The 54,880-nt window shown below is 70.5% G+C and carries 58 protein-coding genes and 1 riboswitch (1 of these 59 cut by a window edge); of the genes, 29 read left to right on the top strand and 29 right to left on the bottom strand.

Translation table 11 applies throughout. From position 1 onward, the window contains the following. From Ade02nite_RS12835 to Ade02nite_RS12815, 5 genes are all read right to left on the bottom strand, one after another. On the bottom strand, window positions 1-427 hold the 5' portion of the coding sequence (locus Ade02nite_RS12835) for an inositol monophosphatase family protein (RefSeq protein WP_203761836.1). Its footprint begins 383 nt before the window's first position; the window shows 427 of its 810 coding nt (coding positions 1-427); it begins with the start codon at window positions 425-427; the stop codon falls past the left edge of the window. Next, window positions 420-875, bottom strand: coding sequence for a response regulator (locus Ade02nite_RS12830; protein WP_203761835.1), 456 nt, complete (start codon window positions 873-875; stop codon window positions 420-422). Before Ade02nite_RS12830 ends, Ade02nite_RS12835 begins: the two co-directional genes overlap by 8 nt. Continuing rightward, window positions 872-2,485 (bottom strand): sensor histidine kinase, encoded by a 1,614-nt coding sequence (locus Ade02nite_RS12825; protein ID WP_203761834.1) that lies wholly within the window; start codon window positions 2,483-2,485, stop codon window positions 872-874. Before Ade02nite_RS12825 ends, Ade02nite_RS12830 begins: the two co-directional genes overlap by 4 nt. Continuing rightward, a complete protein-coding gene (locus Ade02nite_RS12820) occupies window positions 2,482-3,699 on the bottom strand; it encodes a PP2C family protein-serine/threonine phosphatase (RefSeq protein WP_203761833.1) in 1,218 nt (405 codons plus the stop codon). Before Ade02nite_RS12820 ends, Ade02nite_RS12825 begins: the two co-directional genes overlap by 4 nt. An 81-nt stretch (window positions 3,700-3,780) precedes the next feature. Continuing rightward, window positions 3,781-4,116: a hypothetical protein gene (locus Ade02nite_RS12815; RefSeq protein WP_203761832.1), complete on the bottom strand. Its 336-nt coding sequence runs from the start codon at window positions 4,114-4,116 to the stop codon at window positions 3,781-3,783. Window positions 4,117-4,191: 75 nt separating this feature from the next. On the opposite strand from Ade02nite_RS12815, the gene Ade02nite_RS12810 reads away from it, so the two are divergent. Then, window positions 4,192-6,546: a M28 family peptidase gene (locus Ade02nite_RS12810; RefSeq protein WP_203761831.1), complete on the top strand. Its 2,355-nt coding sequence runs from the start codon at window positions 4,192-4,194 to the stop codon at window positions 6,544-6,546. Between the two features lie 10 nt (window positions 6,547-6,556). Here Ade02nite_RS12810 and Ade02nite_RS12805 read toward each other — a convergent pair whose 3' ends face one another. Together Ade02nite_RS12805 and Ade02nite_RS12800 are read right to left on the bottom strand one after the other, a co-directional pair. Continuing rightward, on the bottom strand, window positions 6,557-6,841 hold the full coding sequence (locus tag Ade02nite_RS12805) for a Smr/MutS family protein (protein ID WP_203761830.1): 285 nt from the start codon (window positions 6,839-6,841) through the stop codon (window positions 6,557-6,559). Window positions 6,842-6,850: 9 nt separating this feature from the next. After that, window positions 6,851-7,231, bottom strand: coding sequence for a tetratricopeptide repeat protein (locus Ade02nite_RS12800; protein ID WP_203761829.1), 381 nt, complete (start codon window positions 7,229-7,231; stop codon window positions 6,851-6,853). 172 nt (window positions 7,232-7,403) lie between these two features. Between Ade02nite_RS12800 and Ade02nite_RS12795 the strand changes: the two genes are divergently transcribed. Beyond that, entirely contained in the window at window positions 7,404-9,584 is a 2,181-nt protein-coding gene (locus Ade02nite_RS12795) for a hypothetical protein (protein WP_203761828.1), read from the top strand. Here the strand turns inward: Ade02nite_RS12795 and Ade02nite_RS12790 are convergent. Both Ade02nite_RS12790 and Ade02nite_RS12785 read right to left on the bottom strand, forming a co-directional pair. Further along, a complete protein-coding gene (locus Ade02nite_RS12790; protein ID WP_203761827.1) occupies window positions 9,487-9,858 on the bottom strand; it encodes an RCC1 domain-containing protein in 372 nt (123 codons plus the stop codon). The genes Ade02nite_RS12795 and Ade02nite_RS12790 overlap by 98 nt on opposite strands. Before the next feature lie 18 nt (window positions 9,859-9,876). Continuing rightward, window positions 9,877-10,116, bottom strand: coding sequence for a hypothetical protein (locus Ade02nite_RS12785; RefSeq protein WP_203761826.1), 240 nt, complete (start codon window positions 10,114-10,116; stop codon window positions 9,877-9,879). Window positions 10,117-10,246: 130 nt separating this feature from the next. Between Ade02nite_RS12785 and Ade02nite_RS12780 the strand changes: the two genes are divergently transcribed. From Ade02nite_RS12780 to Ade02nite_RS12760, 5 genes are all read left to right on the top strand, one after another. After that, a complete protein-coding gene (locus tag Ade02nite_RS12780) occupies window positions 10,247-10,984 on the top strand; it encodes a response regulator transcription factor (protein WP_203761825.1) in 738 nt (245 codons plus the stop codon). 7 nt (window positions 10,985-10,991) lie between these two features. After that, complete coding sequence (locus Ade02nite_RS12775; protein ID WP_438870975.1) at window positions 10,992-12,536, top strand: sensor histidine kinase; 1,545 nt, start codon at window positions 10,992-10,994, stop codon at window positions 12,534-12,536. A 214-nt stretch (window positions 12,537-12,750) separates the two neighbouring features. Further along, window positions 12,751-13,818, top strand: a complete 1,068-nt coding sequence (locus tag Ade02nite_RS12770) for a 3-deoxy-7-phosphoheptulonate synthase (protein ID WP_203761823.1) — start codon at window positions 12,751-12,753, stop codon at window positions 13,816-13,818. A gap of 94 nt (window positions 13,819-13,912) precedes the next feature. Further along, window positions 13,913-16,099, top strand: a complete 2,187-nt coding sequence (locus tag Ade02nite_RS12765) for a glycosyltransferase family 39 protein (RefSeq protein ID WP_203761822.1) — start codon at window positions 13,913-13,915, stop codon at window positions 16,097-16,099. A 224-nt stretch (window positions 16,100-16,323) separates the two neighbouring features. Then, window positions 16,324-17,550 (top strand): bifunctional glycosyltransferase family 2/GtrA family protein, encoded by a 1,227-nt coding sequence (locus Ade02nite_RS12760; protein WP_203761821.1) that lies wholly within the window; start codon window positions 16,324-16,326, stop codon window positions 17,548-17,550. Window positions 17,551-18,030: 480 nt separating this feature from the next. Here Ade02nite_RS12760 and Ade02nite_RS12755 read toward each other — a convergent pair whose 3' ends face one another. The 3 genes from Ade02nite_RS12755 to Ade02nite_RS12745 all read right to left on the bottom strand — a co-directional run bounded on the left by Ade02nite_RS12755 (window position 18,031) and on the right by Ade02nite_RS12745 (window position 20,244). Continuing rightward, a complete protein-coding gene (locus tag Ade02nite_RS12755) occupies window positions 18,031-18,318 on the bottom strand; it encodes a DUF3040 domain-containing protein (RefSeq protein WP_203761820.1) in 288 nt (95 codons plus the stop codon). A gap of 204 nt (window positions 18,319-18,522) precedes the next feature. Continuing rightward, a complete protein-coding gene (locus Ade02nite_RS12750) occupies window positions 18,523-19,593 on the bottom strand; it encodes a DNA glycosylase AlkZ-like family protein (protein ID WP_239168723.1) in 1,071 nt (356 codons plus the stop codon). 45 nt (window positions 19,594-19,638) lie between these two features. Beyond that, window positions 19,639-20,244, bottom strand: coding sequence for a GNAT family N-acetyltransferase (locus tag Ade02nite_RS12745; protein WP_203761818.1), 606 nt, complete (start codon window positions 20,242-20,244; stop codon window positions 19,639-19,641). A 241-nt stretch (window positions 20,245-20,485) separates the two neighbouring features. Between Ade02nite_RS12745 and Ade02nite_RS12740 the strand changes: the two genes are divergently transcribed. Further along, entirely contained in the window at window positions 20,486-21,121 is a 636-nt protein-coding gene (locus Ade02nite_RS12740) for a TetR/AcrR family transcriptional regulator (RefSeq protein WP_239168719.1), read from the top strand. 171 nt (window positions 21,122-21,292) lie between these two features. Here Ade02nite_RS12740 and Ade02nite_RS12735 read toward each other — a convergent pair whose 3' ends face one another. Then, a complete protein-coding gene (locus tag Ade02nite_RS12735; protein WP_203761817.1) occupies window positions 21,293-22,063 on the bottom strand; it encodes a class I SAM-dependent methyltransferase in 771 nt (256 codons plus the stop codon). Window positions 22,064-22,110: 47 nt separating this feature from the next. On the opposite strand from Ade02nite_RS12735, the gene Ade02nite_RS12730 reads away from it, so the two are divergent. Next, the gene (locus tag Ade02nite_RS12730; protein WP_203761816.1) at window positions 22,111-22,662 is read left to right on the top strand and encodes a helix-turn-helix domain-containing protein; all 552 of its coding nucleotides are present in this window, start codon (window positions 22,111-22,113) and stop codon (window positions 22,660-22,662) included. Between the two features lie 185 nt (window positions 22,663-22,847). Here the strand turns inward: Ade02nite_RS12730 and Ade02nite_RS12725 are convergent, their stop codons facing one another. Continuing rightward, the gene (locus Ade02nite_RS12725) at window positions 22,848-24,206 is read right to left on the bottom strand and encodes a saccharopine dehydrogenase family protein (RefSeq protein ID WP_239168718.1); all 1,359 of its coding nucleotides are present in this window, start codon (window positions 24,204-24,206) and stop codon (window positions 22,848-22,850) included. Continuing rightward, window positions 24,178-24,338: riboswitch (cyclic di-AMP (ydaO/yuaA leader) on the top strand. Its footprint overlaps the gene before it by 29 nt. A gap of 1 nt (window position 24,339) precedes the next feature. On the opposite strand from Ade02nite_RS12725, the gene Ade02nite_RS50265 reads away from it, so the two are divergent. Next, window positions 24,340-25,083, top strand: coding sequence for a LysM peptidoglycan-binding domain-containing protein (locus tag Ade02nite_RS50265; RefSeq protein ID WP_275409902.1), 744 nt, complete (start codon window positions 24,340-24,342; stop codon window positions 25,081-25,083). Between the two features lie 9 nt (window positions 25,084-25,092). On the opposite strand, the gene Ade02nite_RS12715 is transcribed toward Ade02nite_RS50265, so the two are convergent. After that, complete coding sequence (locus tag Ade02nite_RS12715) at window positions 25,093-25,782, bottom strand: cysteine hydrolase family protein (protein ID WP_203761815.1); 690 nt, start codon at window positions 25,780-25,782, stop codon at window positions 25,093-25,095. A 47-nt stretch (window positions 25,783-25,829) separates the two neighbouring features. Beyond that, window positions 25,830-26,204 (bottom strand): YybH family protein, encoded by a 375-nt coding sequence (locus Ade02nite_RS12710; protein WP_203761814.1) that lies wholly within the window; start codon window positions 26,202-26,204, stop codon window positions 25,830-25,832. A 70-nt stretch (window positions 26,205-26,274) separates the two neighbouring features. Here Ade02nite_RS12710 and Ade02nite_RS12705 point away from each other — a divergent pair, with 70 nt between their 5' ends. Then, window positions 26,275-27,177 (top strand): LysR family transcriptional regulator, encoded by a 903-nt coding sequence (locus Ade02nite_RS12705; protein ID WP_203761844.1) that lies wholly within the window; start codon window positions 26,275-26,277, stop codon window positions 27,175-27,177. 27 nt (window positions 27,178-27,204) lie between these two features. Beyond that, window positions 27,205-27,564 (top strand): GatB/YqeY domain-containing protein, encoded by a 360-nt coding sequence (locus Ade02nite_RS12700; protein WP_203761813.1) that lies wholly within the window; start codon window positions 27,205-27,207, stop codon window positions 27,562-27,564. Window positions 27,565-27,576: 12 nt separating this feature from the next. Here Ade02nite_RS12700 and Ade02nite_RS12695 read toward each other — a convergent pair whose 3' ends face one another. The 3 genes from Ade02nite_RS12695 to Ade02nite_RS12685 form a co-directional block, all read right to left on the bottom strand. Continuing rightward, a complete protein-coding gene (locus Ade02nite_RS12695) occupies window positions 27,577-28,254 on the bottom strand; it encodes an FAD-binding oxidoreductase (protein ID WP_203761812.1) in 678 nt (225 codons plus the stop codon). Window positions 28,255-28,316: 62 nt separating this feature from the next. Next, the gene (locus Ade02nite_RS12690) at window positions 28,317-29,510 is read right to left on the bottom strand and encodes an NAD(P)/FAD-dependent oxidoreductase (RefSeq protein WP_203761811.1); all 1,194 of its coding nucleotides are present in this window, start codon (window positions 29,508-29,510) and stop codon (window positions 28,317-28,319) included. Window positions 29,511-29,563: 53 nt separating this feature from the next. Then, window positions 29,564-30,730: an MFS transporter gene (locus tag Ade02nite_RS12685; protein WP_203761810.1), complete on the bottom strand. Its 1,167-nt coding sequence runs from the start codon at window positions 30,728-30,730 to the stop codon at window positions 29,564-29,566. Window positions 30,731-30,929: 199 nt separating this feature from the next. On the opposite strand from Ade02nite_RS12685, the gene Ade02nite_RS12680 reads away from it, so the two are divergent. Beyond that, entirely contained in the window at window positions 30,930-31,361 is a 432-nt protein-coding gene (locus tag Ade02nite_RS12680; RefSeq protein WP_203761809.1) for an Hsp20/alpha crystallin family protein, read from the top strand. Window positions 31,362-31,371: 10 nt separating this feature from the next. Here the strand turns inward: Ade02nite_RS12680 and Ade02nite_RS12675 are convergent, their stop codons facing one another. Beyond that, a complete protein-coding gene (locus tag Ade02nite_RS12675) occupies window positions 31,372-32,055 on the bottom strand; it encodes a TetR family transcriptional regulator (RefSeq protein WP_239168717.1) in 684 nt (227 codons plus the stop codon). Between the two features lie 90 nt (window positions 32,056-32,145). On the opposite strand from Ade02nite_RS12675, the gene Ade02nite_RS12670 reads away from it, so the two are divergent. Then, window positions 32,146-33,561, top strand: a complete 1,416-nt coding sequence (locus Ade02nite_RS12670) for an MFS transporter (protein WP_203761807.1) — start codon at window positions 32,146-32,148, stop codon at window positions 33,559-33,561. A 21-nt stretch (window positions 33,562-33,582) separates the two neighbouring features. After that, complete coding sequence (locus tag Ade02nite_RS12665) at window positions 33,583-33,882, top strand: Rdx family protein (protein WP_203761806.1); 300 nt, start codon at window positions 33,583-33,585, stop codon at window positions 33,880-33,882. On the opposite strand, the gene Ade02nite_RS12660 is transcribed toward Ade02nite_RS12665, so the two are convergent. From Ade02nite_RS12660 to Ade02nite_RS12650, 3 genes are read right to left on the bottom strand one after another with little or no spacing between them, the layout of a single operon-like run. Further along, on the bottom strand, window positions 33,871-34,692 hold the full coding sequence (locus tag Ade02nite_RS12660; protein ID WP_203761805.1) for a hypothetical protein: 822 nt from the start codon (window positions 34,690-34,692) through the stop codon (window positions 33,871-33,873). The two genes, Ade02nite_RS12665 and Ade02nite_RS12660, sit on opposite strands and share 12 nt — an antisense overlap. Further along, window positions 34,689-35,318 carry a hypothetical protein gene (locus tag Ade02nite_RS12655; protein ID WP_203761804.1) on the bottom strand — a complete coding sequence of 210 codons (630 nt, stop codon included), beginning with the start codon at window positions 35,316-35,318 and terminating at the stop codon, window positions 34,689-34,691. The genes Ade02nite_RS12660 and Ade02nite_RS12655 overlap by 4 nt, the downstream gene beginning before the upstream one ends. Before the next feature lie 56 nt (window positions 35,319-35,374). Further along, window positions 35,375-35,953, bottom strand: coding sequence for a copper resistance CopC family protein (locus Ade02nite_RS12650; RefSeq protein WP_203761803.1), 579 nt, complete (start codon window positions 35,951-35,953; stop codon window positions 35,375-35,377). Window positions 35,954-36,119: 166 nt separating this feature from the next. Between Ade02nite_RS12650 and Ade02nite_RS12645 the strand changes: the two genes are divergently transcribed. The 10 genes from Ade02nite_RS12645 to Ade02nite_RS12595 all read left to right on the top strand — a co-directional run bounded on the left by Ade02nite_RS12645 (window position 36,120) and on the right by Ade02nite_RS12595 (window position 47,093). Next, window positions 36,120-36,485 (top strand): hypothetical protein, encoded by a 366-nt coding sequence (locus tag Ade02nite_RS12645; RefSeq protein ID WP_203761802.1) that lies wholly within the window; start codon window positions 36,120-36,122, stop codon window positions 36,483-36,485. A gap of 63 nt (window positions 36,486-36,548) precedes the next feature. Then, window positions 36,549-37,868 carry a DedA family protein gene (locus Ade02nite_RS12640; RefSeq protein ID WP_203761801.1) on the top strand — a complete coding sequence of 440 codons (1,320 nt, stop codon included), beginning with the start codon at window positions 36,549-36,551 and terminating at the stop codon, window positions 37,866-37,868. A gap of 14 nt (window positions 37,869-37,882) precedes the next feature. Beyond that, on the top strand, window positions 37,883-39,412 hold the full coding sequence (locus Ade02nite_RS12635; protein ID WP_239168721.1) for a sensor histidine kinase: 1,530 nt from the start codon (window positions 37,883-37,885) through the stop codon (window positions 39,410-39,412). 103 nt (window positions 39,413-39,515) lie between these two features. Next, window positions 39,516-40,166, top strand: coding sequence for a response regulator (locus Ade02nite_RS12625; protein ID WP_203761800.1), 651 nt, complete (start codon window positions 39,516-39,518; stop codon window positions 40,164-40,166). 87 nt (window positions 40,167-40,253) lie between these two features. Further along, a complete protein-coding gene (locus Ade02nite_RS12620; protein ID WP_203761799.1) occupies window positions 40,254-41,000 on the top strand; it encodes an ABC transporter ATP-binding protein in 747 nt (248 codons plus the stop codon). 3 nt (window positions 41,001-41,003) lie between these two features. Next, a complete protein-coding gene (locus tag Ade02nite_RS12615; protein ID WP_203761798.1) occupies window positions 41,004-43,157 on the top strand; it encodes an ABC transporter permease in 2,154 nt (717 codons plus the stop codon). Between the two features lie 86 nt (window positions 43,158-43,243). Continuing rightward, on the top strand, window positions 43,244-44,242 hold the full coding sequence (locus Ade02nite_RS12610; RefSeq protein ID WP_203761797.1) for an iron-siderophore ABC transporter substrate-binding protein: 999 nt from the start codon (window positions 43,244-43,246) through the stop codon (window positions 44,240-44,242). A 5-nt stretch (window positions 44,243-44,247) separates the two neighbouring features. Continuing rightward, a complete protein-coding gene (locus Ade02nite_RS12605) occupies window positions 44,248-45,267 on the top strand; it encodes a FecCD family ABC transporter permease (RefSeq protein ID WP_239168716.1) in 1,020 nt (339 codons plus the stop codon). After that, the gene (locus Ade02nite_RS12600; RefSeq protein ID WP_203761796.1) at window positions 45,264-46,289 is read left to right on the top strand and encodes a FecCD family ABC transporter permease; all 1,026 of its coding nucleotides are present in this window, start codon (window positions 45,264-45,266) and stop codon (window positions 46,287-46,289) included. The genes Ade02nite_RS12605 and Ade02nite_RS12600 overlap by 4 nt, the downstream gene beginning before the upstream one ends. 3 nt (window positions 46,290-46,292) lie before the next feature. After that, complete coding sequence (locus tag Ade02nite_RS12595; protein ID WP_203761795.1) at window positions 46,293-47,093, top strand: ABC transporter ATP-binding protein; 801 nt, start codon at window positions 46,293-46,295, stop codon at window positions 47,091-47,093. Between the two features lie 3 nt (window positions 47,094-47,096). Here Ade02nite_RS12595 and Ade02nite_RS12590 read toward each other — a convergent pair whose 3' ends face one another. From Ade02nite_RS12590 to Ade02nite_RS12575, 4 genes are read right to left on the bottom strand one after another with little or no spacing between them, the layout of a single operon-like run. Continuing rightward, window positions 47,097-47,399: a hypothetical protein gene (locus Ade02nite_RS12590; RefSeq protein WP_203761794.1), complete on the bottom strand. Its 303-nt coding sequence runs from the start codon at window positions 47,397-47,399 to the stop codon at window positions 47,097-47,099. 5 nt (window positions 47,400-47,404) lie between these two features. Next, window positions 47,405-48,670, bottom strand: a complete 1,266-nt coding sequence (locus Ade02nite_RS12585) for a WXG100 family type VII secretion target (protein ID WP_203761793.1) — start codon at window positions 48,668-48,670, stop codon at window positions 47,405-47,407. Further along, window positions 48,667-48,996 (bottom strand): hypothetical protein, encoded by a 330-nt coding sequence (locus Ade02nite_RS12580; RefSeq protein WP_203761792.1) that lies wholly within the window; start codon window positions 48,994-48,996, stop codon window positions 48,667-48,669. The genes Ade02nite_RS12585 and Ade02nite_RS12580 overlap by 4 nt, the downstream gene beginning before the upstream one ends. Next, a complete protein-coding gene (locus Ade02nite_RS12575) occupies window positions 48,993-49,397 on the bottom strand; it encodes a YbaB/EbfC family nucleoid-associated protein (RefSeq protein ID WP_203761791.1) in 405 nt (134 codons plus the stop codon). Before Ade02nite_RS12575 ends, Ade02nite_RS12580 begins: the two co-directional genes overlap by 4 nt. Before the next feature lie 83 nt (window positions 49,398-49,480). Between Ade02nite_RS12575 and Ade02nite_RS12570 the strand changes: the two genes are divergently transcribed. Both Ade02nite_RS12570 and Ade02nite_RS12565 read left to right on the top strand, forming a co-directional pair. Then, complete coding sequence (locus Ade02nite_RS12570) at window positions 49,481-50,143, top strand: hypothetical protein (RefSeq protein ID WP_203761790.1); 663 nt, start codon at window positions 49,481-49,483, stop codon at window positions 50,141-50,143. Then, on the top strand, window positions 50,140-50,604 hold the full coding sequence (locus Ade02nite_RS12565) for a hypothetical protein (RefSeq protein WP_203761789.1): 465 nt from the start codon (window positions 50,140-50,142) through the stop codon (window positions 50,602-50,604). The genes Ade02nite_RS12570 and Ade02nite_RS12565 overlap by 4 nt, the downstream gene beginning before the upstream one ends. Here the strand turns inward: Ade02nite_RS12565 and Ade02nite_RS12560 are convergent. Further along, entirely contained in the window at window positions 50,595-50,849 is a 255-nt protein-coding gene (locus tag Ade02nite_RS12560; RefSeq protein WP_203761788.1) for a hypothetical protein, read from the bottom strand. The genes Ade02nite_RS12565 and Ade02nite_RS12560 overlap by 10 nt on opposite strands. Before the next feature lie 66 nt (window positions 50,850-50,915). Between Ade02nite_RS12560 and Ade02nite_RS12555 the strand changes: the two genes are divergently transcribed. Further along, the gene (locus Ade02nite_RS12555) at window positions 50,916-51,377 is read left to right on the top strand and encodes a SitI3 family protein (RefSeq protein WP_203761787.1); all 462 of its coding nucleotides are present in this window, start codon (window positions 50,916-50,918) and stop codon (window positions 51,375-51,377) included. A 44-nt stretch (window positions 51,378-51,421) separates the two neighbouring features. On the opposite strand, the gene Ade02nite_RS12550 is transcribed toward Ade02nite_RS12555, so the two are convergent. Next, the gene (locus tag Ade02nite_RS12550) at window positions 51,422-52,522 is read right to left on the bottom strand and encodes a glycoside hydrolase family 19 protein (RefSeq protein ID WP_203761786.1); all 1,101 of its coding nucleotides are present in this window, start codon (window positions 52,520-52,522) and stop codon (window positions 51,422-51,424) included. A gap of 233 nt (window positions 52,523-52,755) precedes the next feature. On the opposite strand from Ade02nite_RS12550, the gene Ade02nite_RS12545 reads away from it, so the two are divergent. Beyond that, complete coding sequence (locus tag Ade02nite_RS12545) at window positions 52,756-54,867, top strand: AIPR family protein (protein WP_203761785.1); 2,112 nt, start codon at window positions 52,756-52,758, stop codon at window positions 54,865-54,867. Window positions 54,868-54,880 lie beyond the last annotated feature (13 nt).

Raw genomic sequence — 54,880 nt, 5'->3', positions numbered from 1 at the left:
GTACGCCGTCGCGGTAGGCGCCGGAGCCCGCCTCGGCGAGCGTCAGGTGATCGCCGACCACGTCGAGGATCCACGAGGCCGCCGGCTCGCCGTCGCGCACCAGCGCCACCATCACGCAGAACGGCGTCTTGCCCGCGGCGAAGTTGTTCGTGCCGTCCACCGGGTCGACGATCCAGACGTCGCCGCCGTCGCGGAGCCGGTCGAGCACCCGCGGGTCGGCCGCGACCGCCTCCTCGCCGACCACCGTCGAGCCGGGCAGCAGCGCGGTGAGCCCGCGGGTCAGCGCCTTCTCGGACTCCTGGTCGGCGATGGTGACCAGGTCGCCCGGCGCCTTCTGCTTGATCTCGTCGTTGGCCAGGTGGCGGAAGCGCGGCAGCACCTCGGTGGCCGCTACCTCGCGGATGAGCTCGGCGACCTGGTCAAGCACGCGGCGGCAACTTCACGACGCTGACGAAGAACTCGTCGATCTGCCGGATGACGGCGATGAACCGCTCGAAGTCGACCGGCTTGGTCACGTACGCGTTCGCGTGCAACTGGTAGCTGCGCAGGATGTCCTCGTCGGCCGCCGACGTGGTGAGCACCACCACCGGGATGCGGCCCAGCTCCGGGTCCTTCTTGATCTCTTCGAGCACCTCGCGGCCGTCCCGCTTGGGCAGGTTGAGGTCGAGCAGGATGAGGTCGGGGCGCACCGAGTCGGCGTACTCGCCCTCGCGGCGCAGGTAGGCCAGCGCCTGCGCGCCGTCGGAGACGACGTTGAGCCGGTTGCGGACCTTGTGCTCCTCGAACGCCTCCTGGGTCATCAGCACGTCGCCGGGGTCGTCCTCGACCAGGAGCACCTCGATGGGCGTGCCGTCCGCCCGAACAGCACCAGTCATGCTGTGACCTCTTTCCGCGTCTCCTGCGCCGGGACCTCGGGAGCGTCGTCTTCGTCGCCGAACCCCGGCAGCACCGGAAGGGTGAAGTAGATCGACGTGCCTTCCTCGACGTCGAGGTCGAGCCAGATCCGACCGCCATGATATTCGACGATCTTCTTGACGATCGCGAGGCCGATGCCGGTGCCCTCGTAGGCGTCGCGCGCGTGCAGGCGCTGGAAGATCACGAAGACCTTGTCGGCGAACTCCGCCTCGATGCCGATGCCGTTGTCCCGGACGTTGATCCGCCACTCCTTGCCGTCCCGCTCGGCGCTCACCCGGACCACCGGCGGCACGTCGGGGCGGCGGAACTTGAGCGAGTTGCCGATCAGGTTGACGAAGAGCGTGGTGAGCAGCGGCTCCTCGCCCTCGACCGTGGGCAGGTCGGTCCAGGTGATCTCGGCGTCCTCGCCGGCGCGGGCCTCGAGCTGCGACTTGACCTCGGGCAGCACCCGGCCCAGGTCGACATCGGTGAAGCCGGCGGTGAGGCGGCCGATGCGGGAGAAGGCGAGCAGGTCGTTGATCAGGCGCTGCATGCGCTGGGCGCCGTCGACAGCGAAGGCGATGTACTGGTCGGCGCGCTCGTCGAGCTGGCCGGCGTAGCGCCGCTGGAGCAGCTGGCAGAAGCTGGCGACCTTGCGCAGCGGCTCCTGAAGGTCGTGCGAGGCGACGTACGCGAACTGCTCGAGGTCGCGATTGGACCGGGTCAGCTCCTCGGCCTGGATCTTCAGCTGATCGTTGATCCACTCGATCTGGGAACGGGCCTCGCGGACCTCGGCCAGCTCCGCGGCGATCTTTTGCCGCATGCCGTCCACGTCCTCGGCGAGGCTGGCCAGCTCGGGCGAGCCGGTGCTGGTGATGTGGTGGTCGTAGGCGCCGTCGGCCACCTGGCGGACCTGACCGGCCAGCTCCACCACCGGCTTGGTGACCAGGCGGTCGAGCAGCAGCAGCAGGGCCGCGCCGGCCAGGATGATGATCGCGGCGGCGGCGATCTGGATCGCCACCATGTTCTGGCTCGAGTCCTTGGCGGCGTCCGCCGACCGCGTGCGCAGCACCTGGATGTCGTCCTGCATCGCGGCGATCGCGGTGCGCAGCTCGTCGAACTGGGTCGTCGACGCGGCGTTGATCTTTTCTTGGCCGGCCTCGGGACCGCCGCTCTCGATCGCCTGGAGCACCGGGGTGGCGACCTGGCTGTGCCACTCGGCGGCCCGTTGCTGCACCACCTGCAACGACTGCCGGATGGCGGTGTCGTCCGGGTGCAGGTAGCCCTCGAGCAGCCCGATCAGCCGCTTCTCGTCGGCGACCCCGGTCGTGTACGGCTCGAGGTTGTCCCGGTTGCCGGTGATCGCGTAGCCGCGGACGCCGGTCTCCTGATCGACGTACGCCGTGTTGAGCGCCTCGCCGGCCGCGCGCATCGGGCTGGCCCGGTTGAGCACGTCGTCGAGCTGGCGATTGTTCTCGGCGGCGGTGATCGCCGCGAGCACCGCGAGGCCGGACAGCAGCAGGCCGACCGCGATGCAGAGCGCGACGACGCGGCGCCGCAGCGTCCACGTGCGCAGGCTGGTAAGGCTCACCGCCCGCTCCCCTGAGAGATCAGCAACATCGCCACGTCGTCGGCGAGCGGGCCGCCGTTGGCCTGCTCGGCCCGGCCCACCAGCCACGCGGGCAGCGCGGGAAGCGGCACCGTGCGGGCCGCCTCCTCGTCGAGCAGGCCGCAGAGGCCCTCGACGTCGAGCCGCTCGGCACCGTCGCCGGTGTGGCCCTCGATCAGGCCGTCGGTGTACATGAGCAAGGACCAGTCATCGCGAGAGAACTCCACCTCGGTCGCCGGCGTCGGTCTCGGGCTTACCCCGAGGACGATGCCGGTACGCGCGTCGACCGGCACGGCCCGGCCACCGGACAGCAGCACCGGCGGCGGATGGCCGGCCAGCCGCACCACGCCGGTGTTGCGCGACAGGTCGAGCGTCACCGAGGCGCACGTGGCGAACACCTCGCGCGCCCGTCGCTCGGTCATCAGCACCTGCTCGAGCGAGCCGAGGATCTGGTCGTCGGGCACCCCGGCCAGCACCAGCGCGCGCCAGGCGACCCGGAGCTCCACGCCGAGCGCGGCCTCGTCGACGCCGTGCCCGCAAACGTCGCCCACGATCACGTGCAGCTTGTCGTCGCCGATCTGCACCACGTCGAAGAAGTCGCCGCCGAGCAGGCCCATCGCCCGCCCGGAGCGGTAGAAGGTGTGCACCGAGACCTGCTCGGTGGACATGAGCGGCTGGGGCAGCAGGCCACGCTCGAGGCGGGCCGACTCCGCCTGGCGCAGCTCCACCTCGCGCAGCCGCTGGGCATTTTCGTCGGCGCGCTTGCGCTCGACCGCGTAGCGCAGCGCGCGGGTCAGCAGGACGCCGTCTACCTGGCCCTTGACCAGGTAGTCCTGGGCGCCCTCGGCGACCGCGGCGACGCCCAGGTGCTCGTCGGAGCGGCCGGTGAGCACGCAGACCGCGGCGCTGCCGGCCACGGCGAGCAGCTTGCGCAGGCCGTCGATGCCCTCGGCGTCGGGCAGCCCCAGGTCGAGCAGGACGCACTGGACGCCGTGCAGCATGCCGCGGGCCTCGCGCAGGCTGGTCGCCACGCGCAGGTCGAACGGGGCCTCGGCCTCGTCGAGCAGCTCGCGCACCAGGAAGGCGTCGCCCTCGTCGTCCTCGACCAGGAGGATGCGCAGCCGCTCCTGCTGAGCCGGCCGTTCCGGGGCGGGGCTGCTGCTGCGGGCGCGCGGGGCGACCGACCGCTCAGTCATGCCACACCCCGATCGCTCCCCACCCGCACCGACCCGCTGATCGTGTACCACCGGCAGCCCGGGCACAACACCGAGGCAATCTCACGTGGCGTCCTCGGCAGCCACCCTGCGGGCGTGGTGGGCGATGACCTCACCAAGGATGCCATGGAGCCGGCCGCACTCCCGGCAGTGCAGATTGTCGTCGAGCCGCCGGCTGCCGCACTCGGCGCAGGTGCCCCGATCGTCCGGATCGCGGTAGGCCTCCAAGGCCTTGCACATGGCGCGGATCACGTGGTCGCCCACCGCGAAGGTCGCCTCGCCGAGCGCGGTGCGCACGCCGACCACGGCGACCGGCGCGACCTCGGGCTGCGGGTCGTAGGGGGCCACCCTGTCGATGAACTCCGCGACGACGGCGGCGGGATCGAACGGCGTGCTCACCCCGACAACGCTAGGGCACGCCATAAACGATCTTCCGGCTACCCGGTGTCGGAGGTTCCCGCTTAGATGTCACCCATGCGTGCACCCGCTCTCGCCGATCCCGCCCGCCGGGCATCGGCCGCCGTGATCGCGATCGTCGTGTTCGTGCTGGCCGGAGTGGCGGCGGCGCGCTCGGTGCGGCCACCGGAGGCGCGGCCGGCCGCCGCGCCGGCCGGGGAGTTCAGTGCCGGGCGCGCCTTCCAGCAGGTGGAGGCGATCGCCACCCGTCCGCACCCGGTCGGCAGCGCCGCACAGGACGAGGTGCGCGAGCGCCTGCTCACCACGCTGCGCGGGCTGGGGCTGTCCCCCGAGGTGCAGGACGCGGTCTCGGTCCAGGGCGCCGGGCTGTCGTCGAGCGCGGGCGGCACGGGCCTCGCCCACGTGCGCAACATCGTCACGGTGATCCCCGGCACGGCGTCCACCGGCCGGGTCTTCCTGGTGGCCCACTACGACTCGGTGCAGACCGGCCCGGGCGGCAACGACGACGCGGCCGGCACCTCGGCGATCCTCGAGACCGCCCGCGCGCTGCTGGCCGGCCCGCGCCCGCGCAACGACGTGGTGCTGGTGCTCACCGACGGCGAGGAGGCGTGCCTCTGCGGGGCGAAGGCCTTCGTCGACCAGCATCCGCTGGCCCGCGACGGCGGGGTCGTGCTCAACCTCGAGGCGCGCGGCAGCTCCGGGCCGGCCATCATGTTCGAGACCACCGAGAAGAACAGCCGCCTGGTCGACGTGTACGGGTCGGCGCCGCACCCGGTCGGCACGTCGTTCGCGGTCGAGATCTACCGGCTGATGCCGAACGACACCGACTTCACCGCGTTCAAGGACGCCGGGTTCGCCGGCCTCAACGCGGCCTACATCGACGGCGCCGCGATCTATCACGCCCCGACCGACGTGCCGGGCGTGATGGACCAGGACAGCCTCCAGCACCACGGCGACAACGCGCTCGCGCTGACCCGGGCGCTCGGCGACCGCGACCTGAGCACGCTGACCAGCGGCGAGGACGCCACCTACTTCCCGATGCCGGGCGGGCTGGTGCGCTACCCCGGCTCGCTCGTGTGGCCGTTCGCGCTGCTGGCGGTGCTCGCGGTCGCCGCACTCGCCTGGCTCGCCCGCCGCCGCGGGCTGATCACCGGCCGGCGGCTGGCGGCCGCGGCCGGGCTGACGCTGATCCCGCTGCTGCTCGCGCCGGTGCTCGCCCAGGCGCTGTGGCTGCTTCTCACGTTGATCCGGCCCGGGTACGCGGAGCTGCCCATCGACCCGTACCGCCCCGGGTGGTACAGGCTGGCCGTCCTCGCCCTCACGGCGGCCGTGCTGTTCGGGTGGTTCGCCCTGTTCCGCCGGCGGGTCGGCCCGGCGGCGCTCGCCGTGGCCGGGCTCGGCTGGCTGGCCGCGCTGGGCGTGGCGCTCGCCGCGGTCACCCCCGGCGGCTCCTACCTGGCCGCGCTCCCCGCCCTGGCCGGGGCGATCGCCGGCATCGCCGCCGTCCACCTGCCCGGCTGGGCGCAGGTGGCCGCGGTCACCGCGGGCGGCCTGGTCGCCGTGGTGATCCTCCTGCCCACGGTGATCATGCTGTTCCCGGCGCTCGGCCTCCACCTCGGCGCGGCCGGCGCGTTCCTGGCGGTGCTGCTCGGCCTGGCCCTGCTGCCCGTGATCGACCTGATCCACCCGGCGGTGAGCGGCCAACGCGGCCTGGCGGCGGCGCGGGCCCGGCGGCTCGGCGGGCTGCCGGCCCTGGCCGCCGCCCTCGCCGCGATCGTCCTCACCGTCGTGGGCCTGTCGGCCGACCGGTTCGACGCCGAGCACCCGGCGCCGACCCAGCTCATGTACGCGCTGGACGCCGACACGAACACGGCGCGCTGGATCAGCGACGAGCCGAGGACCCAGGAGTGGACGAGCCAGTACGTGTCGGGCGACCTCCACCGGGTCGACGACACGCTGCCGTCCTTCGGCCCCGAGGAGGTCCGCACCGGCACGGCGCAGCCCGCCTCGCTGCCGGCGCCGAATCTCACCCTGACCGCTGACACCCGCTCGGGTGACACGAGGACGATGCGGCTGCGCCTCACCCCGCAACGGCAGGCCCGGCTGGTCACCCTCCACGTCGCGGCGGACTCCCCGGTCACCTCCGCCGTGGTCGGCGGCCGCGAGGTCCCGATCGGCGAGCCGGCCACCGACGGCCCGTGGGGCTTCGGCTTCGTCTTCCACGCCCCGCCACCCGGCGGTGTCGAGATCACCCTGACCGTGCGCGCCCCGGGCCAGGTCAGGTTCCGCGCGATGGACGGCAGCGACGGCCTCACCGCCCTGCCCGGCTTCCAGCCCCGCCCGGCCGACGTCGGCGCGGTCGGCTCCCACACCAGCGAACTGCTCGCCGTGGCGAAGACCTATACGTTGTGACGCGCGCGGGTCAGCGGCCGCGGCCGCGGCGGCCTGTGGGGGTGTCGTGGCGGAAGTGGACGAAGAGGCGGCCCCAGTTGTCGCCGTCCTTCTCCACGCGGTGGTAGAGCTGCTTGATCTCTTTTTGGTCGAGGAAGCGGAGCACCTTCTTCTTCAGTGCTCCGCTGCCCTTGCCCGGGATGATCTCGACCGTGGCGGCCTTCTTCTGGATGGCCTCGTCGATGACGCCGCGCAGGGCGCGGTCGATCTCGTGGCCCTTGTTGAAGATGTCGTGCAGGTCGAGCTTCAGCTTCACGTGATGATCCTAGGATTTCTCGAGCGGGTCGGACTTGCCGAGCCACTCCTCGACCCGGTGCAGGGCCTCGGCGTAGTCGGCGTGCTGCTTCATCGCCGCGGCCAGCCGCAGGTGGGGCAGGGCCTCACGAAAGCGGCCGGCCCTCTCCAGGGTCCGGCCGAGCACGTGGTGCGCGTAGTGATCCGAGGGATCATGCTCGACCAGCTCCCTGAGCTGGGTCTCGGCGCCGCTGAGCTGAGCGGAGTTGAAGTAGGCCCGGGCGAGCAGCAGGCGGACGGCCGAGTTGTGCGGCTCCGCTTCGACTATCGGCTCGAGCAGGCGGGCGGCGCCGAGCGGGTCGCCGGACTCGAAGTAGAAGGTCGCCTTGCGGTAGTCCTCCAGAAGATCCACGTCCCACGCTCCTCTGCCCACGCACTGAGCTAGCCCGCAGCGGAAAACACAAGGCAACCCCACGGGAGACACCAACGCTTGCACAACAAAGCCCGAACGGCGAGTGTTCCGATGATCCAAGCTTCGCGACAAATCTCCGCATATGGCAACCCTGTCGTCAGACAATGCCAGCGTGGGGGACTTTCCGAGCCAGTTCGTGTCCGCGCCGGCCCGTCCACGATTCGGGCGCGTCAAGGCGATCGTCGTGGGGGTCTTCGCGATCTCCCTGTGCCTGCTGCTCGCCGGCGGCACCTCGACGCCGGCGGTGAACTCGCCCGCCTTCCTGATCTCCGGGATGCGCGAGATCCCCTCCCCGCCGCTGGGCAGCTCGTGGGCTCCGGCGCCGCGCGAGGCCGGCGGCCTGCGGATGGTCGCGGGCGCCGACGGGCAGACCTTCCAGCTGCACACCGCGGGCGGCGACCGCACGTTCCTGCCCGGCGTCGACCTGAGCGACACCACCCCGGGCCACCTGCCCGGCGAGCCCGCCATCTCGGCCGCGCAATATCGGGCCTGGTTCGCGGCGATGGGCTGGCTCGGCATCCGGGTGGTGCGCATCTACAAGATCCATCCACCGGCGTTCTACGAGCAGCTCGCCGCCTACAACCAGGACAACCCGGAGCGCCCGCTCTATCTGGTGCAGGGTGTCGCGATGCCGGACGAGTCGTACATCGGCAAGAAGAACCTCTTCGACGCCACGGTGACCACGACCTTCCGGCAGGAGCTGGAGGCCGCCGCCCAGGCGGTGGCCGGCGACTTCAGCCGCTCGACCCGGCCCGGCCGGCCCGGCGGCGTCTGGAACACCGACGTCACACCCTGGCTGGCCGGCTGGATCATCGGCACCGAGCTCGACCCCGCCGCCGCGGCCGCCTCCGACAAGCGCAACGCCGCCAGCAAGCGCTACCAGGGCAAGTACTTCCGCAACACGCCGAAGTCCACGCCGACCGAGCGCTGGTTCGCCGCGCGGATGGACGAGCTGGCCGGATATGTGGCGAAGAAGGGGGTCAGCCAGCCGATCGCCTTTGTGAACTGGCCGACGACCGACCCGCTGCGGCACCCCGCGGAGCCGCTCGACCAGGAGGATCTGCTCCAGCTCGACGCGAACCACGTGCTGCCGACCGCGGACTGGCCGGCCGGCACGTTCGCCAGCTACCACGCGTACCCGTACTATCCGGACTTCCTGCGCTACGAGAGCGACCTGGTCGCCTTCCAGTATCAAGGGCAGTCCGATCCGTACGCGGGCTATGTCGCCGCCCTGCGCAAGCACCACGGCACCATGCCGACGATGATCACCGAGTTCGGGGTGCCCTCGTCGATCGGCTCGGCGCACGACGGGCCGCTGGGCCGCTCGCAGGGCGACCACAGCGAGCAGGAGGCGATGCGGATCAACGCGGACCTGCTGCGGATGATGAAGGACCAGGGCCTCGCGGGCGGCTTCCTGTTCGGCTGGATGGACGAGTGGTACCGCTACACCTGGAACACCGTCGGCCATCAGGACGGGGCGCGCCGCAAGCTGTGGCACGACCCACTCACCAACGAGCAGCACTTCGGGGTGCTCGCGATGGACGCGTCGGGCCCGCGGGACGCGGCCGAGCAGCAGCTGTTCGACGGCGGCGACGCCTGGCCGGCGCGCAAGGTCACGGCCGAGATCGACGAGGCGTACGTACACCTGGACGTCGAGCTCGCCAAGTCACCGCCGGGCTCCATGATCATCGGGTTCGACGTGCTGGACGGCATCACCGGGCCGCCCATGGCCGGCAGTACGGACCGGCGGCCGGACGCGGTCTTCGCGCTCAACCTGGTCGGGCACACCGGGCAGGCGTACGTGCGCGATCAGCTGGATCCGCTGAAGCTGGACTTCACGGTGCCCGCCTCGGTGCGCGGGCCGGCGCCGGCCGGCTGGAAGCCGTTCGAGCTGATCACGAACCGGGCGCACACCGTGCCGACGACCGGCGCGAAGCTCCCGATCGAGCTCCAGAACGCGGGCCTGCTCGTGCACGGCACGTGGGACCCGGCGAAGGACGAGGCGGACAGCCGGGCGCTGTGGCACCTCGACGACGACCGGCTCGCCGTGCGGGTGCCGTGGGCGATGCTCGGCTTCGCGGACCCGTCCACGCGCCGGGTCGCCGTACCGCAGAAGGGGAATTTGACCTTGCAGGCCAGCCCGGGGGTGACCGTGTCGCTGACCGCCTCGGGCACCGAGCAGGCGATCGGGCAGGTCAAGTGGCCGAACTGGAACCGGGCGAACTACGCGGAGCGCCTGAAGCAGGGTGCGGAGCGGCTGCGGGACGCGGCGCTGTCGACGGCGAACGGCTGACCAGCAGCATCGCCGCTCCGGCGGCGATCAGCAGGGCGCCGATGGTCACGAGCAGCAGGGTGCCGCGCCCGGCGGGGTGGGACGAGTAGCCGGCGCCCCAGCAGTAGACCTCGCCGGTCTCGGTGAGCGCGCAGGTGCTGTCCCCGTCCGCGACGAGCTGCACGACCCGCTGCCTGAGCCCGACCTCGACGAGCTCGCCGTCGGCGGCCGACGCGGGCGTCGCTCCACAGGTGAGCGCCGCGGCGACGGCCAGGAGCACAAGTATCCGTCGCATGCCACCATTATGGGCGTTTTATACGCTTTCGGTCGCTTTCGACACGCCCCGGCCCGCGGCGGCCACCTCGGCCAGCACGGGAGTGGAGGTGATCGTGTCGGCCACCGTCACCGTCGCGTGGCCGGCGACCTCACTCGCGGCGTACCGTGTGGTGCCGACCATGGTGGGCCCGAAGGTCGCGGTCAGGGCGAGCGCGGCGCCCAGCGCCAGAAAGCCGGTGCGCCGCTGCCATCCGAGGTGCTTCGTCGTCTGCGTCATGAGACCCACGATCAGGGCGTACGGTGTCTGTCGGCTGTGCGAAATTCATGCGTTTCCTGTGGGTACGGGTCACAGGTGGTACACAGGAAGCGGAAAGCCGGCGCAAAGCGTGGCCCGCGAAAGTAGGGGCATGACGATGGCGAACGCAGATTCCAGCACCGAGCTCCGCCGGCCCGACGGCAGCCCCGTCCGGGTCCTCGTGGTCGACGACGAGCCGACGCTGGCCGAGTTGCTCTCCATGGCGCTGCGCTACGAGGGCTGGGACGTCAAGAGCGCCGGCGACGGCCACACCGCCGTGCGCACGGCGCGCGAGTTCCGCCCCGACGCCGTCGTCCTCGACATGATGCTCCCCGACATCGACGGGCTCGAGGTGCTGCGCCGCCTGCGCGGTGAGTCGCCCGAGGTGCCGGTGCTCTTCCTGACCGCCAAGGACGCGGTGGAGGACCGGATCACCGGCCTCACCGCCGGCGGCGACGACTACGTCACCAAGCCGTTCAGCCTGGAGGAGGTCGTCGCCCGGCTGCGCGGGCTGATGCGGCGGATGGGCCACTCCCCGATGCGCACGGACTCGCAGCTCATCGTCGGCGACCTCTCGCTCGACGAGGACAGCCACGAGGTGCGCCGCGGCGGCGACCTGATCACGCTGACCGCGACGGAGTTCGAGCTGCTGCGCTACCTGATGCGCAACCCGCGGCGGGTCCTGAGCAAGAGCCAGATCCTCGACCGGGTCTGGAACTACGACTTCGGCGGCCAGGCCAACGTGGTCGAGCTCTACATCTCGTACCTCCGCAAGAAGATCGACGCGGGCCGCTCGCCGATGATCCACACGATGCGCGGAGCGGGTTATGTCCTCAAGCCCGCGGACTGAGCGGCCGGTGCGGCACCCGGCCCGCTGGCGCAGCCCGCGCGGCTGGCCGCTGCGCACCCGGATCGTCGCCATCATCATCACGCTGCTCACGATCCTGGGCCTCGCGGTCGGCACCACGGCGTACGTCTTCCTGCACGACCGTCTCTACAACGAGGTCGACGCCAAGCTCGACCGCACGAGCGACCCGTTCCGCGGCAAGTCCACGCTGCCGGGCGGCTTCGGCCCCTCGCGGGAGCCGGACCGCAGCGCGCCGTTCGGCGGCCAGGAGCCCGGGTCGATCACCGTGTACTTCGTCGACGGCGCCTTCGACGCCGGCGGCAAGGTGAACACCGTTCAGGACGCCAACGGCAACCCCGACACCGAGTACGAAGCCCTGAGCGACAAGGACATAGCCGAGCTGAAGGCCGTCGCGGTGGGCGACAAGACCACCGTCAGCCTCGACGGGGAGGGATCCTTCCGGGCGACCGCCACCGTCGAGCCCGACGGCGCCATCCGCGTCACCGCCCTGTCCCTCAGCACGGTCAACAGCACGCTGCTGCGGGTCGCCCTCGTCACCGGCGGGGCGGTCCTGATCGCGATCGGCGTGGCCGGCTGGGCGGGTGCGTTCATCGTCAGGCGCACCCTCGCCCCGCTCGACCGGGTCGCCGCGACCGCCACCAGGGTCTCCGAGCTCAAGCTCGACCGCGGCGAGGTGAAGCTCGCCCAGCGCGTGCCCGAGAGCGACACCGACCCCCGCACCGAGGTGGGCCAGGTCGGCGCCGCCCTCAACCAGATGCTCGACCACGTCGGCAACGCGCTCGAGGCGCGGCACGCCAGCGAGATGCAGGTACGCCAGTTCGTCGCCGACGCCAGCCACGAGCTGCGCACCCCGCTGGCCGCCATCCGCGGCTACGCCGAGCTGAGCCGCCGCAGCCGCGCGCCCATCTCGGACGAGATCTCGCACGTGCTCAACCGGGTCGAGTCCGAGGCCAAGCGGATGACGCTGCTCGTCGAGGACCTGCTGCTGCTCGCCCGCCTCGACGCCGGCCGGCCGCTCGCGCACGACCCCGTCGACCTCACCATGCTCGTCGTCGACACGGTCAGCGACGCGCACGCCGCCGGGCCGCGCCATTACTGGCAGCTCGACCTGCCCGAGGAACCGGTCATCGTCTACGGCGACGGCGCCCGCCTCCACCAGGTGCTCGCCAACCTGCTGGCGAACGCGCGCACCCACACGCCCGAGGGGACGGCGGTCACGGTGGCGGTCACGACCATGCCGAACGCGGCGGTGATCCACGTGATCGACAGCGGCCCCGGCATCCCCGCCGAGCTGCAGCCGCACATCTTCGAGCGGTTCGCCCGCGGCGACAGCTCGCGCTCGCGCGCCGCCGGCAGCACCGGCCTCGGCCTGTCGATCGTGCACGCGGTCGTGACCGCGCACCGCGGCAAGGTGTCGGTGCAGAGCGAGCCCGGCCGTACGGTGTTCAGCGTGCTGCTGCCGTACGACGCGCCGCAGCCCGCCGTCCCACCAGCTGAGCAGCAGTTCGCTCAGCCCGCCCAGCTCGCCCGCTGACGCGCTATGCTGTCCGACGTGTCTCGCTGGTATTCGTGGTTTATGGGGCCGGCTCCCGCCGGTGCCTCAGCCATGCACTGATCAGCAAGGTTCGAGACACCCGCCAGAGCCGGCCCGGGCAGCGACTTTGATGTCGCTGCCTTTTTGTTTGCCGCCGGCTCGCTCCTGGGGCCGGCCCTCCCGCCGCCTTCCGTCGTCGCCCCAAGGAGTGACCATGACTGCCCCCGAGGTTCAGCGCGTCCGAGACCAGCGCATCGAAAAGATCGTGCCGCTGATGAGCCCGGCGCTGCTGCACCACGAGCTGCCGCTGACGTCCGAGCTGCACGACACCGTGCTGGCCGGCCGCAAGCAGGTCGAGGACGTGCTCAACCGCCGAGATCCGCGCCTGCTGGTCGTCGTCGGCCCGTGCTCGGTGCACGACCCGGCGGCGGCCGGCGAATACGCCTCGCTGCTGGAGAAGGAGGCGCAGCGGCTCAGCGACGACCTGCTGATCGTGATGCGGGTGTACTTCGAGAAGCCGCGCTCGACGGTCGGCTGGAAGGGCCTGATCAACGATCCGGCGCTGGACGGCAGCGGCGACGTCGGCACCGGCCTGCGGATCGCCCGGCGGCTGCTGCTCGAGATCGTCGGGCGGGGGCTGCCGACGGCCGTGGAGTTCCTCGACCCGATCACCCCGCAGTACTACGCGGACACCGTGGCCTGGGGCGCGATCGGCGCCCGTACGGTGGAGTCGCAGGTCCACCGCCAGCTGGCCTCGGGCCTGTCGATGCCGATCGGCATGAAGAACCGCCCCGACGGCAGCATCTCCACCGCGATCGACGCGATCCAGGCGGCCGCCGTGCCGCACGTCTTCCCGGGCATCGACTACTCGGGCACGCCGGCGATCCTGCACACCACCGGCAACCCGGACACCCACCTGGTGCTGCGCGGCGGTGGCGGCAAGCCCAACTACAGCGCGGCGGACGTCGCCAACTCGCTGGAGCTGCTGCGCAAGGCGGGCCTGCCCGAGCGCCTGGTGATCGACTGCTCGCACGGCAACAGCGGCAAGGACCACCTGCGCCAGCCCCTGGTGGCCGAGGACGTGGCCGGGCAGATGGAGGCCGGCGAGCGGGGCATCAGCGGCGTGATGCTGGAGAGCTTCCTCGTTCCCGGGCGCCAGGACCTGGGCGCTTCCCCCTTGACGTACGGCCAGTCGGTGACCGACGCGTGCATGGGCTGGGAGCCGACCGTTTCCGTGCTGGAACGGCTCGCCGTCGCCTCCGCCAAGCGCCGGGCTTCCTGACACTCACAGCAGCCTTACAGGAAGGACATAAGGGCGCGACAGGGGCAGCGTCGACAGTGGCGAGGTATTGATCCTCCTTCCGTGGAGTGCCTCGATGACTTCGACGTTGCCCATCCCGCCGACGGTGGCGCCGGATCCGCCGCAGCCGGCCCCACCGCCCCCGCCGAGATCCCGTTTCCAGCGGCTCTACCTGGGGCCGACCGGTGACCCGATCTGGGCGCGGCCCTCCCTGCTCGGGCTCCTTCTGGTCACCGGCGTCCTCTACATCTGGGGACTCGGCAAGAACGGCTGGGCCAACGCCTTCTACTCGGCCGCCGTGCAGGCCGGCACGAAGAGCTGGGAGGCCTTCTTCTTCGGCTCCTCCGACGCGGCCAACTCGATCACGGTCGACAAGACGCCCGCGTCGCTGTGGTTCATGGAGATCTCCGCCCGGATCTTCGGCGTCAACTCGTGGAGCATCCTGGTGCCGCAGGCGCTGATGGGCGTCGCGAGCGTCGCCCTGGTGTACGCGGCGGTCAAGCGCTGGTACGGCCCCGCGGCCGGCCTGATCGGCGGCGCGGTCCTCGCGTTCACCCCGATCGCGGCGCTGATGTTCCGCTTCAACAACCCCGACGCGCTGCTGGTGCTGCTCATGGTGGCCGGCGCGTACGCGACAGTGCGCGCTCTCGAGAACGGCTCCACGAAGTGGCTCGTCCTCGTGGGCGTCTTCGTCGGCTTCGGGTTCCTCGCCAAGATGCTCCAGGCGCTGCTGGTCGTCCCCGCGTACGGCCTCGCCTATCTGATCGCCGGGCCGCCGAAGCTCGGCAAGCGCATCTGGCAGCTGCTGCTGGCCCTGGGCGCGCTGATCGTCTCGGCCGGCTGGTACATCGCGATCGTCGAGCTGGTGCCGGCGTCGCACCGTCCGTACATCGGCGGCTCGCAGAACAACAGCATCCTGGAGCTGGCGCTCGGCTACAACGGCCTCGGCCGGCTCAACGGCGACGAGACCGGCAGCGTCGGAGGCGGCGGTGGCGGCGCGGCAGGCGGCGGGATGTGGGGCGAGACCGGCATCCTGCGCATGTTCGACAGCTCGCAGGGCGGCCAGATCTCGTGGCTGCTGCCCGCGGCGCTGATCGTGCTGGTGGCCGGCCTGGTCATCACGGCGCGGCGGCCCCGCGTCGACCGGGAGCGCGCCGGCCTGATCCTGTGGGGCACATGGCTTCTGGTCACCGGGCTGGTGTTCAGCTTCATGCAGGGCATCTTCCACGCCTACTACACGGTCGCGCTGGCGCCGGCGATCGGCGCGGTGGTCGGCATGGGCGCGGTGCTGCTCTGGCGGCACCGGGCCAACGCGATCGCGGCGATCACGCTGGCGGCGACGGTGGCGGTGAGCGCCTGGTGGTCGTACCACCTGCTGGCGCGCAGCGCCGACTTCCTGCCGTGGCTGCGGTGGGTGGTGCTGGTGGGCGGTCTGGTGGGGGCGGTCGCGCTGCTCGCGACCCTGCGCCTGCCGGCCCGGATCGCGGCGCTGGCGGCGGGGGTCTCGCTGGCGGCGGTGCTGGCCGGTCCCGCGGCGTACGCGGTGCAGACCGCCTCGACCGCACACACGGGCTCGATCCCGTCGGCCGGTCCGTCCACGGGCTTCGGCGGCGGGCCCGGTGGCGGCGGCCGTGGTGGGCGTGGTGGCTTCCCTGGTGGCGGCGGTTTCCCCGGCGGTGGCGGTTTCCCGGGCTTCCCCGGCGGCGGCACTGCTAACGGCGGCACCGGCAACGGCGGCACTGCTAACGGCGGCACTGCTAACGGCGGCACTCAGGGTGGCACCGGTAACGGCACCGGTAACGGCGGCGCGGGCACCGGCGGCTTCCCCGGCTTCCCCGGCGGCAACGGCGGCGGGATGCGCGGCGGTGGCGGCATGGGGGGCCTGCTCGACGCCGCGACGGTCAGCGACGAGATGAAGGCGCTGCTCGAGGCCGACGCCGACAAGTACACCTGGGTGGCGGCCGCGGTCGGCTCGCAGAGCGCCTCCGGCTACCAGCTCGCCACCGGCGATCCGGTGATGGCGATCGGCGGCTTCAACGGCACCGACCCGTCCCCCACGCTCGCCCAGTTCCAGCAGTACGTCGCCGAAGGAAAGATCCACTACTTCATCGGCGGCGGCGGTTTCGGCGGCGGCCGCGGCTCCAGCGGCAGCAACTACTCCTCGCAGATCGCCGAGTGGGTGGCCGCCAACTACACGGCCAAGACCGTGGGCACCACGACGGTCTACGACCTGACCCAGCCCACCACCTCCACCACGGCCTGATCCATCTCCTCAGAACGGGCGGCTCTCCACCGGGGAGCCGCCCGTTTGCTTGCGGCAGCCGCCTCACCCGACCTCCTCGCCGCCACCCTCCTGCGCCCTCGCCACCCTCCTCCTCCGCTCTCATCCCTCGCGTGGTGCGCTTCACGCGCTCGCAAAATGGACTCACAGCGGTGCCACAGGGCCGGCATACAAGGCCCTCAGCAGGGGCGATCATGGTGGTCCGCATGAGCCTTTCGACGCAGCCCTCGCCGGATGCTGCCGCGACTCACTCCGATGCTCCGGTGCTCGACGTGGTCGTTCCGGTCTACAACGAGGAGATCGACCTCGGGCCGTGCGTGCAGCGCCTGCACGCGTACCTGCGCGCGTATTTCCCGTACCGGTTCCGGATCACCATCGCGGACAACGCGAGCACCGACTCGACCGCGAACGTGGCGCAGTGGCTGGCGGCGGAGCTGCCCGAGGTGCGCTGGGTGCACCTGGCGGAGAAGGGCCGGGGCCGCGCGCTCAAATACGTCTGGACCCATTCGGACGCCGCCGTGCTCGCGTACATGGACGTCGATCTCTCCACCGATCTCGGGGCGCTGCTGCCCCTGGTGGCGCCGCTGATCAGCGGACACTCGGACCTGGCGATCGGCTCACGCCTGGCACACGGCTCGCGGGTGGTGCGCGGGGCGAAGCGCGAGTTCATCTCCCGCAGCTACAACCTGATCCTGCGGGGCACGCTGGCGGCCCGCTTCTCCGACGCCCAGTGCGGGTTCAAGGCGATCCGCGGGGACGTCGCCCAGCGGCTGCTGCCGATGGTCGAGGACACCGGCTGGTTCTTCGACACCGAGATGCTGGTGCTGGCGGAACGCGCCGGCCTGCGCATCCACGAGGTGCCGGTGGACTGGGTGGACGATCCGGACAGCCGGGTGGACATCGTCTCCACGGCGGTCGCGGACCTCAAGGGCATCGCCCGGCTGCTGCGCGCCCTCGGCTCGGGAAAGCTGCCGCTGGCCACCCTGCGCGAGCAGCTCGGACGCAACCCGCTGCCGGTCGAGGGCGTGCCCACGGGCCTGACCGGCCAGCTGATCCGCTTCGCGGCGGTGGGCGTGGCGAGCACCCTGGCCTACCTGCTCCTCTACGCCGTCCTGCGCACGATGGCCGGCCCGCAGTGGGCGAACTTCATCGCCCTGCTGGTCACGGCGATCGCGAACACCGCCGTCAACCGCCGCCTCACCTTCGGCGTCCGCGGCAACGAAGGCGCCTGGCGCCACCAGGCACAAGGCCTGATCGTCTTCGGCATCGGCCTGCTGCTGACCAGCGGTTCGCTGGCCCTGCTGGACGCCGTCGCGCAGAGCCCGTCGAAGCCCGTCGAGCTCTTCGTCCTCGTCATGGCCAACCTGCTGGCCACCGCGGTCCGCTTCCTGATGCTGCGCATCTGGGTGTTCCGCGCCCGAGCCCGGGCCTGAGGCACTGCCGGCGCCGGGAGGGCGGCGCCGGAAATCCCCAGCACCTCAGCCCCGACGGAGAGACGGCGCCGCTTCCTACCCGGCGCCGTCTCTTCATAAGCTTGCGCACTCCGCTCCACCAGGCACACAAACCCACACCCGCGCAGCGCCGCCGGCGCAGCCGCCCCGCACCCTCCGACGCCACCGACTCAGCGCAGCCGCCCCGCACGCTCCGACGCCAGGGACTCAGCTCAGCCGACGTGCATCCTCCGACGCCACCGACTCAGCGCAGCTGCCGCACACCCTCCAGCGCTGCCGGCTCAACTCGGCCACCGTGCGCCCTCCGACGCCACCGAGTCGGCTCGGCCGCAGTGCACGCGCGGCTGCCGGCGGTCCGTCAATTGCCGCCCGCGACCTCGGCGTGGCAGCGAGCGGCGCTGGCCGCCCTGCACGCCACCACCGCGCGCGATCGCAAGAACGCCCTCTGCACCGCCTCGCGGGTCAGATCGGTGGCAGGCGGCGGCGCAGCTTTCGGTGGGCCAGGGCCGCGACGACCACGGTGGTGGCGAAGACGGCGGCGACCACCGCGGCGATCCACCAGCCGAGGACGCCGAGCGTGATGGCGGCGATCCAGAGGACCACGGCGGTGAGGATCAGCGATAGCGGCGCGCGTTTCGACCGGGGCGGATCGAGCTGCCCGCTAGCCATGCGGGCGCAGAACTCCGGGTCATCCTGCTGCAGCTGGCGTTCCAGCTGCGCCAGTCGACGGCTGTCTTCCCTGCTCAACATGACGCCACCTCCGGTCGGCCAGCGGCCTTGATCGAACGGCACGCACTCCGATCAATGCCATTGTTACTCAGATGTTGCCTCCCGGATACCTCTTGATTCTGGCGCGCCACGCTGATCTGCCTCCGACCAGGCCAAAGAGGTCATCTCGCGGGTCCACACGCCGTGAGCGACCGCGATGCGGGAGCCCCGGACCACGACGTGGGATCAGTCGAAGCTGACGGTCGCCTCCGGCACGTCGCGCGCCCGGGCCACCTCGGCGGCCTCGGACTCGATCTGTTTGCGCCGCGCGGCGGGCAGCTTGCCGAACGCCGTGACGGTCAGGTCGACCCTCTTGCGGCCGGCCATCTTGGCGCGCCAGACGCCGGCGATCTCCCCGTCGACCAGGAGCGCGCCCGGATTGCCGAGAACGCGCCAAACCTCCTTTTGCCGCGCCCGGTCCGGCACCATGACATCGCGATCACGCGCCTGAAGCAGCGCATCCATCGGCGGAACAAAGCGGACACCCGGCGCCGGCGAAGCGGCCTCGAGGCCGTCCATCGCATCGCTCGGCAACCACTTCTTCTTGCCCTCCACAGTGACCTCGGCGAGCCGCTTCGCCGGCCACACCGACTTCATCTCGGCGGTCGAGCTGCCCAGGTATTTGCCGACCTCCACAGGCGTCGCGGGCCCGAGAAAGCGCAGGTAGGTGACGATCAGGTCGGCTATCCCCTCGTTCGCGTCGGGACGCGGCGGCGCGCCGGGGATCGGGCCGAGCATCGCGTCCTTGCCGCGCGACTGCACCTCGACGCCGCCCGCGAGCCCGGAATGCTGCCAGACGTTGCCGGCGATGTGGCGCGCGCGGCAACCGCGGCACTCGTAGGTCAACGAGCGCGGCACCCGCTTGCTGACCTCTGTGCTCACCTCGCCGCGCGGCATCGGGCCCCGGACCACCTCACGGAACGCGTCGGCGGTGACCCGGAAGGCCTCGATGCCGAGCCGCATGCCCTCGGGGATCTGGCCGCTCTGGATGCGCGCGGTCGCGTCGGCGTCGCTGATCGGCCACAACTGTTTGACCAGCGCGGCGAGGTCGGCACGGCGATGGAGATGGGGTGCTCCCCGAGCCGCCCACACGGCGATGAGGCGATCGTCGGACAGCGGCCCGCTGGTGCGCGCGGCGAGCGCGACCTGGGCCGAGCCGGGCGTGTATTCCTGCACGCCCAGGTCGAGCACGGGCAGGTCGGCCGGGCGCGCTTCGACCCGCTCGGCGAGACCGAGGGCGGCGACACGGAAGGCCATCACCTGTGCACGATCGACACTGACCATGGCACACCTCCAGGAAGCTCAGGTGCGACGACCGTACCGCCGGGCTGCGACATTTTTCAGTCGTTCGCGGCGTGTGCCGGCCTGCCCCTCGACGAGTTCCCAGGTGTCGAGGCGGCTCGGGCCGTACGGGCCCTCCTGGAGGATCGGCGGCTCACCGGTGAGGCGGTATCCGCACCGCTGCGCGACGGCTGTGCTCGCCGTGTTGCGCGGGTCGATGCGCAGCAGCAGCCGGCTCAGATGGAGCGTGCTCCGGGCGTACGAGGAAAGCAGGGAGAGCGACCCCGACGCGAGCCCTCGCCGGCGATGGTGCCTGCCCACCAGATAGCCCAGTTCGGCCTCCTTGAGGCCGAGATCGACGCCGAAGAGCAGGACCTCGCCGAGGGGGCGGCCGCCGTCCGCGGTAATCGCGAGCTGGATCCGCGAACCGCCGACGCGGCCCTGGTGGGAGCGCTTGAGGTAGGCGATGCCGGCCTCCACGTCGAACGGCGACGGCATGGGGGTCCAGCGGGCGATCTCGGGCTCGTCGAGCATCGCGACCAGGTCGTCGAGGTCGTCGGAACGCCATTCACGCAGCACGATGCCGTCCCCCGTCAAGGTGATCGGGTACGGAAGACGGCCGGCCATGATTCCGATCCTGCCCGTAAGGGGCCGGTTGCAGCCAGTCTCGGTCAGTATCTGGCTCATGAGTGATTGCTCACCTCGCGCACGGGAACCCACCGACGGTTACTCATCGATATGTCGCCCGAGCCCGCCGCCGACCGCCGCCCGACGGTCGATCATGCGGATGGCCACGGATTCCGCACGCTCGGTGCCCAATGTGGACGCTGCCGTGTGGGGTGATCGGTGAAGTCGTACGGTAATCATTGTGGACGAACAGACCGTGACGCCGCCAAGGCGCGGGGAGACGTACGCCGGGCGGTCGCGCGCGCAACGTGCCTCCGACCGCCGCGAGCGGATCGTGACGGCCGCGGTGCACCTGTTCGGCACGCGCGACTACGACGACGTGACGGTCGCCGACGTCTGCATCGCCGCGAAGGTCTCCAAAAGGTACTTTTACGAACACTTCCGCGACCGCCAGGATTTGCTGATCAAGGTTCAGCACGAGCAGAACGCATGGCTGCTGCGTGGCGTAGCGGCGGCCGCCCCGCCCAGCCCCGCGAGTCTCGCCGACCTCTTCCGCCCGGCGATGCGCGCGCTCGTCGGGCTGCTGCGCGACAACCCTGAGGCGGCCCACGTCATCTACATCAACGCGCCACGCATGGAGACGCGCCGCCGGGGCGTCCTCCGCGAGGACGCCCGCTTCCTGGCGGGCATGTTGCGCCGCGTCGTGGGCGAGCCTTCCGACGAGCTTCGGTACGAACGCACGCTGCTGGCCCTGGTCGCCGGCCTCAGCGAGGTCATCATCGAGTGGATGGCCCACGACATGACCGGCGACCCGGACCTCATCGCCGAGCACCTGACGGGCGTGGCCACGGCCCTGCTCTCCGGCGTCCTCCGCTGATCGCCGAACGGCCCGGACCGCCGTGGTTGGACCGCCGTGGTTGGACCGTCGTAGCCGGGCCACCGTGCCGTCCGCCTGCCGACCGCCGTGCCTGGGCCGTCGTAGCCGGGCCACCGTGCCGTCCGCCTGCCGACCGCCGTGGCCGGGTCGCCGTCGCCGGTCGCCCTTCGATCAGGCTGCCTTGCGGCCGGCGACGACCGTGCGGGTGGTGCGCACGACGAGGTCGTCACGGTCGCGGATGCCCTTGACGATGGCTTCGAGCTGCCGCAGATCGTCCGCGGCGAGGCGGTCCTCGAGCCGGTGCACCCCACGCTCCAGCGAGATCTCGGCATAGCGGCCGGCAGCGGCGGGCAGCGGCGGCCGCAGGTCGATGTCGAAGCGCCGGTTCGCCTCGACGGTGAAGCCGGCCTCCGCCAGCAGCGCCGACCAGTCCTCGTGCATGTGCAGCCCGTGCTCGGCCCGCATCTTGTCGAGCTCGGCGTGGACCCGCCCCTCCAGCTCGGCCTCGGCCCCGTCCGGCAGGAAGCGCGGGAACGAGTCGAGCTCGCTGACCACGAGCACGCCGCCCGGCTTGAGCGTCGCCAGCGCCTGCCGAAGCCCCTGCGCCGGGTCGGCGAGGTGGTGCAGCGAGGCCGACGCCCAGATCAGGTCGGCCGGCCCCAGCTCGCCGGGCCACGGCTGATCGAGGTCCGCGACCACCGTACGAACCCGTTTGTCCGTGATATGCCCGAGAATCTCCTCGTCGACGTCGACCGCCACCACCTCGGCCTCCGGCATCGCGCGCAGGAGGAGGCGGCTGCCCACCCCCGTGCCGGCGCCCAGGTCGACGATGCGCGGCCGAGCGGGGACGAGCGACGCCACCCAGGTGACGACCTCGTCGTGGTAGTCGTGCAGCACCTCGGCGTCGAGGTTGAGCATCTCGGCGAAAGCGGTATGTGCCATGCGTCGAAGGTAGCCGAACCTTGCGTCAGCGACATACCATCTTGCGTATGACGCAAGACGGTGAGTTGGACGCCCTCGTCCGGCAGCGCATCCGCGGCCTGCGGATCGCCCGCGGCTGGTCGCTGGACGAGCTGGCGGCCCGCTGCTACCTGAGCCCGTCCACGCTCAGCCGCATCGAGACCGGCCACCGCCGGATCGCCCTCGACCAGCTCGCTCCCATCGCGAGGGCGCTGAGCATCACCCTCGACCAGCTAGTCGAGTCGGGAACCGACGACGACGTGGTGATCCGCCCTCACCGCGACGACGCCCGCGGCATCACCACCTGGCTCCTCTCCCACGAGAGCAACCAGACCGTGGCCAAGCTCCGCGTGACCCGCGCCGTCCCGAAGGACCTGCGCGTCCACCCGGGCCGCGACTGGTTCACGGTCCTCTCGGGCACGATCGTGCTCCGTCTGGGCGAGCGCACCATCACCGTCCGCGCGGGAGAGGCGGCCTCGTTCTCCACGATGGTCCCGCACGCCTTCGGCGCCATCGACGGCCCCGCCGAGGTCCTGTGCATCCTCGACCACGAGGGCGAACGCTCCCACCTGGCGTCATAGACCAGCGCGAACGCTCCCACCTGGCGTCGCAGACGAGCACGAACGCTCGCGCCCAGCGCCGCTGACCCGGCGAACACTCTCCGCCGACATCATGGGCTCAGGCGAACGCTCCCACCCGACGCCACAGGCCGGGCGGAAGTCTCCTGCTTGCGCGACCGCGTCCGGGGACATACCGCGTTGATGGGTCATAGGCGGCTCGCAGTGATTTCCAGGCCGACAGCGCGGAGGCGGTCGACCAGAGCGTCGCCGAGCGCGGTGGCCGGGGTCAGGACGCCGCCCTCGCCCTCGGGCCGGTCGAGAAGCAGCGCGAGGGCGCTCTCACCCAGCATCACGGCCGTGCCGCCGTATCCGGGGTCGCTGTCGGCGCGGAAACGGGCCGTGTAGCGGGCACCGGTCGTGGTGCGGCCGAAGAAGTCGCAGGTGAAGTGGCCCTTCTCGGCCGGCCCCTGCCCCGGCTTGGGCAGCATCCGGTCGAGCACGAACCGCGTCGGCGGCATCATCAGCCCGGCGACCAGCGCCCCGAAGCCGAGCTTGACGCCGTTCGCGAGCAGCGGCGACAACGGCGACGTGCCCACGCTCATCAGCTCCCGGTAGCGGAAGCCGCGCCCGTACTCGTATCCGCGCAACGCGTTGCTGCGCCGCACCACCCGCGTGTTGTAAGACGCCATGAAGAACGGCGCGAGCGTCCCCCGCAACCGCGGATCGACGCTCTCCCCGCGGACGGTGGCGATGTCCGATTGCCGCCCGAGGTCGGGCTCGGCGCTGCGGTCGGGGCTCAGGGAGTAGGGCCCGCCGGCGATCCGCCGCTGCGACGGATCTCGCTTGATCGTGTCGAGCTGGTGCCGCAGCGAGTCGATCGTGCCGCCGCTGACCCCGCCGCGCAGGCTGGTCACGACCATCGCGGTGTCGGTCAGCTCGCCCGCGCCGTCGTTGCGCACGGCCTGGTGCAGCACGTGCACACCCAGGTCGGACGGGATCGAGTCGAAGCCGCACGAGTGCACGATACGGGCGCCGGTGGAACGCGCGACCTCGTGGTTGTCGTCAATGCTCCGCCGCGCGAAAAGCACCTCGCCGGTCAGGTCGAGATAGTCGGTCCCCGCCCTCGCGCAGGCGTCCACCAGGGGCTTGCCATATTTGGCATACGGCCCCACGGTCGTCACGAGAACCCGCGTCGAACCCGCTACCCGAGCGACCGCATCGGCATCCGCGGCGTCCGCCACCAGGGTCGGCCATTCGACGCCGAGGCGGCGTTTCACAGCGTCGAGTTTGCTTTCGGATCGCCCGGCCAGCGCGATCCGCACGCCCTCCGGAGAATGCTCGGCAAGATGCCGCGCCACCAGCGCGCCGACGAACCCGGTAGCGCCGTAGACGACGATGTCGTGATCGCTCATGGTTGCCGATTCTCCAACATGACCCCGAAATGCGCCCGACACGATAATGTCGATCTCGCCTATTCCTATAAGAATCCGGCCGGCATCCTTGCATGGTTGCCGCCGGTCCGTGCGGGCGGAACGCCTAATCCTGCCGCCGTCCGACCGGAACACATACCCACGGCATGGAGCGGGGGACCCGAGTTCTCCGGCGCCTCCGCGCGCCTCGGGGTGAAGCCGCACACGCGGCCGGGCACCTCAGCCCGAACCCGACAGCTGACCTCGCAGGCGTGGAGGGTTCTCTGTCATGGCAAGCATGTGCAAACCTGCCCGCTTCGCGCTGGGCCTCGCCGCCGCAGGCGCCACCCTGGTAACAGCAGCCCCGGCGCCGGCCTCGCCGAAACCGGCATTCGCCGCGTCCAACCCCGCGCTCGCCGCCGCGAAGCCGGCCCTCGCAGCGTCGAATCCAGCCCTCGCCGCGTCGAATCCAGCGCTAACCGCGTCGACTCCCACGCTCGCCGCGTCGAAGTCAGCGCTCGCGAAAGGCGGCTCCGTCAACTGGGACGCCATCGCTCAGTGCGAATCCGGCGGCAACTGGAGCATCAACACCGGCAACGGCTACTACGGCGGTCTGCAATTCAGCCGCAGCACCTGGCGCTCCCACGGAGGCCACCGTTTCGCCCGCACCGCCGACCAGGCTTCCCGGGCCGAACAAATCCACATCGCGGAGCGGGTCCGCCAAACCCAAGGCTTGGGCGCTTGGCCGACTTGCGGCCGAAAAGCCAGTTCTACCCGCCAATACCGCGCCACAAACACAGAGGGCGCCGCCAGTCGTTCAGCCACCCGGAAATTCACCTCCAAAGCCCTATCCACAGCGCTGTCCACAGCCACGTCGACCGGCCGCTACTACGTAGTTCGCCCCGGCGACACCCTGGCCTCCATTGCCGCCAAGACCGAGATCAAAGGCGGCTGGCGTGCCCTCTACCGCTTGAACAGGGCAGCCCTGAGCAACCCGCACCGCATCTATCCGGGGCAGCCCCTGGCGTTGTAACAGCGCGGCTCAGGTCGCCGTCACAACCGATCCGCCTCGCTTCGACACCTCGCCGACAGCCTCGGCGGTCGTGCGAAGAACAGTGCCCAGGCCGGCGATCTCGCGGAAAGCCTGATCGCCGGCCTGGGACACGGCGTCGGTGACGAGCACGACTCGGAAGTCACGCTCGTGCGCCTCGATGATGCTGGCGCGCGGACAATTGGGCAGGTTGCAGCCCGCGAAGACAAGAGTGTCCACATTGCGCTCGGCCAGAAGCTCCTCGAGCCGAGTGCGGTAGAACGCACCCCATCGCGGCTTGTACAGCACGCATTCGCTCGTCCCGAACCATTGCGGCTCGCCCCGCAGCAACAGCTCGTCGTCGAGTTCGCCGCTCTCGGCGACGCCGAGAGGGCCGTCGCCAAGAAGACCGTCGGCAAGAAGGCGGCCGGGCGAACCGGGCTGGGCGAACGCGGCTCCGCCCTGGACGAGGCTCCGGCGCACCCGGTCGACATCCTGCCCGTCGGCCGGGTAGAGCCGCACAATGTGGACGATCGGCCGCCCACCGCGGCGGAACGCCTCGGTAAGCCGCGCCAGGTTCGGCAGGATCTCGCTCGTGCCCGGAATCCCGAACGCGCCGTCGCTCAGGAAGTCACGCTGAACATCGATGGTGATGAGCGCCGCGGACTCCCAATGCGGCGCCAGGTGAGGATCGTCGGCCATGCGGCCACCGTCGCACAATCCTCTGCTCACTGCCATCGCGCCCTTGCTCACTGCCATCGCGGCGCGACGGGCTGGAACTCGGGCTGGTCGAGGACTCGCAGCCACGTGCCGTCGGGCTGGCGCCGGACGACCTGCGCCCGGGCACCGGAGCCGTCCCGCGGCGGCGTCGAGGTCAGCGCCAGGTCACCGCTGATCAGCGTCGGCAGAGGCTCCTCAGGCTCGATGGCGGGCATGTGCGGCAGCGCCTCCTCCCACATGCGGTGGATGGCCGCTCTGCCGACGGTCTGCCGGCCGGGCGGATAGGCCATCACGGCTCCTTCCTCGTAGAGCAGGGCGAGCCCTTCCGCGTCCTTCGCGTTGGCGCGCTCGACGAACAGGCGGGTCAGGTCTTCGGGGCGCCGGGCCTTCTCTCGTTTCGTCATGCGTTCAGCCTTCTCTGGGGCGTACCAGAAGTCCAACGCATGGTTTTCATGGAAGCTAGAATCCTCGGTTATGGAACTCCGCCAGCTCGAGTACTTCGTGACCGTCGCCGAGGAGGCCAACTTCACCCGGGCCGCGGCGCGCGTCCACATCAGCCAGTCGGGCGTCAGCGCGCAGGTCAAGGCGCTGGAGCACGAGCTCGGCGCCGAGCTTTTCGACCGCTCGGGCCGGATCGCGCGGCTCACCGAGGCGGGGGCCGCCGCTCTGCCGTACGCCCAAGCGGCTCTCGACGCCGCGGCGGATCTGCGGCAGGCGATCGACGAGGTCAAGGGCCTGGTGCGCGGGCAGCTCACGATCGGGATGGTGACCGGCTGCGAGGTGACGCCGCTGTTCGCCGGCATCGCGGCCTTTCACGAGGAGCACCCGGCGATCGAGATCGAGCTGACCGAGGCCGACTCCCGTCATCTGGTGTCGCAGATCCGCACCGGACTGGTCGACATCGCGCTGGTCGGGGTCGCGGGCGAGCCACCCGAGCATCTGGCCTGTCACGTCATCGCCAGGGAGCGGCTGGTGGCGCTCTTCCGGCCCGGCGAGACGGCGACGGATCACCTGCCGTTGGCGGACCTCATGGCGTACCCCCTCGTCACGCTGCCGGAGGGGACCGGCATCCGTGCCGTTCTCGACGAAGCCTGCGTCGCCGCCGGATTTGTCCCCGACGTGGCTCTGGCCGCGTCGGCGCCCGGGACCGTCGCGGAGCTCGCGTCGCGCGGCCTGGGCGTCGCCGTGCTGAGCGAGTCGATGGCCTCCGAGTTTCCGCACCTTAGTGCCGTCGCGATCGACGATGTACAGAGCCGGGCACTGCTCGCGCTCGTCTGGCGCCCTCGCACGAGCCCCGCACTAGCTGCGCTGCTTCCGCACCTCCGGCACGCGTTCGCTGTGGACAACGACGACCCTGTGGATAACCGAAAGCGTTGATCGGCGGAACCGGCTACCGTCGCCGGCATGACTGAGACACCGCTTCGGCTGAGGCTTCGAGAGGCACTCCCAGCTGCGATGAAGGCCCGCGATCGCGCCGCCGTCGCGGCTCTGCGGGCGACGCTCGCGGCGATCGACAACGCCGAGGCCGTCGAGACGGAGGAGGGTACGGGAAAGAGCCTGGCCATCGAGACGCTGCCCGTGGGCGCCGGTGCGACGGAGGCGGCCCGTCGCGTGCTGACCGAGCAAGACGTGGAGAGGATCGTCCGTGGCGAGGCGGACGAACGGGAGCGTGCGGCCGCGGAGTATGCGGATCTGGGCCGTCCGGAGCGCGCCGAGCAGCTCCGCGCGGAGGCGGGCGCTCTGCTCGCCCACCTCGACGGCTGACGGGCGATCTGGTCAGCGCAGGGCCAGAGCGTCGTACTGGATGCGGGTCGCCGGCACCCGCAGGGCCTCCAGACGGCCCAGGGTGGCCTCGAGCATCGGCCGAGGGCCCGAGACATAGAAGTCGTGATCGCGCCACGGGCCCCGCGCGGAGACGACCTCGGCCACGTCGGACGTCGTGCGCACGATCGTCAGCCAGGGATGACGGTCGGCGAGGCGGTCCATCGCGCAGCGGTCGTAGAAGCTGCCGTCGTCGCGCTCACCTCGGAAGAGGTGGATCCACCTTGTGCGGTTGTACCTTGACAACTCATCGATGAGCGCCTTGGCCGGCGCGAGGCCCGTGCCTCCGGTGACAAATACAAGATCTCTGCGGGAGTACGGGTCGAGCACCATCGTCCCGCGGGGTGCGCCGAGGCGGAGCGTGTCGCCCGGTTTGAGCCGCTGGACGAGCGCGGCCGACACCCCGGACGGCGACCCGGCGCGCACATGAAACTCGAGCACCCGGTCGAGCCGTGGGGCGTTGGCCATCGAGTACGGCGACGACTGCCACGGCCGGTACGGGCACTCGATCTCCACGTGCTGCCCGGCCCGGAACGGCATCGCGCGCCGGGTGCGGCACGTGAAGACCACGACGTCAGGCCCGCGACGCTCGTGGGTGAGCACTTCCGCGGGCCACCACTGCGCGACCGACACCCACGAAGGGTCACCGATCGCTCGGGTCGGCGCGACGGACACCGTGTGCGAGACGCGCGGCGCTACGCGGCGAGCTCCGACAAGTCCACCTCAGGGGAGGACAGCCGCGCCCGGTCGGCCGGGGAGCCGGAGCGGATCAGCGCGTCGATCTTGTCGGCCACGTCCCAGGTGTTGACGTTCATGCCTGCGACGACCTTGCCGTCGACCAGCCAGAAGGCGATGAACTCGCGACTCGCGAGATCGCCGCGCACCACCACCTCGGCGTCGGCCGGCGCCGAGCCGGTGTATTCCATGCCCAGGTCGTACTGGTCCGTGAAGAAGAACGGCAACCGGTCGTAGACGACCTCTTCGCCGAGCATGGCCCGGGCCGCCACCGGGCCGCTGCGGACGGCGGTGTCCCAGTGCTCCACGCGGAGGCGCCGCCCGAGCAGCGGGTGGTCGATGTTGGCGATGTCGCCCGCCGCGAAGATGGCCGGGTCGCTGGTCGCGAGCCGCGACGAGACCAGCACGCCGTTCAACACGTCGAGGCCGGCATCCGCGGCCAGCGCGACGTTCGGCGTCACGCCGATGCCCGCCACCACCACGTCTGCCGGCAGCGTGGTGCCGTCCGTGAGACGGACCGCGTCGGCGGTCACCTCGGCCACGTGGGCGTTCATGCGCAAGTCGGTGCCGTTCGCCCGGTGGAGGTCGGCGAAGACCTGGGCGATCTCGTCGCCGAGGATCTTCTGGAGCGGCAGCGCCGACGTGCCGACCACGGTGACCTGGGCGCCCCGGCTGCGCGCGGCGGCGGCGACCTCCAGGCCGATCCAACCGGCGCCGATCACCACCACGCGGGAGTCCTTGGTGACGGCCTCGTCGATCCGGTGCGAGTCCTGGAGGGTGCGGAGCAGGAGCGCGCGCTCGCCGCCGGGCACGTCGAGCGGGCGCGGTGTCGAGCCGGTCGCCAGCAGCAGGCGGTCGTAGTCGACCTCGTCGCCGTTGTCGAGCCGCACCGACCTGGTGGTGCGGTCGAGCGCGGTGGCCGTGGCACCGAGGCGCAGGTCGACGTCGTGGTCGGCGTACCACTCGGCCGCGTGGACGAAGACGCTCTCGGGTGCGTCGTTGCCCAGGAGCAGGCCCTTGGAGAGCGGCGGGCGCTCGTACGGCCGGACGGTCTCGGCGCCGATCAGGGTGACCGGGCCGCCGTAGCCGGACTCTCGCAGGGTCTCGACCGCCTTGGCGCCGGCCAGGCCGCCACCCACCACGACATAACTCATGGGGTCATCATTGCCGAGTCGCAGTGGCCGGACCATGCGTCGGATGACGCGCTCTACGTGACGCTGCCGACGGTTTGCGCGCGGCGTGTGGCGAGACGCGGCTCGGCGAGCACCGCGATCAGCGCCGCCATCGTCACCAGGCCGCCCACCAGCGCCGTGCTGCGGACGCCGGCGCCGGTCAGCAGGGCGCTGCCTATCAACGCGCCGGCGGTGATTCCCACATTGAACGCCGTGGAGGTGCCCGCCGACGCGAGATCTGTCGCGCCCGGGGCGACCTCGAGGACCCGGGCGCCGAGCACGGCCGCCATGCCGGCGAGCATGAACCCGGCGCCGGCGCTCGCGACGACCGCTGCCGCGCCGTTCGCGCCGAAGGCGTACAGCACAAGCAGGCAAACGGCCTGGCCGGCGGTGACGACAACGAGGCTGGGCCAGCCCCAGCGGCCCACGACGAAGCCGGCGACGATCACCCCGGCGAGCCCGGCCAGGCCGCGGACCAGCAGGATCGGGCCGATGGCGGACTCGGCGAAGCCGCTCACGCCGGTGAGGAACGGGTTGATGTAGGTGAACGAGACGAAAGCGCCGGTCACCATCAGCGCCGTGGCGACCACGAGTGTCCAGTAGCGACCGGGATCGGGGGCGGTGCCGCGGTCGGCGTCGCTGCGGCCGGGCGGCAGGTCGGGCATCAGGGCGACGATGACCACGAGGACGACCAGCCCGATGGCGCTGAGGGCGAGAAAGGGCACGCGCCAACCGGCCTGCTGTCCGAGCCACGTTCCGGCCGGCACGCCGAGCAGCGGGGCGGCCGAGCTCCCGGTGTACAGGATGGAGATTGCCCGTCCGCGCACGTGGGGCACGAAGAGCGAGGCGGCGGCCGGGGTGACGATCGCCCAGAAGACCGCCTGGCTGAGGGCGATCGCGACGCGCGCGGCGAGCAGCGAGCCGTAGCTCTGCGCCAATGCCGAAACGGCCGTCGCCACGGCGAAGACCCCGAGGAGCACGCCGAGAAGGCGGCGCCGTGACCATCTGTGGGCGAGCTTGGTGAGCGGCACGGTGGCCACGACCACGACGAAGCCGTACGCGGTGACGAGCAGGCCGACCGCGGAGGTGCTCGTCCCGAGGCTCTGCGCGATCTGCGGAAGAAGCCCGATCGGCAAGGTCTCGACGGTGACGTACACGAACGTCGACAGCGCCAGCGCCGTCAGCGTTACCCAGGCCCGCATGCGGTTCCTCCTCGGGACCGATCATCCACGAGCGGCGGGATTTTTTCGCGGAACCACTTGGCACTCGGCGACCGACAGTGCTAAAAAATTACTTGTCGGTGCTGCTCACGAGCTCGCCGACCTCGGCAGAACTGATCTGAGCCGAGCGCCACGCGCTCGCCGGGCAGGCCGGCGGGCCGTCTCTAGGAGGTGGATTCCCGTGGTGCTGACTTTCGATCCTTTCCGCGAATTCGACCGGCTCGCCGGGCAGATGCTCGGTGGCGGCAACTCCATCGCGATGCCGATGGACCTGTACCGCTCCGGTGATCATTTCGTGCTCCACTGCGACCTGGCCGGCATCGACCCGGGCTCGGTCGACGTGGGTGTCGACGGGCGGGTGCTGACCATCCGCGCCGAGCGTTCGCCGCGCACGGACGAGGACGTGCAGTGGGTGCGACGCGAGCGGGCGACCGGCACCTTCGAGCGGCGGCTCACGCTGGGCGACGGGCTCGACCTCGACCGGATCGACGCCACCTGGCAGGACGGCGTGCTGACGCTGACGATCCCGGTGGCCGAGGCGGCCAAGCCGCGCCGCATCGCGATCAACACGGGTTCGCGTCCCGCCGACGACCGCGCTCTCGAGAGCGCCTGATCTCTGTCACTCAGCGCCCGGCGGGTGATGCACCCGCCGGGCGATTCGCCATTCCCTCGACCGCCGACATCAGCAGGTCGACGCCGAACGCGAAATAGCTTTCCGGGTCGGGATCGGACGCGTACGTCTCCCCGAACTTCACCAGCATCGGGAACTGGTCTGACGGCAGGCACACCAATTCGACACGGCGCTGGCGGCGCCATTCCGCGATTTCCTCCGGAGTCCCGTGCGGCGGGCCCTCCGGTTGCGCCAGCAGCAGGCCGATCACCCCGTGCAAGAGGTACGACGCGATCCAGTAGCCCTGCTGCACGGTGAAGCCCGCGCTCGTCAGCAGCGTCAGCGCGTCATTCGACGCCCGGGTGAAACTGGCCGTCCGCGACTTCTCCACCGACGCGAGCAGGTCGGGCAGCACCGGGTGCTTGCGCATGACCGCGAGCAGCGCCTCGACCATCGCGCGCACCTGTTTCTGCCACGGGTCGGCGGCGCCCCGATCGGCGCGGACGGTGGACAGCGCGTAGTCGGAGATGCCGAGCAGCAGCTCTTCCTTGTTCTTGAAGTGCCAGTACAGGGCCATCGGCGTGACGCCCAGCTCCTGAGCCAGCCGGCGGATCGTCACCGCCTCGAGGCCGTGCTCGTCGCCGATCTGGAGCGCCCGCTCGGCCACCGCGGTCTTGCTCAGCTTCTCCCCTGCCACTTGACAACCATACAACGTACAGGTGTCATGTACGAGGTACATGTACGTCGTACATGTGCGCTGTACACGTGCGTCGTATAGGAGCGTGGCATGGAGAAGAATCGACGGTGGTGGGCGCTCGTCGCGGTGGCGCTCGGCACCTTCATGACGTACCTCGACAACAACGTCGTCAATGTGGCGCTCCCGTCGATCCAGCGCGACCTCGGTCTCTCCCTCGAGGGCCTGGAGTGGATCGCCAGCGCGTACGTGCTGGTCTTCGCCGGCCTGCTGCTCGCGGGCGGCCGGATCGCGGACGTCCTGGGCCAGCGCGGGGCGTTCTACGCGGGCCTCGCGGTCTTCACGCTGGCGTCGGTCGCGGCCGGACTCGCGCAGAGCCAGGAGATGCTGATCGGCGCGCGGGCCGTGCAGGGCATCGGGGCGGCGCTGCTGACACCGGCCTCGCTGGCGCTGCTCACGTCCCTGTTCCCCGACCCGCGCGAGCGCGGTACGGCGATCGGCATCTGGGGCGGCGTCGGCGCGCTCGCCCTGGCCTTCGGGCCGCTGACCGGCGGCTGGCTCAGCGAGCACGCCTCGTGGGGCTGGATCTTCCTGATCAACGCGCCGATCGGGGTGGCGACGTTCGCCCTGGCCGCCTGGAGCATCCCCGAGGGGCAGCGGGGCGCCGCTCGCGGGCTCGACCTGCCCGGCGTGCTCTCGTCGTCGCTGGCGCTGTTCGCTCTGACGTACGGCTTGATCGAAGGTGAGTCTCAGGGGTGGACCTCGGCCTCGATCCTGGGCGCCTTCGCGCTGGCCCTGGTGGCGGCGGTGGCGTTCGTCGTCATCGAGGCGCGCTCGGCCAACCCGATGATCGACCTCGCCGTCTTCCGCCTGCGCGTGTTCAGCGGCGGTCTGCTGGCGATGGGGCTGTGGGCGTTCGGTGTCTTCGGCATCTACTTCTACACAGCCATCTACATGCAGAACGTGCTCGGCTTCTCTCCCACCGCGGCGGGGGCGGCCTTCGTCCCGATGGCGCTGGTCATGGCGGTGATGGCCACGGTCGCGCCACGGCTGGAGATCCGCTTCGGCGCGGGTCGCACGGTCGCGGCGGCCCTGGCCCTGATGGCTGCGTCTGTCGCGGGCATCTCCTCGTACGGCGAAGGCACCTCGTATCTGGACCTGCTGCCCTGGTTCCTCGTGTACGGCGTCGGCGGCGGCCTGCTGGTCCCGCTGAACAACGTGATCGTCGGCACCCTGCCGCAGTCGCGCGCCGGCATCGCCTCGGGCATGCTGAACGTCTCCCGCGAGGTCTTCGGCCTGCTCGGCATCACCATCCTCGGCGCGATCCTGACCAACCGCTCCAACGCGGCGACCGGCACGGAACTGCACAGGTACCTGGCCGGCTACCAGTTCTCCCTGGTCGTGGCCGCCGTCCTGGTCGCCGTCGGCGTCCCGATCGCGCTGTGGGCGCTGCGCTCCGTGCGCCCCGCCACCGAAGAAACCGAGGAGCGAGTTCCCGAGCTCGTCTGATCCGGTCCATACTCGTGCCTTGTGACGCCCAGGGAACCTCGCCTAGAGATCGAGTACTGCACCCAGTGCCGCTGGCTCCTGCGAGCGGCGTGGACGGCGCAGGAACTCCTGACCACCTTCCAGAAGGAACTGGGCGAGGTGGCCCTGGTCCCCGGCACAGGCGGCATCTTCGAGATCAAACTGGGCGACGAGCTGCTGTGGTCGCGCAAGGAGCAGGGCGGCTTCCCGGAGCTGCCCGACCTCAAGCGCATGGTCCGAGACCGCATCGCCCCAGGCCGAAGCCTCGGCCACACCGACCGCGCCGCCACCTCACCGGACTGAGCCGGGAGCATCACGCCACGGCAGCGGCTGCGGAACCCGGCGCCACCACCACCCGTCCGGCACCGGGCCGGTCTCGGCGGCCAGTGCACGCCCGCCGTCGTCCTCGGTCGCGGCGGTGAAGCGCTCATCCAGCTCGCCCACGGCCCGCGCGATCTCCCCGGGCGCCGCGGCCGCCAGCTCGTCGCGTACTTCCAGGTCCTGGCGGTAGTACTCGGCCGGGTACCAGCCGTCCGGCGGCCACCCCTCCTCGAGCCGCCTGATCAAGCCCTCCCAGGCGCCGAGCCGGTGCACGATGGATTCCTCGAAGGCGCCCCGGAGCCGATCGGTGACCGGCGTCGGCATCCGATATTCGCGAATCACCTCGGGCAATGCCGCGACCCGCAGCCCCGGCAAAGCCGGGAACGGGCGCTCGACGGCGTCGATCCGGTACGACGGCGTGTCGCCGGAGTCCTGCTCGTAAACGCGCGCCCGGGTGCGAGTGCCGTCGGGCGCCACAAGCCAAAAGGCGCTCGGCGGAAAAGGCAGCGCCTGATAGGCGACAACCGTACGAAGCCGCCCGGCAAGCCACAGCCCGGCGGCACTTTCGGGAGGCGGGCCCGGCACGACGTCGCTCACATAGATGTCGAGATGCCAGTGCAGCTCACCGAGCAGCGGCGTGACGGTGCAGCTGACGGGCGCCTCCCAGCGGCGGTCCTCGTCCCCGTCCTCGCCGACGTCAACCGATCCCTCGGGGAGCGAGAGCATCTCGGCCAGCGCTGCGGCGAGGCGCTTCCGGTCCAGCTCCCCGTAAATCCAGAATCCGTAGTTCACGGCACGTACGTCCCGTCGTAGATCGCCTTGGCTTTCGCCACCGCATCAGGATTTTCGGTGAATCGCGGGTTCCTGCTCAGCTGCGGCGACGCCGACAGGTCGCCACCCGCTCGAACGATCTCCTTGAGGGCGGCGTACTCATTGCGGTCGAGTTTGACCATACCGGTGCCGGAATCCGGGAAGACCGTGCCATTGGGCTCCACGCCGTAGGAACGGCCGTTTATCTCGTACCGCTGCGTTTCCTGATTCCACACGGCTCGGCCCGCCGCTATTCCCTGCACGTCGTCCGTTGCCACGCCTTCGTAGCCCCGCAGGTAGACGGTGTTGTCCTCCTGGACCATGCCGTTGCGGGCGCCCGTGACGGTGTGCCGCCGATGCGGAGGGTTGAGATCCGCACCCCTCGCGCTGCCGGCGACGGAGGCGGCCGCGGGCCAGGGCGGACCGTCGCTCGACGATGGCGGCGGGGGCGCGGAACCGCGCTCGGCGCCGACGCGGCCACGCAGGCCGGCCGCCTCGACCTCCGCGTGCGCGTCGGCGACGTTCGACGGGTCTTCACCGCGCCCGCGGGGCGAGGGCCGGCCCTCGTCGGGCTCGTCGCCGCCGTGCGGGCGCGGCCTCGACGTCACGGACCGGGCCTGCCGAAGGCATCCATGATGATGAGTCTAGGAACCGGCCGCCAGCGTCAGCTGCTCCTGCGGCGCAGGGCCAGGAACACGCCACCGCCCACGATGACGACGCCGGCGACCAGGGCGACCACCCAGATGGTGGTGTTGGACGACGAATCGTCGGAGACCAGAGCCGCCGGGGCCGCCGACGTCGCGGCCGTCGTCGGCGGCACAATCGTCGGCTCTGTTGAGGGGGACGCCGCCGCGCTGGTAGGCGCCGTGGTTGATTCCGGGGCCGCCACCGTGAACTTGTAGGAGCCCTTGACCGCGTGCCCGTCCTTCGAGATGACGTCGTACGCGACCGTGTAGACGCCGTTCGGCAGGGGCTCGAACGTGATCGTGCCGGTGGCGCCGTCGATCTTCGGGGACGAGGCGGTCACCGGGGCGTCGCCGCTGATCGTGATCTTTGTGGCGGTCGGGTTGAGCTTTTGCAGGAAGCGCAGCTTCACGCTCTCCGGGGCCTTCTTCAGCGTGGCGTTCTTGGCCGGGGTCGCCTCGGCCAGCGAGTTGTGTGCCCACGCGGGGGCCCCGGGCAGCAGGACCGCCAGGGCGGCCACCAGGGCGAGCAGCAGGCGGGAGGTCGTACGGCTGTCCATCGGTCGGCAGGTCCTTCTGCTAGCGGCGGCGGTCTTCTGGGTTTACGGATCCCCATCGTTTGTCGTTCACCGCGGCCCGCTGGTTCCCGCGTACGTCAGGGGGCGTAGGTGGATCGCCGCTCCGGGACGGATTCGGGGGCGGGCGCGCGGCCGAAGGATGAGCCGCATGAACCTGAAGATGATGACGGTGGCGGGGCAGGTGGTCGGTGCGGCGGGCATCGGCCTGCTGTGGGCCGGCGGGGTCGAGTTTCCGGTGGCGGTGCCGCCGGGGATCGTCATTCTGCTGGTGGGGGCGGCCTTCGTGACGTGGGCGCCGTGGCGCTGGGCGCCGGCCGTGGGGGTGCTGCTGTGCGCGTTCATCACGGTGGGTTTCCTGATCAGCGGTACGGGATTCGACAACATCAGCGGCGACTCCGGCGCGACCGTGGCGATCGGGCAGGCGGTCCAGCTCATCGGGGTGTGGGTGGCGGCCGTGGCGGGGGCCGTCGCGACGCGCGCGGCCTATCGGCAGCCGGCCACTACGGGTGCCTGATCAGGGTCGCGCGGGGGGATCTCACCGATCCGGGGAATCGGGGCGCGTCCATACGCTCCGAGGGTGCAGGTGATCGACGACGTGTTGGGGGCGCTCCCGCCCGCCCTGGTGTGTGTCGTGGTGGCGGCGCTGGTGGCGGGCGAGGCGGCGTTCGTCGCGGGGCTTGTGCTGCCGTCGGCCACCGCGCTCGTCGCGCTGGGGCTGCTCGCCAACGAGGGGGTGGTGGGCATCGTTCCGGCGCTGGTGAGCGCGGTGGTCGCCGGGCTGGCCGGCGGCAATTTCGCCTACTTCGCCGGGCAGCGCAAACCGCCCAAGCAACACAAAAAGGCCGAGAGGCTCTTCGAGCGGTACGGCGGCCGCGCCGTCTTCCTCGGCCAGTGGGTGGTCGGCGCGCGCACCCTCGTGCCGCGTCTCGCCGGGCGCAAGCGCATCCCGTACCGTCGCTTCGCGGCCTTCCACACCCCGGCCGTCATCCTCTGGGCGCTTTGGCTCGTGGGCGCCAGCTATCTGGCCGGCGCCTCGTACGACGTGCTGGCCGCCCGCGCCGGGCGTGCCGGTGGTGCGCTGGCCGTGCTCACCGCGCTCGTGGTCGCGCTGGTGCTCGCGGGCCGCTGGTTCGGCCGACACCCTTTTCCGGTACGCCTCCCCGTCGTCAACGTGCGCAGCCGCCTGCCCCTCAGCCTCGGCGCGCTGGCCGGGCTCGCGTTCCTGCTGGTGGCCCTGATCCCGCCGATCGTGCGGTTCAGCGGCCTGTCCGCCGCCGACGACGCGGTCGCCGAGTGGGCCCGCGGCGAATGGACCTCCGACGGCTACCTGTTCGCCCTCGATCTCGCCACCTCGGTGAGCCCGGAAGCGCTGCTCGCCGTCGCCGCGACGATCTCGGTCGGCGGATGGCTGCTCGGCCATCGGTGGCGGGGCACGCGGCCCGACTGGCCCGGCCTGTTCCACTGCCTCGCCCCCGTGCTGCCCATGGCGATCCTCGCGATCGTGCTGGTCCTGCTCGATCCGACCGACTGGACCCGAGCCGAGCCGCTCATCCTGCCGTCACCCGCCGAGTTCGGCGGACCGTTGCCCTCCGTCGACGCCGGTCCCGCCATCGCGACGTACGCCGCCGCCGAGACCGCGCGCCTGGCCGCCGTCATCGGCCTGCTCACCTGGCTGATCACGAGACCCTTTGCCCGTCGTACGCAGGTAGCACTGTGGACAACCGCAGCAGCCTGCGTCACCGTCTGTGCGGGCTCCTGGGTCTATCTCGGCTGGAGCAAACTCAGCGAGACCGTCGCCGCCGTCATCCTCGGCATAGCCTGGGCCGCGCTCAACGCCGCGATCTGGTCGACCCGGCGGCCAAGCGAGGAAAACCGTCGGACCCTTGCTCTAACGTGACGCGCGTGAAGGTGATGGACCGGGCCCGTGCCGCCGTCGACGCCCTCGAGCGTCTCGTCGGCGGCCTCGGCACGGCCGTCCTCGCGCTGGGCACGCTCGTCTGGGTGCTGGGCGTGGCCGCCGCGAGCCTGGTCGGCGTGGGTCTCCCGTTCGTGCACAGCGCCGCCCGCGCGGTGCGTGCCTCCGCCGGCCGCGAGCGGGCCCGCCTGTCCCGCTGGGGCCCCGAGATCATCGAGCCCGAGCCGCTGCTTCCCGGCCTGCGAGCGGTGCGTGACCCGGCGGTCTGGCGCGAGCTCGCCTGGGTTGCCGTCCACGGGACGTGGGGCATGGTCCTCGGCATCCTCGGGGTGACGCTGCCGCTCTACGCGGTGCAGGACACGACCTTCCCGTTGTGGTACCGCGTGGTTCCTCCCGGCGAGGGCCCCGGCATCGTCTTCTGGCAGGTGTACGGACTGAGCGGCGCCCTGCTCGTCGCCCTCTACGGTCTGTTCTGGCTGGCCGTGTGCCTCCTGGCCCATCCGGCGCTGGCCCGAGCGCAGGCCTGGCCCGGCCGCAGGCTCCTCGCGCCACCCGCCGGCACCGACCTGTCCCTGCGCGTCGCCCAGCTCACCGCCACCCGCGCGGCCGCCCTCGACGCCCACGCCGCCGAGCTGCGCCGCATCGAGCGCTCCCTGCACGACGGCGCCCAAAACCGCCTGGTCGCCGTGACCGTCCTGCTGGGCGCCGCCCGCCGCCAGCTCGCCCGCGACCCGGCCGGCGCCGGCGAGCTGCTCGAACGAGCCCAATCCGCCGCCGAGCAGGCCCTGGCCGAGCTCCGCGGCGTGGTCAAGACGATCCTGCCCCCGGTCCTCGACGGCCGCGGCCTCGACGGCGCCCTCAAGGCCCTGACCGCCGACTGCGCCGTCCCCTGCAAGCTCGAAGTCGACCTGCCCCACCGCTGCGCCGCCTCAGTGGAGGCGACGGCCTATTTCGTGGTCGCCGAGGCCCTCACCAACATCACCAAACACAGCCGCGCCACCAGCGCAAAGGTCACCGTCACCCTGGGCACCCGACATACCGGAGCCGTCAGCGAGGCCGGCCCTCACCGCGGCGGCACCAATACCCAAGGCGACGACGACCGAGGTCGCCGCGACAAGGCCAAGGCCGACGACAGCTCCGAAGCTCGCCGCAACGAGGCCGATGCCCGCGGCGGTGGCGGGGCTCGCCGCAACGAGGCCGGCGTCGGTGGTGGCGGTGGCGGAGTTCGCCGCGACGAGGCCGGTGTCGGTGGTGGTGGGTCCGGGGCTCGCCGCGGCGATTCCGCCGCCAACAGTGGCGGCGGCCCGCCCGGACGGGGCGCCGGCGCGAACGGCGTGGCCTCCGACGGCAGCGGCAGTCTGCTGATCGTTGTCGAGGACGACGGCCAGGGCGGCGCCGACGAGAGCCATGGGTCGGGCATCACGGGCATCCGGCGGCGGGTCGAGGCCTACGACGGCAGCCTGAGCCTGACGAGCCCGGCGGGAGGGCCGACGACGATGCGCGTGGAGCTGCCTTGCGGATCGTGAGCGTTCCGGGGGCGTGGTCGCGGCCGGCTGTGAGCGTTGGAGGAGTGCCGCTGCCGCGGGCCGCGAGGGAGTGGGTTGGGGTGGTTGAAGGGATGGCGCTGCCGTGCGGATCGTGATTGCTGAGGACGACCCGTTGCTGCGGGAAGGGCTGGCGCTGCTGCTGCGGGCCGAAGGGCTCGATGTGGTGGCGACGACCGATTCGCCGGAGCCGTTTCTCGAGGCCGTGGAGAAGCATCAGCCTGACGTGGCGATCGTCGACGTGCGGATGCCGCCCACGCACACCGACGAGGGCATTGTGGCGGCGGTCGAGGCTCGGCGGCGGCGGCCCGGGCTGGCGGTGTTGGTGCTTTCCGCCTATGTGGAGCAGGCGTTCGCCACCGACCTGCTGGCGGGTGGGGCGGCGAAGCTCGGCTATCTGCTCAAGGAGCGGGTCGGCCGGGTCGAGGAGTTCCTGGTGGCGCTGCACCGGGTCGCCGACGGTGGCACGGCGATCGACCCCGAGGTGGTCGGGCTGCTGCTCGCGCGGCAGCGGCCGGAAAGCTCGCTGGCCCGGCTCAGCCCGCGCGAACGGGACGTGCTGGCGCTGATGGCCGAGGGCCTGGGCAACACGGCGATCGCCGAGAAGCTCGTCGTCACGGAAGGGGCGGTGCACAAACACATCCGCAGCATCTTCGCCAAGCTCGACCTGCCGCCCGACGACCGCGCCGACCGCCGGGTCACCGCCGTCCTCCGCTACCTGGAGGCGGCCCGCTGAAGGGCGCTGGTGGTACAGCCTGCTGTACCCCGGATTGGCCAGCCAGCCGGATCGATCTCTGTGAGCTGCGGAAATAGCGTTTTCGGCATGGAGAACGTCATCAGGATCGAGCAGCTGACTCGGACATATGCCACCGACGGGCAGAAGGTCACGGCGCTTGCGGGAGTGGACGCGGCGTTCGGGCGGGGGACCTTCACGGCGGTCATGGGGCCCTCGGGGTCGGGCAAGAGCACTCTCCTGCAGACCGCCGCGGGGCTGGATCGGCCCACCTCGGGGCGGGTGTGGATCGGGGACACCGAGCTGTCGAAGCTCTCCGAGACCAAGCTGACCGAGATGCGGCGCGACCGGATCGGGTTCGTCTTTCAGGCGTTCAACCTCATCGGGGCGCTGACCGTCGAGGAGAACATCCTGCTGCCGGGGCGGCTCTCCGGCCTGCTGCCCGATCCGCGCTGGGTGTCCGAAGTGGTGGCCCGGGTCGGGCTGAGCGATCGGCTCCGGCACCGGCCGGCGCAGCTGTCCGGCGGGCAGCAGCAGCGGGTGGCCATCGCGCGCGCTCTCGCCGTACGGCCGGATGTCGTCTTTGCCGACGAACCGACGGGGGCGCTGGACACGGCGTCGGCCGCCGAGGTGTTGGCCCTGCTGCGGTCGGCGGTGACCGATTATGGCCAGACCGTGGTGATGGTGACGCACGATCCCGTCGCCGCCTCGTACGCCGATCGGGTGCTGGTGCTGGCCGACGGGCGGATCGTGCGCGACCTGCCACAGCCGGGCGCCGACCGGATCGCCGAGATCCTGGCCTCGCTGGGCCGCCGCCCCCTCGGTGTGGCGGGCTGACTCATGCTGAAGCTTTCGCTGCGCCTGCTGCGCCACCGCCCGGGCACCTCGGCCGCCACGCTCGTCGCGCTCGCGGCCGGCGTCATGATCCTCATGACCTTGTCCGTTTTCATCGTCTCGGCCGCCGTCTACAAGCCCGATCCGGGCCGCTACGCCGCCGCCGATGTCGTGGTCGCCCACCGGCAGATCAAGATCGTCACCAAGGAGTTCGACGGCGAGAACTCGACCACCACCGTGCCGCTGCCCGAGGGCACCGTGCCCACCGCGCTCGGCGAGCAGCTTCGCGCCCTGCCCGGCGTCACCGGCGTGCAGGTCTTCCCCGGTCCCTCGCCGGACCGGGTCGCCGCCTTCGGCGTACAGACTCGATCGATCCACGCCGTCGAGCGGCTGGCGAAGGAGAACGGCGTCGAGGCGTACGCGGGAGACGACCGTGGCTTCGCCGACCGGTCCGAGGCGGGTGACGCCCGGTCGCTCCTGCTCGAAGCCGGCTCCGCGTTCGGCGGCTACGTGGTGCTACTGATCATCTTCGTGGTCACCGGCACGATCGGGCTCGCCGTCCGGCACCGCCGCCGCGACCTGGCCCTGCTGCGGGCGATCGCCGCGACCCCGCGCCAGGTGCGCCGGCTCGTCATGGCGGAGTCGGCGGTCCTCGCCCTGGCCGCCGCCGTGGCCGGCGTCCCGGCCGCCCTGGTCGCCACGAACTGGGTGCACGACCAGCTGGTCGGCCGCGGTTTCGTTCCGGACGGCTTCCCGATCACGGGGCAGCCGCTCGCCGCTGCCGCCGCCACCCTGCTCGTCCTGCTCGTCGCCGTGATCGCCGCCCGCATCGCCGCGCGCCGGGTCAGCGGCATCCGTCCCGCCGAGGCGCTCGGCGACATCGCGGTGGAACCGCCGCGCGGCGGCAAGGTGCGCCTCGTGGCCGGGCTGCTGATGCTCGGCTCGGGCGTGGCCGCCACGGTGTTCGCCGTCGGTGCGAGCGGGCTGGCGGCGCAGGCCTCCGCGGTCGGCATGCTCTACGTCTTCGTGATCGCGGTGGCGCTGCTCGCCCCGTGGATCAACGCGCTGGCGGCCCGGGTTCTCGCGCCTGTGCTGCGTACGGCCTGGGGTGTCTCAGGGGATCTTGCCGTGGCGAACCTCAGGGCCAACGCGCGTGGCATGTCCGCGGTGCTGACCGCGCTGGTGCTGGCCGTCGGGTTCGGGGGCTCCGTGTGGTTCCTCCAGGACAATCTGCAACGGCAGACCGTCACGCAGAGTCGCGACGGCCTGACCGCCGACTACGCACTGCTCGGCTCCCTGCCGGCCGACGCGGCGGCCGGGATCCGGCGGATGCCGGGCGTCGAGGCGGCGACCGGCGTGCGCACCACGTCCGTGGTCGTGCCGATCTTCGATGGCGCCGAGCCGGCCACGGCCAAGGCGGTCGACGCGAACGACCTGACGTCCACCATGGACCCCGGAGTCCGCGAAGGAAACCTCGCCGAGCTGCGCGGGAACAGCGTCGCGCTCTCCCGCATCAGGGCGGACTCCTCCGGCTGGAAGCTCGGCGACGACGCCAAGATGTGGCTGCCCGACGGCCGCCAGGTCACGCTGCGGGTGGTGGCGATCTACGACCGTGGCCTGGGCATCGCCGACGCGCTGCTCCCCCGCCCGCTCGTCGCCGGCCCCGACGACCAGGTGCTCGTCCGCGGCGAGGCCGTGCGGCTTCCCGGCGCCACGCTGGTGCCGGCGTCGGAGCTGACCGGGCAGCTGAGCCGCGACCTGGCCATCGGCGCGTGGCTGAACAAGCTGCTCATCGGCGTGATGGTCGGCTACGCCGCGCTCGCCGCCGGCAACACGATGGTCATGGCCGCGCTCGCCCGCAAGCGGGAACTGGCCGTGCTCCAGCTGACCGGGGTGACCCGCCGGCAGGTGCGGCGCATGGTCAACGCGGAACAGGTGGGCCTGCTCGGGGCCGCGCTCACCATCGGCGGTGTGATCGCCGCGATCACGCTGACCGCCGTGGTGCACGCGGTGACCGGTCACGCCGTTCCCTACGTACCGCCGATGGGGTGGCTTGCCGTGCTCGGCGGGACGACGGCGCTGGCCGTGATCACGACGATCGTGCCCGTGCGGCGGCTACTGCGTGTACCCGCCGTACACAATGCCGGCATCAAAGAGTGACGCCGTTGTGAGTTGTCTTTCTCCAGCTTGAGAATCGGGTATATCCCATTAGGTTAGGCTCACCTTTCCCTCTCACTGGAGTCTCGATGCGTCTCACGCTTGGCCGGTTGCTGCCGGTCGCCATCCTGAGCGCCGCGGTCGCCCTCGCGGGCTGCTCGACCACCGGCACGGACGACTCGTCCGAGCCCGCCGCGTCGTCCACGGCCGCCGCGCAGTTCCCGGTCACGATTCCGACGGCGTTCGGCGACGTGACGATCTCCAAGCAGCCCTCCCGCGTGGTGGCCCTGGGATGGAGCGATGCCGACGTCGCGCTGTCCCTCGGCGTTCAGCCGGTCGGGGCGTCCGACTGGATGGCGCTCGGCGGCGACGGGCAGGGCCCGTGGAACACCGGCAAGTACACGACCGCGCCGAAGCTGCTCGGCACCCTCGAGATCGACATGGAGCAGGTCGCGGCGCTCAAGCCCGACCTGATCCTCGACACCCGTTCGAGCGGCGAGAAGACCCGCTACGACCAGCTCGCCAAGCTGGGCGTGCCGGTGGTCGACGTGCCCAAGGGCGGCGAGCAGTACCTGACCACCTGGGAGCAGCAGCTCGACATGATCGGCAAGGCGCTCGGCAAGCAGACCGAGGCCGCCAAGCTCAAGAGCGACCTGGACGCCAAGTTCACCTCGACCGCCCAGGCCAACCCGAAGTTCAACGGCGCCACCGCCTCCGCGGTCGCCCGCACCGGCGACGGCTGGGGCGCGTACGTCTCGGGCGACGGCCGCGTGGACTTCCTCCAGAAGCTCGGATTCAAGAACGCCCCGGCGATCGAGAAGCTGAAGACCAACAACTTCTACATCCCGCTCTCCAACGAGCAGCTCGACCTGGCGGACGCCGACGTCACCGTCGTCTTCCTCATCCAGGCCACGCTCGACCAGGTGAAGAGCGACAAGATCTTCCAGGCCGTGCCGTCGGTCAAGGCCGGCCACGTCGCTTACATGGACAACAAGGACATCTCAACGGCGTTCTCGAGCAACTCGGTCGGCGGCCTGTCGTACGCGATCGACAAGGTCACCCCGCTGCTGGCCGGCGCTCTCGGCTGACCCACGTGACGGAGACCCGCCACCGCAGGGCCACCGTGCTCACCACCGGACTGGTGGTGATCGCGGTGGCCCTCGCCGGCGCGGCCCTGCTCAGCCTGGCGGTCGGCGCCCGCGACATCCCGTTCGGCACGGTCATGCACGCGCTGGCCAACCCTGACTCAGGGGCACGCGACGACCTGATCATCACCCAGTCACGCATTCCCCGTACGTTCGTCGGCCTGCTCGCCGGCGCCGCGTTCGGCCTGGCCGGCACCCTGATCCAGGGCGTCACCCGCAATCCCCTGGCCGACCCCGGCATCCTCGGCGTGAACGCCGGCGCCGGCCTGTTCGTCGTGATCGCGATCAGCCTGTTCGGCGTCACGACCCTGACCGGGTACGTGTGGTTCGGCTTCGCCGGCGCCGCCATCACCTCGGTGCTCGTCTACACGATCGGCTCGATCGGCCGCGGCGGCGCCACCCCGATCAAGCTGGCCCTCGCGGGCGCGGCGGTCACCGCGGCGCTCACGTCGTTCACGACGGCCGTGCTGCTCACCGACGTCGACACGTTCGACCAGTTCCGGTTCTGGCAGGTCGGCTCGCTGGCGAACCGCGGCAGCGACGTGGTCGTGCAGTCGCTGCCGTTCCTTCTCGCCGGGGCGCTCCTGGCCTTCGCGTCGGCGCGGGCCCTGAACGCGCTGGCGCTCGGCGATGACGTCGCCACCTCGTTCGGCCAGAACGTCCTGGTGGCCCGCCTGATCGCCGGCCTCGCGATCGTCCTGCTCTGCGGCACGGCCACCTCGATGGCCGGCCCCATCGTCTTCATCGGCCTGATGATCCCGCACGTCGCGCGCGCGATCACCGGGCCGGATCACCGCTGGATGCTGCCGTACTCGATGCTGCTCGCGCCGCTGCTGCTGCTCCTGGCCGACGTGCTCGGCCGGGTCGTGGCCCGCCCCGGCGAGGTGCAGGTCGGCATCGTCACGGCGATCATCGGCGCGCCGGTCTTCGTCATCCTCGCCCGTCGGCGGAGGCTGGCCGAGCTATGAGTGTTGTTGCCGCCACGCGCCGCCGGGAATCGTCGAGGGCTCGCCGCGTCTCCTTGATCCTGCTCACCGCCGTGCTCGCGATGTTCGCGCTGACCCTGTCGTACGGCGACTTCCAGATCTCGCTGCCCGACGTGGTCCGCTCGCTGCTCGGCCTGCCCACCCCCGCCGGCGTCGACTACATCATGCACTCGCTGCGCCTGCCCCGAGCGTCGGTCTCCGCGCTGGCCGGCCTCGCGTTCGGCCTGTCCGGCGCCATCTTCCAGCAGCTGCTGCGCAACCCCCTGGCCAGCCCCGACGTCATCGGCGTCGCCCAGGGCGCCACCACGGCCGCGGTCCTGGCGGTCCTGGTGGGCGGCTATTCAGGCTCGTTCGTCTCGGTCATCGGCCTGATCGGCGCGCTGATCACGGCAATCGTGATCTACGCGCTCTCCTGGCAGAAAGGCGTCGGCGGCTACCGCCTCATCCTGGTCGGCATCGGCGTCGGCACGGCCCTGACCAGCATCACGTCGTTCATCCTCACCCGGTCGGACGTGAAGGTCGCCGCCGAGGCCCTGATCTGGCTGACGGGCAGCGTGAACGGCCGTACGTGGGCGCAGATCGTCCCCCTGTTCATCGCGCTCGTGATCCTCCTGCCGGCCGCGCTGATGCTGGGCCGCACCCTCTCCGGCCTGCAACTGGGCGACGATCTGGCAAAGGCCTTCGGCGTACGGGTGGAGACGTCCCGCATGCTGCTCCTGCTCACCGCCGTGATCCTCGCCGGCATGGCCACCGCGGCCGCCGGCCCGATCGCGTTCGTCGCGTTCATGTCCGGCCCCATCGCCGTACGCCTGGTCGGCGGCGGCCGCCCGGTGCTGCTGCAGGCCGGCCTCGTCGGCGCGCTGCTGGTCCTGGTGGCCGACTTCATCGGCTCCCACCTGCTCGGCGCGCGCCAGTACCCGGTAGGCGTCATCACGGGCGTGATCGGCGCCCCGTACCTCTTGTGGCTCCTGGCCACCGCAAACCGCACCGGCCGAGGAGGCTGACACATGCAGGGCCCATCCACGCTCGCCGCTTCCGCTCTGTCCCTCGGCTACGACGACCGCGCTGTGGTGCGCGACCTCACGCTGCCCATCCCCACCGGCAAGGTCACCATCATCATCGGGCCCAACGCCTGCGGGAAGTCGACGTTCCTGCGCGGCTTGGCCCGGCTGCTGCCGCCCACGTCGGGTTCGGTGCTGCTGGACGGCAAGTCGATCCATTCGCTGGCCAGCCGGGAGGTGGCGCTGCGGTTGGGGATCTTGCCGCAGGGGCCGATCGCGCCGGACGGCATCACGGTGACGGACCTGGTGAGCCGTGGACGGCACGTGCATCAAGGGTGGTTCCGGCGATGGAGCAGCCAGGACGATGAGGCGGTCACGGCGGCGCTGACGGCTACGGGGACCCTTTCTCTCGCGGCGCGCTCTGTCGACGAGCTCTCCGGGGGCCAGCGTCAGCGGGTGTGGATCGCCATGGCGCTGGCGCAGCGGACCGGGGTGCTGCTGCTGGACGAGCCGACGACGTACCTGGACGTGAGTCATCAGGTCGAGGTGCTGGACGTGCTGACCGACCTGAACGAGGCCGAGGGCACGACCGTGGTGATCGTGTTGCACGAGCTCAACCTGGCCTGCCGTTATGCGGACCACCTGGTGGTCATGAAGGACGGGGCGGTGGTCACGGCGGGTGCACCCACGGAGGTCCTGACCGAGGAGGTGGTCACCGATGTGTTCGGGATCCGCTGCCGCGTGGTCCCGGACCCCGTCTCGGAGACGCCGATGATCGTCCCGATCGGCCGTCACCGAACGACATGATCGTCAGTAGTAGTACGCATGGGCGGTCGCCGGCGCCGCACCCGCCCGGCGGTAGGCCCGCATGAGCGCCACGACCACCTGATTGAACAACCGCACGTCCACGCCCTCCGCCGAGCCCGTGGGCTCGCCTTCGGCGGGATCGAAGACCAGGTCGCCGAGCGGGCGCCCACTCGGGTCGGCCGGCCGGACCTTCTGGCTCGACACCTCGAGAGTCACGAAACCGGTCCGCTGGTCGGCCTCCCAGCGGTAGAGCACCAGCTCTCCGCCGGGGTCGCCCTGCGCCCAGATGCCGATCGAAGCAGTCATCGCCGTCACCACTTCCGCTGGTAGCCGACCCCGTCACGCGCTGCCGCCTCAGGATCCCACGTGTAGCCGGCGTCGTTCGTGGCGGTGTGCGCACGCCCGTAGCTGGGGTCTCCGGTGCTGGCCATGTATTGCGCCTCGTGGCGCTCGTGCCGGAGCAGGTCGATGTCGGCGGGGTGTGGGTTGCCGTCGGCGAGCCGCTGCCAGGCCTCGGCCATGCGCGGGTTGGCGTCGAAACGGGCCACGGTGCTGTCGCCGTACAGATCGAGGACATGCTCCTCGCGGAACACGTGGTTCTTGATCATCGCGATGTCCTCGGGAGTGAAACCGTGCTCGCGCGCGGTCGCGGCGATGGCCGGCAGCTCGTCGTCGCTGGCGCGGAACGTGTCGTACGCCTGGTTTGCCCAATCCTCCTCGAAGTCGATGTCGCCGCGAGGACGCCGCAGTTCACCACCGGTCTGGCGCACCGGAGGCGTCGCGCCGGGCGTGGGCGACGTCGGGTCGGAGCGGCTCAGCTTGCGCAGGATGTCCTTGATGCCGTCCAGGGCACCCGTCAGCTCGTTCAGCTTGCCGCTCAGCCGCCGCAGGCTGGTGAGCAGTGCGCGGATGAAACCCTGGATCTTGTTGACCCACTTGGCAACCAGGCTGGTCACCTGGCTGACGACGACCGGAGTGGCGAGGCCCAGCGTCAGCCCCGCCTCGGCCAGCCACTGCGGCAGCCGCGCCGCGAGCGTGGCGACGAACTGGGCGATGAGGTCGCGCACGATCTCGCGCACCATGCCGACAAGAAGGCCCGCACCCTCGACCGCGTACGAGATTCCTTCCGAGACCTTGGCGATGCCGCCGAGCGCGTCGGCCTGCCGCGTCGCATGGTTGCGGTAGGCATCGCCGGAGGCGCCGGCCCAGCCGGAGGTCTGCGACCGGGCAGCATCGACGAACCGCTCCTGGATGCCGGCCGTCGCCGTGGCGACATTGCGCCAGGTGGCGGCGTGGGCGGCGATCTCGTCGGGCTTGCCGGCCAGCCAGTCCAAGGCTTCCTTCAGAGGCTGGACGTGCTCCATCAGCCAGCCGACACCCCAGGCGACCAGGGAACCGAGCGGATCGATGACAGTGCCGAGCACGTCCAACGTGCCGCCGACGCCGCCCAGTGTGGCGTCGACCCAGCTCTGATCCTGGATGCCCTTGCTGATCTCGGCTGCGTCCTCGGCCAGGCCGAGACCCGTGTACCAAGTGGTCGAGCTGGTCGCTTCGGCAACCAGCGGGTTGGCGGTCATAACGGCAGTTCGATGCCCGGCCCAGCGGCTGCGTTCACCCGCTCAGCGTTGCCGGCATCGGTGGCCGTGACGTCCGAGGCGGTGGCGCGCAGCTTCAGCGCCGTCTCTCCGAGCGCTTCCACCGCATCGTTCATGACATCCGAGGTGAGGCCGAACAATGGGCTGAGCAGGGTGGGCAAGAACTGGCAGAGCTGCCCGTACGCCTGACTGTCCATGACGACCACGCCGGCGGCGGACTTCGCTTGCGCCATGCCGTCGGAAGCTTGGCTCACCGCGTCGGCATGCCGCAGCACCGCCGAGGCGTCGAACTCCACACCGGCGCTCATCGGCCCTCCTCAGACTCGACAGCGGGGAACCGGCTGTCGAAAGAGTGGATCACCGCACGCCCGGTCTCGGTATCGGCGCCGACCGTGGCCCGCACCTCCTCGGCGACCCTCGTGGAGAGGACCGCCTGCGCACGCCGCATGACCGAGACGATCTCCGCGGCCAGCCGAGGCCCCGACAGCTCATGAACCCGGTCGTCCAGATCGAGCTGCTCCACCTGGCCGGTCGACCCGACCGTCACCCGGATCGCACCGTCACGACCCTCCGCCGTGCCGGTCAGCGCCGCCACCCGACGCGACAGCTCGACGCTTCGCGCGGCTTGCGCGTTCGCCTGTCCCACCCAGGCGTCAAGCCACTCTTCAGCGGCGTCAATGCCATCCACGGTCATCACCCCCGTCGACATCTCCTCGCCAGGCTAGCGAGGCGGTGCCAACAGGCCCTGAACTGTGGAAACGCGATTCACGCCAGACGATCGCCCACCGAGCGGTGACTCTCATCGATACCATTGGCGGCTCCCGGCGATGGGCGGACGGAAGCATGGCGCGATCCCATTCCTCGAAGCCCTCAACTCAGGGCGGCGGTGGCGGCGGCGGAGACCCTCCGCAGCGACGAACGGCCGCGGGCGGCGCGGACGACGCGGGCAATGTCGCCGCGGCACAGGAACGGGTCGCCATGATGGCCACAGTCGGCCGACCCGGTGCCCCGAGCAGCCTCACCGCTCCGATAAAGGGGCCTGCGGCAAAAATGCCTTTGCGGGAACCCAACAACCGGCACATTCTCAACAGCATCAGGCCGAAGAGCCCGGCCAAAGGCAAGAACACGATTGTCCTCCCCGGGACGGACGTGGCGGGTGACCTCGCGCAGATCTCCGCGGGCCACGCCACGTGGAATCCCACGTCGAACCGCTACAAGGTCAACGGCCGCACATACGCCGTGGAAGACACGGGCACTGTCATCCCGGTGTCGGGACCTGGTTTCGTGGACCTGTCGCGGCCCGCATATAAGGTTCTCAAGCAGCTGATCGGCTCGAACGGCGACATCGACGCGGCACGACGGGCGTTGGCGCGCGACCCGGCCATCGGTGACGCGGAGTGGCGGTCGGCCCTCGATGTCTTCCAGCACCACAAGAGCTACAGGGGCGAGGCATGACGTACGGGATCTACTTCGACAGGAGAACGTCGGCCGAAGCTTTGCGGCAGGCGTTGCACTCCGTGTACGGCGTGCCCCTGGAACTCATCTACACAGGACCGTACGAGGACCTCAACGACTATCCCGGGCCCGATCCGATTGCGCTGATCACCCCCGTCGACGGGCAATTCGGCCACGAGCTCAGCGCGGGCGACAAACTCGAGGAGCTGACGAAAGCAAGCGAACTCGAACTCGCGCAAGCGATCTGCCGGATCACCGGCGGCCGGGCGCTGGTGGATGACGGCAGTGTCGCCCCCGACTATTGGTTCCTGGTCGCCGCGGACGGCAGCTACGGCCGCGTGCTGACCGAGCCCGACAACGACGAGCTCACCATCGTCCATGCCCTGGAGCCCATCGCCGGCGAGCCGGAGCTGCCTGTCGTCCCGCCACCCGACTGGGCCCAAGTCTGGCGTCAGAAGTAGTAGACGTGGGCGGTCGCGGGCGCCTTGCCCTCACCTCGGCGGTAGGCGCGCCTGATCGCCGCGACGACCTGGGCGAACAACGGACCACCATCCTCGACCGGCCGGCCATTCTCGTCGGCCGGCCGGAACGTCTCGCTCAGCACCTCGAACGTCACGAAGCCGGTCTGCCGGTCGGCCTCCCACCGGTAGAGCACGAGGTCGCCGTGCGGATCACCTTGCGCCCAGATACCGATTGAAGCCGGCACTGCCGCTCACCTACTCACGGAGGGATACGACGATTATCGTCCCGTTCTTCCATCGAGAGGTGACTGATGGCCCTCGAATACGACTGGTCTGGCGATGCCCCTGTCGACGACGCGACCATGCGCGCCTTCATCGCCGCCGCGATCGGTGGTGACCAGCGCCCCGACGGCACCATCTTCTTGAACGGCATGTACGTCACCGTGCGTGCCGTCACGGGCGATGACGTCAATCCGGCCATCGCGGTCTTCGGCTGGGAGCAGCGGTTCTCCGCCACCTTCCGATTCTCGAATCGGGCGGCCGAAGAAACCGCCGAGCACAACACGGCACTGATGGTGCATGTGCTCATCGCGTTCGCGCAGCGACATGGTGGCAACGGTGTGCTGCTGCACAACGGCGAGAGAGCCGTTCTGCGATACGGAGAAGGCAGTGTCGTCTTCTCCTCGGACTGGGACGACTGGGTGGAGAACGCCGAGGTCGCGCCCCTGCTGTCACAGTTCCGGAGCGAGAACCTCGCCCAGCCATTGCTGTGAGGGGGCACGGCCATCGTGGCCGTGCCCCCTCACAGTCCCCCAGATCAGCAGTAGAGGTTGCCGCCCGGCGTCACGCCGAGGATGGCGGTGAAGCGGTTGTACGCGTCGACGCGGCTCTGGACCTGCGCCGGGTTGCCGCCGTTGCATTCGAGCGAGCCGTTGATGCTGCGGATCGTCTCGCCGAAGCCGCGGCCGTTCACGATGGCGTCGTGCGGAGTCATGGTGCCGGGGCCGCGCTGGGTCATCCAGTACCAAACGGCGGTCTGGTAGGCGACCGACGCCTCGTTCTTGACGCGGTCCGGGTTGTTCAGCAGGTCGATGCCGAGGGCGTCACCGGCCGCCTTGTAGTTGAAGTTCCAGCTCAGCTGGATGGGACCGCGACCGTGGTACGCACTCTGGCCGGCCGGGCACCCGTACGGCTGATTGCGGTCGCAATAGAGCGGCCAGTTCGCCTGGTTGATCTCCTCGACGTACACCAAGCCGCCGGACTCGTGGTTGACGTTCGCCAGGAAGGCAGCGGCCTCCTGCTTCTTGACGGTGTCGCTGCCGGTCGTGGTGAAAGCCGGGTACTTCTTGATGGCGTCGATCAGGCCCGCGTACGAGTAGAACGGGATCCTGTTCGGGAACATCTGATTGAACTGCGCCTCGCTGACCGGGAACGCCCCACTGCCGGTGGGCGGTGGTGTGGTGGTGCCGCCTCCGCCGGTGCAGGTGAACGGCGACCAGTACCAGGTGCTGATGACCGGGTCGTAGCCCGGGTTCTCGTGCGAAGCCTTGTAGTACTGCCCGTTCGTGTACTTCACGATCGAGCCGGCCGCGTAGAACTGCCCGGCAACCCAGTTGGGGTAATTGCAGCTCGTAGTCGGTGGCGGCGTTGTCGTACCCCCGCCGCCGCAGGCGCCGTTGTCGGCCCACACGCCGGAGCCGCCGGTGCTGGGCGCCTCGCCTTGAGTCCACCACTTGGCGGTCCAGTTGTGCCCGTTGTACGAGGCCCGCTGGTTGCCGGTGTAGACCTTCGCATTGTCGTACGCGGCGACACAGGCCTCAGCCGCGTTGGACGCCGCCATGGGGATGACCGCCGCCGCGGTGCCGGCCAGCGCAACGCCGATCGCGGCCATGATGGACAGAAGCCGTCTTCTGGGCATGACAAACCTTCCGTACGCCGGGGAACGTACTGGCACGAGGGGGATGGATGCCCATCAACTCAACTAGAGGCGCCCGGCCGAAGTCAAGCCATCTGTAAACAAACCTCAGAGTTATGCCCGAAAGCCTCCTCGGGCGGACCGATGATCAGAACGTCGCCAGGCATGGCCGAAACCCGAACATGCCATCCACGACTAGGATGGAGAGTGTCCATTGCAGAGAGTGAGGGGCGACAGTGAGCGTTGTCCAGGTCAGGTTCGTGCAGAAGGCCATAGACGAGCGCTTCAGTGACGTCATCGACCTCTCGGACAAGCAGGGGCTCCCGGAGGCGAAGCGTCGCGAGCACTTTCTCACGCGCGGCTTGGCCGCCTTGGCACGTCAGATAGAGCAGCCGTGCACGAATCTGGTCGCCGCCGAGTCGGTGTTCGACGGCGCCGACGACAAGGGCATCGACGCCATCAGCGTGGACCGGACTCTGGGCACCCCGAGAATCCGCCTGTATCAGGCCAAATGGAGCGACAGAGCGAAGGCCGGATTCGGCGAGGCCGAAGTGCACAAGTTGATCGAAGGTCTTGAGTTGATACTCGACCTCGAGTTCTCGGCTTTCAATCGACGCTTCCAGCGCCACGTGCCCGACCTCGACGCGGCGTTCGACGATCCCAACGGGACACCGAAGATCACTCTGGTTCTCGCCCTCGTCAGGGTCGAGGCGCTGAGCGCGGGCGTGCGGTCACTGCTGGAGAAGAAGATCGCTCAGTTCAACCAGGTGGAGGAGATGGTCGATTACGAGATCCTCGACCTCAAGGACTTCCACCGGGCGATACTCGGGGATACTGCAGCGCCGAAAATCAATATCCCACTACGCCTCGAAGGGTTCGGGCAAGAGGTACACCCATATAAGGCCCTGTACGGAACCGTAACGGTGCCCGACATCGCAAGTCTCTACTCTAAGTATCGACGCGGACTCTTCGCGAGGAACATCCGAGGATCGCTCGATGCGACGGATGTCAATGTGAAGATTCGGAACACTCTGCTCACTGAGGCTCAGCACTTCTGGTATTTCAGCAACGGGATCACGATGCTCTGCCAGTCGATTAAGCCTGCCGGCAAGGCGGTGCTCGGCGGAGTCGGCGACTTCCAGCTTTCTGGAGTCAGCGTGGTGAACGGCGCGCAGACAGTCAGCGCCATCCACAAGGCCTATGAAGCCGATCCGTCCGCCGCGGAACGTGGCCGTGTGCTCGTGCGCCTCATTTCACTCGAAGACTGCCCGCCTGGCTTCGGCGACAAGGTCACCACCAATACCAACACGCAGAACCCAGTCGAAGAGAGGGACTTCAAGTCTCTGGACAAAGCGCAAATCTTCCTGCGGGACTGCTTTGCTACCGCCCTCAGCCTGAGCTACGTGGTCAAGCGAGGCGAACCAATCCCAGACCCGGAACACGGAACCTCCATCACAGAGGTGGCGGAGGCACTTGCAGCAACGCACGCCGACGCTGTGTACGCGGCCACCGCAAAACGGGAGCTCGCGGACATCTGGCGGGATGACGTTTACAAAGAACTCTTCGACGAAGAACCCGATGTCGTTGTTGTCTGGCGCAAGGTACAGCTGCTGCGAGCGGTCAGAAGCAAGTTGGCTGAGATGCGTGAGGGCTTGGTTGGCCGAGCAGCCGCGATGGCCAGCTACGGCGACCTCCTGGTGACGCATGTGGTCTACAGCCAGCTCGATACAGACTCGGTCGGCGACCCGGATGCGGATTGGAGCGGCCAGACATCAAAGGTGCCGCACATTGCGGAGCTTTCCTTCGACTGGTCGCTGTACGCGATCGACGCGGAATATGGTGCGTCGAGTCACATCATCGCCGCGGTTCGCAACTCCGAGCGCATCCAACGAGTGGTCAAAGCTGCCATCCGAGGCATCCAGTCAGGCACGAAGCCGGCGAAACTGAGGACCGACTATCGAGTTACCGGCGTTGACGACAGAGGGGGACGACAGGTTGACGCGGTCAAGACCCTCGTGGCCCTCAACCGGATCCCGGACGGCACGGTGCTCGAGTTCCGTCCCGCAACCCGGGCCGAGCGTCGCGACATGGCCACATGGCTGTCGGAGGACGAGAAGCGCAGCACAGCCACATGGTCGAACGATGCCCGGAGTCCGCTCATCTGGCACTTTGACGGACAGCGCTATTCGCCGAGCGGACTCGTCCGAAAGATGCGCAAGCTGGCATCCGGGAAGGAGATCGCCGTCGCGGGAACGCTCCATTGGCACATTCCAAGTGAGGGCTCGCTGAGAGACCTCGCCGACAACGCCCGCGTCGAGAGGGGGCTCGCCGTCGGCGACGAGGATTAGTACTGCAACGGCG

The organism is Paractinoplanes deccanensis (assembly GCF_016862115.1).
In the GTDB taxonomy this organism is placed as follows: Bacteria; Actinomycetota; Actinomycetes; order Mycobacteriales; family Micromonosporaceae; genus Actinoplanes; species Actinoplanes deccanensis.
The sequence above is the reverse complement of the archived record's forward strand: the minus strand, read 5'-3'. Positions and strand labels throughout refer to the sequence as shown.

What these genes read in the sequence shown, in the direction of transcription:
- Ade02nite_RS12610 (WP_203761797.1), top strand. Translation starts at nt 43,244, where the DNA reads ATGCGTCTCACGCTTGGCCGGTTGCTGCCGGTCGCCATCCTGAGCGCC.
- Ade02nite_RS12830 (WP_203761835.1), bottom strand. Translation starts at nt 875, where the DNA reads ATGACTGGTGCTGTTCGGGCGGACGGCACGCCCATCGAGGTGCTCCTG.
- Ade02nite_RS12765 (WP_203761822.1), top strand. Translation starts at nt 13,913, where the DNA reads ATGACTTCGACGTTGCCCATCCCGCCGACGGTGGCGCCGGATCCGCCG.
- Ade02nite_RS12785 (WP_203761826.1), bottom strand. Translation starts at nt 10,116, where the DNA reads ATGACGCAGACGACGAAGCACCTCGGATGGCAGCGGCGCACCGGCTTT.
- Ade02nite_RS12615 (WP_203761798.1), top strand. Translation starts at nt 41,004, where the DNA reads ATGCTGAAGCTTTCGCTGCGCCTGCTGCGCCACCGCCCGGGCACCTCG.
- Ade02nite_RS12715 (WP_203761815.1), bottom strand. Translation starts at nt 25,782, where the DNA reads ATGGCCGACGATCCTCACCTGGCGCCGCATTGGGAGTCCGCGGCGCTC.
- Ade02nite_RS12760 (WP_203761821.1), top strand. Translation starts at nt 16,324, where the DNA reads ATGAGCCTTTCGACGCAGCCCTCGCCGGATGCTGCCGCGACTCACTCC.
- Ade02nite_RS12705 (WP_203761844.1), top strand. Translation starts at nt 26,275, where the DNA reads ATGGAACTCCGCCAGCTCGAGTACTTCGTGACCGTCGCCGAGGAGGCC.
- Ade02nite_RS12810 (WP_203761831.1), top strand. Translation starts at nt 4,192, where the DNA reads ATGCGTGCACCCGCTCTCGCCGATCCCGCCCGCCGGGCATCGGCCGCC.
- Ade02nite_RS12730 (WP_203761816.1), top strand. Translation starts at nt 22,111, where the DNA reads ATGACGCAAGACGGTGAGTTGGACGCCCTCGTCCGGCAGCGCATCCGC.
- Ade02nite_RS12770 (WP_203761823.1), top strand. Translation starts at nt 12,751, where the DNA reads ATGACTGCCCCCGAGGTTCAGCGCGTCCGAGACCAGCGCATCGAAAAG.
- Ade02nite_RS12635 (WP_239168721.1), top strand. Translation starts at nt 37,883, where the DNA reads ATGGACCGGGCCCGTGCCGCCGTCGACGCCCTCGAGCGTCTCGTCGGC.
- Ade02nite_RS12750 (WP_239168723.1), bottom strand. Translation starts at nt 19,593, where the DNA reads ATGGCCTTCCGTGTCGCCGCCCTCGGTCTCGCCGAGCGGGTCGAAGCG.
- Ade02nite_RS50265 (WP_275409902.1), top strand. Translation starts at nt 24,340, where the DNA reads ATGGCAAGCATGTGCAAACCTGCCCGCTTCGCGCTGGGCCTCGCCGCC.
- Ade02nite_RS12820 (WP_203761833.1), bottom strand. Translation starts at nt 3,699, where the DNA reads ATGACTGAGCGGTCGGTCGCCCCGCGCGCCCGCAGCAGCAGCCCCGCC.
- Ade02nite_RS12565 (WP_203761789.1), top strand. Translation starts at nt 50,140, where the DNA reads ATGACGTACGGGATCTACTTCGACAGGAGAACGTCGGCCGAAGCTTTG.
- Ade02nite_RS12690 (WP_203761811.1), bottom strand. Translation starts at nt 29,510, where the DNA reads ATGAGTTATGTCGTGGTGGGTGGCGGCCTGGCCGGCGCCAAGGCGGTC.
- Ade02nite_RS12555 (WP_203761787.1), top strand. Translation starts at nt 50,916, where the DNA reads ATGGCCCTCGAATACGACTGGTCTGGCGATGCCCCTGTCGACGACGCG.
- Ade02nite_RS12585 (WP_203761793.1), bottom strand. Translation starts at nt 48,670, where the DNA reads ATGACCGCCAACCCGCTGGTTGCCGAAGCGACCAGCTCGACCACTTGG.
- Ade02nite_RS12780 (WP_203761825.1), top strand. Translation starts at nt 10,247, where the DNA reads ATGACGATGGCGAACGCAGATTCCAGCACCGAGCTCCGCCGGCCCGAC.
- Ade02nite_RS12700 (WP_203761813.1), top strand. Translation starts at nt 27,205, where the DNA reads ATGACTGAGACACCGCTTCGGCTGAGGCTTCGAGAGGCACTCCCAGCT.
- Ade02nite_RS12595 (WP_203761795.1), top strand. Translation starts at nt 46,293, where the DNA reads ATGCAGGGCCCATCCACGCTCGCCGCTTCCGCTCTGTCCCTCGGCTAC.
- Ade02nite_RS12650 (WP_203761803.1), bottom strand. Translation starts at nt 35,953, where the DNA reads ATGGACAGCCGTACGACCTCCCGCCTGCTGCTCGCCCTGGTGGCCGCC.
- Ade02nite_RS12580 (WP_203761792.1), bottom strand. Translation starts at nt 48,996, where the DNA reads ATGAGCGCCGGTGTGGAGTTCGACGCCTCGGCGGTGCTGCGGCATGCC.
- Ade02nite_RS12755 (WP_203761820.1), bottom strand. Translation starts at nt 18,318, where the DNA reads ATGTTGAGCAGGGAAGACAGCCGTCGACTGGCGCAGCTGGAACGCCAG.
- Ade02nite_RS12745 (WP_203761818.1), bottom strand. Translation starts at nt 20,244, where the DNA reads ATGGCCGGCCGTCTTCCGTACCCGATCACCTTGACGGGGGACGGCATC.
- Ade02nite_RS12600 (WP_203761796.1), top strand. Translation starts at nt 45,264, where the DNA reads ATGAGTGTTGTTGCCGCCACGCGCCGCCGGGAATCGTCGAGGGCTCGC.
- Ade02nite_RS12575 (WP_203761791.1), bottom strand. Translation starts at nt 49,397, where the DNA reads ATGTCGACGGGGGTGATGACCGTGGATGGCATTGACGCCGCTGAAGAG.
- Ade02nite_RS12735 (WP_203761817.1), bottom strand. Translation starts at nt 22,063, where the DNA reads ATGGCACATACCGCTTTCGCCGAGATGCTCAACCTCGACGCCGAGGTG.
- Ade02nite_RS12550 (WP_203761786.1), bottom strand. Translation starts at nt 52,522, where the DNA reads ATGCCCAGAAGACGGCTTCTGTCCATCATGGCCGCGATCGGCGTTGCG.
- Ade02nite_RS12620 (WP_203761799.1), top strand. Translation starts at nt 40,254, where the DNA reads ATGGAGAACGTCATCAGGATCGAGCAGCTGACTCGGACATATGCCACC.
- Ade02nite_RS12685 (WP_203761810.1), bottom strand. Translation starts at nt 30,730, where the DNA reads ATGCGGGCCTGGGTAACGCTGACGGCGCTGGCGCTGTCGACGTTCGTG.
- Ade02nite_RS12590 (WP_203761794.1), bottom strand. Translation starts at nt 47,399, where the DNA reads ATGACTGCTTCGATCGGCATCTGGGCGCAGGGCGACCCCGGCGGAGAG.
- Ade02nite_RS12645 (WP_203761802.1), top strand. Translation starts at nt 36,120, where the DNA reads ATGAACCTGAAGATGATGACGGTGGCGGGGCAGGTGGTCGGTGCGGCG.
- Ade02nite_RS12710 (WP_203761814.1), bottom strand. Translation starts at nt 26,204, where the DNA reads ATGACGAAACGAGAGAAGGCCCGGCGCCCCGAAGACCTGACCCGCCTG.
- Ade02nite_RS12670 (WP_203761807.1), top strand. Translation starts at nt 32,146, where the DNA reads ATGGAGAAGAATCGACGGTGGTGGGCGCTCGTCGCGGTGGCGCTCGGC.
- Ade02nite_RS12790 (WP_203761827.1), bottom strand. Translation starts at nt 9,858, where the DNA reads ATGCGACGGATACTTGTGCTCCTGGCCGTCGCCGCGGCGCTCACCTGT.